This is a genomic window from Paraburkholderia panacisoli, from assembly GCF_008369935.1.
Lineage (GTDB): Bacteria > Pseudomonadota > Gammaproteobacteria > Burkholderiales > Burkholderiaceae > Paraburkholderia > Paraburkholderia panacisoli.
Genome location: NZ_VTUZ01000018.1, coordinates 57,672 through 115,342 on the forward strand (window position 1 = coordinate 57,672; position 57,671 = coordinate 115,342).

Below are 57,671 nucleotides of genomic sequence, written 5' to 3' on the forward strand. Positions count from 1 at the left end.
CTTGCACCGATCCGCGCATTGCCGTCGCGCAGACGCCGGGTGGCTTCTACGGTATGAACGGGCACTATGACTACACCTACACGCCCGCGCAACTGGTCACGATCCTGAAGGCAATGGGCTGCACGAGCTACCGCGTCGGTTGCACGTCCGACCCGACGCAAATCAATGCGGTGGCCAAGCTCGCGCAAACTTTCCAATCGGCCGGGATCAAGTTGCTTGTATTGATCCAACAGGGCCTCTACGACAGCACCGGCAAACTCTTCTCCGGAGAGTCGACTGCTTACAGCGCCGCCTACTCGGCAGGCTCGACGATCGCACGCGCGCTGAGTCCTTATGGCGTCACCATGTATGAATGTGGCAATGAGCTGACACGCGACGGCGCCATCATCCTGGATTCCACCAACGCGGGAACGAAGGCACTCGACTTCAACAATGCGAACTGGCCTGTCATGCGTGGCGCGATGCGCGGCATGATCGACGGGGTGAAGTCGGTCCAGTCTTCCGCAAAGTGCGGTATCAACTTCTGCGTGAACGATGTGGGCGCGTCCGACGCGTTGTGGGACGGCATGCAACCGGACGGCAGCGGTGGCCATCCGACGGTGCGCTGGGATATCACCACGTGGCACAACTATGAAGTGTACGGCGACATTTTCAACATCGGCACTGACGGCGGTGGTGCTGGAATCGATCTGCCCATCTATTGCAAAGCCAGATATGGCGTGCCATTCATGATCACCGAATGGAACACGGGGCCTGAACAAGCCGAGGCGTACCGGGCGAACTACATCAGCGCAAAACTGACCGAGTTCTATCAGCAGAGAAAGACTCACAACATCCAGTCGGTGATGTACTACGTGCTCGATAGCGGAAACGATACGTTCGGCATTATGATGAACGGCACGCCAATCAATCCGTCGTATAGCGCATTTACGAGCTTCACCGCGAGCAACCCGGACAATTAAGCCGGTGAGAGCGCTTCGCGGACAATAGATCTGACCTCTCTTCGCTTCGGCAAAGGGAGGCCGGGTTGTTTTGGTCCTGCTTCAATTCGATCCGCAACGGGCTCAGGCAAGCGGCGTTATCCAATACGTCGTCGTCTTTTGCGTCGCACGTTCAGTTCAGACAAGCAACTTTCCCCAATCGTAGTCGACGCGGTCAGGCGTGAACGGCAATACGCCGGCGCCCGGTGTGAACGTCAACTCGCCGAAGTACACCAGGTTATCTGGCGCGTACAAATCCACGCGAACATAGTCGAAGTCTTCGCACAGGGTGACCGCCGCGTTCAGCACCGAGTCCAGATTCGTTGGACGAGGCCCGGGCGCGGCGCTTCGTTTATAGAAGCCGATCGCGATGTCGAGATGATTCCAGTCGACGTCGTACACGTCGCCATGCGTCGAGCTTCCGAATCGATCCGATATCACGAGAATGTAGATGATTGGCCGACCCGGCCGTCCGTTGAAGCAGTGCAGCTTGAGATCCGCCGGTATCTGGCCGCGCTGGTCCAGAAGCAACCGCTCGAAGAAGACGCGCGGCTTGATTGCGCGGTAGTGCCGCTCGCGTGCTATGTCGTAAAAATCGGTGGCCAACCACTGCGCTGCTCGAAGTTGCAGTTTTTCGAAAGACGTCTGCGATTTGTCTCTTACCACTTCGACGAAACTGCTGCCGTGATTTGCCTTCATTACAAAGGCATCCGGCAGAGCGTCGAAGACCTCTCGGGTGAACACATCCGGCGCCGCGATCAACGGTATCAGATGCTCCTCGCCGATCTTGCCGGCGACGTATTCACGCACCAGAAGCTTGTCGGTCAAATTGATGAAGCGAGGATCGGGCCTGAGGCTGCGTTGCAGAATCTTTTCGTTGAAGGTGGCCGGACGAAGCAGATTGGGATAACGGCCAATGCATTTGTGATGCAACAAACTCAGGAAGAGCGCATCCGGCAGGACGGACTTCGCCGCTTCCTTCATTCTTCTGACAAGAGGAACCGAATGCGGAGGCAGGCGATAAGGATCTATCGGCATCCGTCCCACCTCGGCGGACGCACTATCTTCGGACGCCACAGCTTCCTGGCGCCTCGGGGCGGATGCGGGGGCTTCGCCATCGAACTGGGTGGACTTCATTGTTGTCATGTACGAGATCCATAACTGGTGGCGTCGCGAAGCGTTGTTCGACGCTCAAGGGGCTTCGCGCACTATCTCAGTTGCGGCGTTCCAACTTTCCTCATGCGTCAGGCACCGTTCTTCGGACTCGAAATGTTGCCGGGCGCGAAATTGCGTGGGCGACATGCCGTAGCGTTCCTTGAAGAGCCGGCCCAGACGGTTGCCGTCGCCCATTCCACAGCGCCGTGCAATCTTGTCGACTGGCAAGTCGGTATTGCGCAGCATCGACGACACAACCTCGAAGCGCGTACGCAATAGATATTCGAGCGGTGTCATGCCGAATTCGCACTTGAAGCGGCGCTGGAAATTGCGCTTGCTCATCGCCGCGCATTCGGCGGCCTGGGCGACCGAAATTGCGTTGCTATAGTTCTCCTTGATCCAGCGTGCCGACTCGCGGATCTTCTCGGTCGTGGTGGTGATGCTCGCTTCGTCGAGATCCGGTTTGTTCTTCTCCTTATAGCTCGTTTGCAGAATACGGGCGATCTTTCGGGCGATGTCGGAACTCAGGTCGCGCTCGATCTGCGCAAGCGCCAGGTCGGTAGGTGTCACACCGCCACCGTCCTGCATGACGTCGCTTCTGTCGTCGAATAGAAAGATGGGCACGGTCGATTGCAACGGATTGCGGCACACGACCGCTAGATTCGCGCCTTGCTGGATGCGAACCGAGGCGATCGATCCTTGCAGGGAAATCCACGCGAGAAAGCGATCGTTGGATTCCGCGGTTTCGGCCGCGTCACGGCAAGCGACAAAGAAAGCATGGAAATCCGAGAGGCTGTAGCGTTTGAGGCTCTGCGTCCAGATCGAAATGCTGGACGAGCTGGTCACCACGCCGCCTTCGTCCGACAGCACCGAGAACCTGTATGGAGCTTGCTGGCCTGCATCCTTCTCGAACTCGTTGGCAAGGCGGAAAGCATCACCGATAGCTCCGATGGTTATCATCGAACAGTTCTGAAAAACCAAGAGACCAATGTGTTTCATAGCTGTCATCCATTCCGATGCTCATTGACGCGTGGCGCAAAAAGATCTGCGGAAGTCGTCCGGCTGTTCTCCCAACAAGCCAATCACTCCACTTGCGAGATTAACGCATCGAAATTTCCAGGACGAACTTGGCCGGTATTCGCGGGTGTTTTGGCGTAATAGTCATAGCGAGAGAAATTCTTACCTCGCCATCCGAGAAAAAGCGTTCTAATATCTATTCCCACGAGAAACTTTTTCCGTGACTAATGCGCAAGCCGAACGCGGACCGAAAGCGTTGCTGCAGGCGCATATGCGCGATGTGGCAAGGGCTGCTGCCAGGAATGGCGTTCAAAACAGAGGTTCTCTTTCTGTGAACTTTTTTTAAGGTTCTGATAACGCATTTGCACTGACCCGTATAACTCTGTTACATCACTTGCAGTTAGCAACAACGCTTTCTGCGGCCGCTGCATTTGTAAAGCCCTCTGCTTAATCGGCCAATAACACCCGAATTTATGCCGATGACGATTGAATGCTTTTTTTGCAGTCTATGCTTCACTGCAACATCTACAGAAAAAAGTTAAGTCGCAATGGACTGACTTTTGACTTTGCATGGTGGAATGCTTTGGTTTAACACTCCATCGCCATGGCCTGGCGAAGGGACATTTCCAGTCACCATTATCCAGGACCGCTGGATGCCGTGTCGGACGTGGCGCGCCACGCGAGCAAGCGGAACGCGACCGCGTTACTTCCTGCTGACATGCTTCTGCCGGTCCCGTGTTAGTAGCGTCGCGCAGGGCATTCGTGATGCGAGGTCCATGCCGTTGCGGACCGCATCCTGAAGATCGACGTTGCGTGGCGGTGGCCCGGCTGATAACGAACTGTCCTCACGCAAGAGTCTCGCGATTGGCGCAAAACAATTTTCTTTGGGCGTGTCCTCGGGTCTAGAGGTCGCTATCGTTGATGTCACGTGGACCCAATATATCTTCTACTTTTGCAAAGTAGGGGCAGACAATTTCCCGAAACCAGCGCAGTGCCCCCGTTGCAACGAATGAACTAAGCAATTATTTGGTAATACGAATGAATGGAGGCTGTTGAATTCTTTGAGATCGCTGCTGGAGAAATGAGGATTTTTGATGAAGTCGGCAATCCCGATCGTGACAAGCAATCGAGACTAGCAATAGGCCGTACTGTCCTCCGTCGTTCAGGCCGTATCGAACGCGGTTCTCCGACCTAACCCAACCCAGCACGTCACTCCGAGGTGCTGCCGGTCAGTGCCATACCCACATCGGCCGGCAGCGGTTCCAGATTGCGAACTGGTGGTGCAGCGGAGCAGTATCGATTCGTTACTCTGCCCATCGAAAATTGGAAGGATCAAGCGGTGGATTACTACCCTCTGAATTCGCTCTCTCCGGCTGCCAGCACTGAGCGTGGCCAACTCAGCGTGAGCGCGATGCTCACGCTGATGCGGGATCACATTTGGGAAATCGTGGTCACGACGGTCGTTGTTCTGACGATGGCAGTGGCCTATCTACTCATTGCAACGCCGATCTATTCCGCTGACGTGCTGGTGCGAGTCGACCCGCCGGAGCCGAATGCGCTCGGTCTCGCATTACAGAACGAGATGCTTCCTCCGCCCGCGCCGTCTCCTGTGACGGAGATGGCCGTCATGCGAAGCCGGTCGGTGCTCGATCCGGTGATCGACAAATTCCGCTTCGACGTGTCTGTGACGCCACACAAGCTGCCCGTTCTGGGTGACATCGCCGAGAAGTTCGCGACACCAGGAGAGCCGGCAGCGCCCTGGCTGGGATTGAAGTCTTTCGCATGGGGCGGCGAGCGCGTTCGGATCGGGGCGATGGATGTGCCGCGGGAACTGGAGGAAGAGAAGCTGACCTTGATCGCTCTCGAGAACGGCGCTTATGAATTGCGTGGACCTTCGGATGAACTTCTGCTGAAGGGCGCGGTGGGCAAGACCGTCATGGACAACGGCGTGTCCCTGCTCGTGAAGGAGCTGGACGCGCGGCCGGGCACGAAATTCGAGGTGATTCGCTGGAATGAACTCGATGCGATCAAGCGATTCGAGGACCTGGTCAAGGTTACCGACAAGGTAAAGGACTCGGGTCTTCTCCAGATAGAGTACGCGGACAAGAGTCCGGACAAGGCGACCGAGGTGGCCAATGCGCTCGCTCAGCAATATCTTGCGACCGCCATTGCGAGCCGGCAGCTCAACGACACGACTACGCTCGCCTTCATCAACGGCGAACTGCCCCGTTTGCTCGCGGATCTGAGGCAAGCCGAGGACGCCCTTAAGCACTTCCGCTCGAACTCGCAGTCCATGCAGCCGACGACCGAAGCGCAAGCCTATCTGCAGGGAGGCCTGGACCTCGACAAGCAGATTGCGGGCCTGCAACTGCAACGCACACAACTGCTCGAACGCTACACACCGGATAGCCGCTGGATACAGAACGTCGACACGCAACTTGCGCAATTGAAGGAGGCGAAGGCGAAATTCGATGGCCACTTTAGCGGCATGCCGTCGTCCGAACGTGAGAGTGTCGATCTCCTTCGGGCGCAGAAGGTCGCGGAAACGATTTATCTCGGGATGGTCCAGAAGGCCGAGCAATTGCAGGTCCGGCGCGCCAGCACCACGGGCGGAGCGCATGTCGTCGACCGGGCGATCAGACCGCATCGTCCGGTTAAGCCGCAGCCAATCCTGGTTCTCCCAGCTGGCCTGGTGCTGGGTCTGGTGTCCGGCGTCGTGCTCGTCTTCATGCGCCGCCACGTGTTGACCGGCGTGACGGACCCGCGATACGTCGAACGTCGAATGAGCGTGCCGGTTTTCGGCGAGGTTCTGTTCAGCCAGCAACAACTGCTGCTCGATCGCATCTCGGCGGGCACGGGCCGCAAATTACTGGCCGGTCTGGGAGGGAAAAGCAGTCTGCCATTCCACAAGGTTCCACCTGAAATGCAGTTCCGCCGCAGCGCGGCCGGCGTGGGGGCGACGGCCGCTTTTGCAGGCGACGGCGACAGCAAGGTCCTTGCGGCACGCTTTCCACACGACACTTCGGTCGAGGCGCTTCGCGCGGTACGCACGGCGGTCACACGGGATCTGGCGCACGCGCGTAACAACGTCCTGATGGTCATCGGACCGACGCCTTCCGCGGGAAAGAGCTTTGTCGCGGCAAATCTCGCGATCCTGCACGCGGAGATCGGCTCGCGAGTCGTCCTGATCGACGCCGATATGCGGCGCGGTCACCTCGCATCGCTGTTCGAAGGCACCAACCGCGGCGGCCTGTCGGAAGTGCTCGCGGAGCGGATGCCTTTGCGCAACGCCTTGCGGCCCACGGGTATCGAGGGCTTGACGTTCCTGTCGTGTGGGGTGCGCCCCGAGAACCCCGCCGCATTGCTGATGAAGCCCCGCTTCAAGGACGTATTGGAGCGGCTCGCGGGCCAGTACGATCTGGTGATCATCGATACGCCGCCATTTCTCGCGGTCACGGACGCTTCCATCATTGCGAGTGAAGCGGGCGCGTCCTTGCTCGTGCTGCGCTCGGGGATGCAGAGCGAGGAGGAAATCGCGGACACGGTCAAGAAGATGGAACGTGCCGAAGGGCGAATCGCAGGCGCGGTCTTCAATGGCATTCCGCTGCGGCGAAGTACCCGGAATTACGGCTATGCGACGAACTACGCCAGCGATCTCGAAACCACCCATTGATCTCGCGCGGTCGTAAGCCAAATTGCAGCCAGTAGCTTCGTGACGGCGTCAAACGGAGAATCCGATGGCCTTTGCAATCAACGGAAAGTTCACTTCGCAGCCTGTCACCGGTGTTCAACGGGTGGCGTACGAACTCACGAGAGCCATGCAGATGGACGCGAGGCTCGGTGATGAACTGGAAGTGTTCGTGCCGCAAAACGCCATGGAACCGGGGACGCTGCTCAAGCACCTGCGCCGTTTCCCATGGCTGCGCGGCACCCTCTGGGAGCAGATCACGCTGCCCATTGCAGCCAGAGGCATGACGCTGCTCAATCTGTGCAACACCAATCCGCTCTTCAAGCGCAGACAGGTCGTGATGGTTCACGACATGGCGATCTACGATGTTCCGCATTGCTTCTCCCACAAGTTCCGGCTCTGGTACCGGATATGCTTCGCGATGCTGCGGCGCACGCACCCTATGATCCTGACGGTGTCGACCTTCTCGAAGTCACGGATTTGCCATCACCTGAAGATCGATGAGTCACGGGTCGCGGTTGTTCGTCCCGCTGCGGATCACCTCGACCGTATCGCAGCCAATGCCGCTGTGATGAGCCGTCTCGGGCTTGCGAAGGATGGCTACTGCGTGATCGTCGGCAGCCTCGATCCGCGCAAGAATCTGCAGCGTGTTCTCGAAGCGGTCGGCAAGCTCGGCCATTTGCCGGAACTCAAGTTCGTCGTGGTGGGCGGCAGGAATTCGCGCATCTTCCACACCGACGATGCGCAGTATTCCGGGAATGCGGCGAACTCCGGGCAGGTCGTGTGGGCGGGCTTCGTGTCGGATGGCGAATTGAAGGCGCTGTACGAGAACGCCGGCTGCCTGATTTTTCCGTCGTTGTATGAAGGATTCGGAATGCCGCCGCTCGAAGCGATGTACTGCGGTTGCCCCGTGATTGCATCGTCCTGCACATCGATACCGGAAGTCTGCGGCGAAGCGGCGATGTATTGCGACGCGGCGTCGGCGGACGACATTGCCACGAAGATCTCGCGGATGATGAACGACGCGGATCTGCGGCAGCGCCACCGGACCATGGGTTTGCTGCATGCCCGCGAATTTCGTTGGGAATACTCGGCGCAGAAAGCGCTCGAGATCCTCTACGGCACGACCGGCGAGCGCCTGCCCGATCTGACGCCCAGCGCGTCAACGAGTTAGCGCATATGTCCACGGGAACGCGACTGAATCGCGTAGCGAAAGGCGCCGGCAGAAGGCGGGTGCCGCGCTCACTGGCGACGATCCGGCCCAGCCGTTCGTACCGACCGCCGGGCGAACGGCAGATGAGGCGCGCGATGGGAATCAGCGTGTGGCGTGGCGCGGCGGAACCCCGCCATCCGAATGGGCCGCGCGATCCGATGCACTCCAGATCCGAGGTTCGCTTCAATCTGCCAGCTCAGGTCAATGGAGCTGCGCAACAATCCGCCCCGCCACGTCGCGTATTTCGTTGCCCGTCACGCGGTGTAGCCATTCGAATAGAACGGTCCATGCGCAGTCCGAATGAGTCGTCGAATTTGCGGGTTGTGTCGTCAGTTTCATGGTTGTCGGATCCCGACCCAGCCGAATCTTTTGGATAGCGTCGAGACATCATGAACCAGATCACCGTTGTGATTTGCAATTACAACTACGAACACTATCTAGCGGCGTCGATCGACTCGGCGCTGGCGCAGGACTATCCAGGAACGACTGTGCTGGTTATCGACGACGGTTCCACCGACGGCTCACGCGCAATCATTGAACAGTACGGCAACCGCATCTCGTCTGTCTTCAAGAGGAACGGTGGTCAGGTCTCCGCGTACAACTACGCGATCGAAGCGCTCGAAACGGAGTTCGTGATCTTCCTCGATTCGGATGACGTGCTGTACCCGAGTGCCGTCTCCGAAGTGATGCGGCTCTTCGCGCACGGCAAATGGGCCAAGGTGCAATTCCGCCTCGATGTGATGGATGGCGCGGGAATGCCCACCGGCGCGTATGTACCTCACAGCGAGCCGCCTGCCGATTGCGGAATATTGCTGATGGGCGGCTGGCTTTATCCGTCGCCGCCTGCGTCGGGCAACGCATATCGCGTGAGCGCGCTGCGGCGCATCTTTCCCGTGCCGGAGGAGGGCGTCAACCTTTACGGCGCGGACTTTTACGCAATCTATGGGGTGGCCTTGAGTGGCCCTATCGCGACGGTTCCGAAGTCGCTAGGCGGCTACCGCGTGCATAACGCCGACGGCGCCACGGTGTCGTTCGCCAACTCGGAGCAGATCAACAAGGCGCCGAGGGCGTTCAACATGCGGTGGGCGATCTTGAGAAATATCGCCAGAGTCCGGCTGCAGTTGGAACTTCCGCCGACATTTCATGACTTCTCACATGAAAAAGCGTCCTTCTGCTCGAGCGTTTATCACGCGACCTTTCTGACCCGCTGGCGCTGGATGCTGCATGACTCGCGCGGCTATCTGCATGCGATCGTCGCGAATCCGTTCTGGAGCGTCAAGAAGAAGCTCGCCACTCTGATGCTGTCGAGTTTGTGTCTCGTGCCTTGCTCGCCGTTGTCCGACTTTGTGGTGCGTTACATCTCCAACCCGCTTGCCCGCCGTCGCGCGGCTGGGCGCTGAAGTCCGGAGCGCGCGTAAGGAGAGCGGTATGGATAGACCCGCGAACGTTAACGTGATTGCGTTTGTCTATGGCGGATATTTGATGAGGTATGTCTATCTCCTCATCGTCGTACCGTTTTACGGAAGGATTCTCGGCGTTGCGGAATACGGCCGGGTACTGGCGTCGATGTCGCTGATGAATGTGATATGGATGATCGTCGGCTATGGATTCACGTTCGTCGGCATGCGGGATGTATCGAGGACGCACTCGGCGGCGGAGTGCAACTCCATCTACTCGCTGCATGTCAGCGCGCGGCTCCTGATGGGTTTGCTGGGCGCCTGTATCGGTGTCGTGGCCACGATGAGCTCGCCGGTGTTGTCCGAGCGGCCCGTGATGGGTCTGCTGGCTACGGTGCTGGGCATCGTGTCGGCGCTGAACCTCGGTTGGTTGTTTCAGGGGCGCCACCACTTTCGAACTCCGATCATGATCGAGGTGTTCGGCTTTGCGTTGAGCCTCGTGCTGGTGCTCAACCTCGTGAAAGGACCGGACGACGCCGAGTGGGTGCTGGCGAGTCTTCTGATTGCGGGTGTGGCGTCTTCGATCGTTTCGTACGGTCTGACAACTTATCAACTAGGGTGGCCGCGTCTGAAACTTGCTGGCGTCGTTCCTCTTGTGCGAGGCTCGACAATGCTTTTCTGCTATTCGTCCGGCTCGGTCGTGCTGACGGCGTCGGCGACCTATTTGTTGACGTTGTTGTCCACGCCTGCGCAGGTAGGCTACTTCGGGGCGGCCGAACGTTTCGCGGCGATCGCGCTGAGTCTGATGGGACCGGCCTCGCAAGTATTCATTCCCACCATCTCGCGGCAACTCGCGCAGGATGACAAGGACGGCGCGCATGCGACGACCCGCCAGGGCGCCATCCTGCTGATGGGTTACGGACTGCTGATTCTATGCGGCGCACTCACGCTCTCGCCTTTCGTGCTGCCTTTGATTCTGGGCCCGGCTTTCGAACCTAGCGCCCACGTACTGCAGATTTTCGCGTGGATGTTTCCGTTTGCAGCGTTCAACGTGTTTGTCGCGTTTTATGTATTTGTGCCGCGAAGAAAAGATCGGCTGCTTGCGATCGTGGGCGCGGTGTCGGGCCTGGTCAATCTTGCAGTGGCGCTTTTCCTTGCGCCTCGATATGGAGCAGTGGGCATGGCATCTGCTCGGGTGGTTGGCGAAGCGACGCTGGCGATGATGCTGTTGGGCATCACGATCCGCCTCGACCTGATTGGTCTGGTGCCGGGAGCCCAGCGTGCGATGGGCATGGTCAGGATGGCGTGCGGTCTGCGACCCCAGACCGGCACAGGGAAGGACGAATGATGCGCGAGAAGGAAGCACGACAATGCCCACGTAGGTCTCGGTTGCAATCTCACAGGAGGTCGAAGTGAAAGTCGCTATTGTTCACGATTGGCTAGTTGTTGCGGGTGGCGCGGAGAAGGTGTTGAAAAACATCATCGAGTGCTTCCCGAGCGCGGACATTTTTTCGATTGTCGATTTTCTGGAAGACCGCGAGTGCGTGAAGGGCAAATCCGTCAACACGTCGTTCATTCAAAAGATGCCCTTTGCGCGTCGACGTTACCGTGCCTATCTGCCGCTCATGCCGATCGCGATCGAGCAAGTCGATCTGTCCGGCTATGACCTCGTCATCTCCAGCTCGCACGCGGTTGCCAAGGGCGTGCTGACCGGCCCGAACCAGGTCCACATCAGTTACGTGCATTCACCCATGCGCTATGCGTGGGATCTGCAGCACCAATATCTCAGGGAGTCCCATCTGAACACCGGCCTCAAATCCGCGATGGCGCGCGTGCTGCTTCACTACATTCGCGGATGGGACTCGCGCTCGGCCAACGGCGTCGATCATCTCGTCGCGAATTCGCACTTCATCGCGCGGCGTATCAAGAAAGCCTATCAGCGGGAATCGACCGTCATTTATCCGCCTGTCGATCTCGCCAACCTGTCGTTATGTACGCAAAAGGAAGATTTTTACGTGACCGCTTCACGCATGGTGCCGTATAAGCGGATCGACCTGATCGTCAAAGCTTTTTCGCAAACGCCGGAACGCCGTCTCGTCGTGATCGGCGACGGTCCCGAGATGAAAAAGATCAAGTCCGTCGCCGGCGAGAACGTGACGATTCTCGGTCATCAACCTTTCGATGTGCTCGGCGACCATTTGCGGCGGGCCCGCGCGTTTGTGTTCGCGGCCGAAGAGGATTTCGGCATTTCAGTGGTGGAAGCCCAGGCGTGCGGAACGCCGGTCATTGCGTTCGGTAGAGGGGGCGTGCTGGAATCGGTCGTCGGTTTGCCGCTCGATCGGCCAACAGGCGTTTTCTTTGGCGAGCAAACACTGGAGTCGCTGCTGGAAGCAGTCAGCCGTTTTGAAGGCAACGCCCATTTGTTCGACCCCCGGCAGTGCCGCCGCAATGCCGAGCGCTTTTCATCGGAGAACTTCAAGACGGCGCTGACGAGTTTCATCGACGCGCGGCTGCCGTACGCATGCGTCGAACAGTTTCTTCCGTATCCTGTCAGAGACCCGCTGTCTGTCGAAGAGCGTCATTTTGCCGACGTGGCTTCATGAGACCGAAGGCGGTAGCGAACCCGTCCAAGGAAGGCCATGACGGACGGCACGTGACGATGAAGTTGCGGTGAACGTGTTTGGATCAGATATTCAAACGGCGCCTCGTGCCCATAGGTGAGCGAGGACACGAGCAGAAGGCTGACGGTCGGCCAGACTGGCTTGAGGCGATCGAGCTCGACATTGACAGCCGTCCGCAGGAAGAACAACGCCATAACCACGCCCAGCAGCCAGCCTGATGCCACTTCAGGCATCGAATGCGAGTGGTTCAGGAGGCGGGCAATAGCGGTCAGCGCCCCAATGCCCATGCCGGCGGCAATGCCCGGCAGCGTCGGTAGACGCCACCACTTCAATTGCAAGGTGATGGCTATCATCCAGATGGATGTCGACAGCACCGCATGTCCACTAATCACATGGAAATCTTCGGCGGGGATGGAAATACCCCAGCCCGCATACACCACCTTGGTTACGCCCACTAACGCAACGCCGGCGACGAGTATCGCGACGAGGCGCAATGCCAGGCGCACATTGAATAATGCGATCCAGCCGACGCAAAGCGCCGCCACGGGCAACGTGACGGCGGCATCGCCGATGTTGCTGAACACAGTCCACATAAATTCTCTCGCCTTCTGGTTCTTCAGTTCTTCGGTTCTTCGCTTTTTGCTAACCGTACGGCTGCAAGAGCGTTGGTCAGCCGCCCAGTTTAATGGGGTTGGCGAGCGGCAACTGATTCTTGCGGTTGCGGCACGAGTGCTACCGCACTGACCGCGCGTGCCGCGAGCAGCAGCGAAATGACGAGAGTAAGGATCAGGACATTCGACGGTGATACCAGCCGATGCTCGGTTCCCGCCATCACGAGTAAGCAGACTGAAGAAATCTCGACAAACCTGAATGCGGCGAAGTTCTGCCCGCCGCCGATCAGCGCGGCGGCCGCCGCCCCCTGTTTGCTCCATTCAATCAGCTTCCAGAAGAAGCTCAACATCAGCGCGAGCCCGACGATGCCGAGTTCCGCGAGGATATTCAGGAAGGAATTGTGCGCATGAGAGTCGCTATGTTCGACCGTGATGTCCGACGGCACGCCGAACAAATGGAAGTACGAGACGACACTGCCGATATGGTCGTCGAATGACCCGAAACCGAGACCGATGATCGGACTTTGCTCGAAGTAGGTGAGAGCCCGCGGCCACAACCATTCGTAGCGGATGCTCAGGTTAGCGACTTTCGCATCCTGATTCTGGATGGTAAAGGTGTAGCCCATGTAGTTGACCGTCGGCTCCGTATTGTAAATGGCCATGCCGATCGAAGCCGCCAGTATGCCGGCTATCATCGTGGCCAGCATCCAGCGCTTGCGGCCAAAGTAGAGGTAGGGAAGCAGGACAGCGACGCCCAGCAACGAGCCCCGGCTGTAGGTGGAGAAGAGCATCAGCGCGTTGACCGCCAGCAGCGCCAGGACCAACCTGCTGCGCCTTTGCAGGTAGCACGCTACGCCCAGACAGAACAGCATTGCAAAGAACCCGCCGGCCGCGTTGCGCGCGATGAAGTAGCTGCCGAAACTGTCTTCGGCATGCGCGAAGATGGCCAGTAAGCCATTCTCAAGAATGTAGTAGGCGTAGACCGGCAGGTTGATTATCACGGCGAACACGAAGAACGCGCGAAGCACCTTGTTCAGATCCCATCGGTGCGTGTACAGGCAGCCGGCAAAGATTGGCGCATAGGAGATGAAAAAGTTGCCGTCACGCCGGTAGAAGTCGAATTCGAGGAAAGAGCGGGGGTCGTAGAGCAGCGTGGAGACCGTGGCGAACAGCGTGAAAAGGGTGAGCGGCGCAATAAACGCAGGGTAAGTTCTGCCGAAAAAACGCCATGAACAAAAGACGATCGGTACGAATCCCACTGCACTCAACGGTATCAGGTTGGTGACAGTCAGGAATAAGGCAAGTAACGATATGTAAGCCATTGCGACTCCATTAAAAACGAATGGCGCACAGTGCTTGAAGAGCCGTCCACGCAGCGAAAGCCAGCATGGGATCGGAGATAGAAAGGCAGCGTGGCAACGGCAATGGACAATATCGGTGTCCTACCTTTGAGGCCGGATTTATCGGCCCGCTTACGTGAACGGTATCACGTGTCGCAATTGATTTCCAAGTTGCTCGCGGCTTTCAATCTGCCAATTCGGCCGCATTCAAGCGCTTAAGGAAAATGCCCGACGAGCACGGCCAAAACCTCACCGGTTCGCGCCAGAAATGCTGTGCTGCAGCGGACGCTGACTATGATTGACCTCATCGAGTACGGCGTTCGTGGCCTCAGCCGGTCGGCACAGGTCGACATGCGTATTGCTATTACGCGTGATGCCGCAACCCGCTCACGTTGGTGTTGATGTTTCTGGCCGAGCCCGATGCGCGGCCGCCGCGTGCATCGTCCGTCGCTGCAATCTGGACGCTTGGCTTCATCAGCCTGAAACGAACGTCCGCTCATTAATCACATCAGAAGGCCTCGTTGTGCATCACATCGCTACGCGTTTGCGCAGACGTCCTAAGAGCCATACCAGGTTCGCTTCAATATAAAGGAACTTTCTATGAGCAAGGCTACGTTGGTTGCTGGCGAGGCGGACATCAGTTCGTACGGCAGCGCGCAGGTGGATTATCCGCCGCTCGTGCAAGTGATTCTCGCCGGCGGATCGGGAACTCGCCTGTGGCCGGTGTCGCGCGAACAGTTCCCGAAGCAACTGATCGACGTGATCGGCAATCAGACCTTGCTACAGGCCACGATGGGACGCATGGCGGGTTTCAACAGCACGTGGGACGTCGCGGCGGACCCGGTGGTTGTCTGCGGGGCCGAGCATTATTTCGCCACCTACGAACAGGCTCGGGAAATTGGCGTGAATGCGCGCATCGTGGTCGAGCCCGCTCGCCGCGATACCGCACCGGCGCTCACGCTCGCCGCATTGGCCACGTGCGCGGACGGACAGGACGCCATCCTGGTCGTGATGCCGGCCGACCATGTGATTGCGGATCTGAACGCGCTGCATCACGCGATCGACATTGCAGCCCGTTACGCGCAATCGGGATCGATCGCCACGCTCGGCGTGCCGCCTGATCATGTGGACACGGGTTTCGGCTATATCCGGCTCGGCAGCGAGGTACAGGGTGGCGTGCGCCGCATCGAGCGTTTCGTCGAGAAGCCGGCGACGGAACTCGCGGCTCAATACGTGGAGTCGGGCCAATACTGGTGGAACAGCGGCATGTTCGTGGTGCGCTCGTCCGTATGGCTCGCGATGATCGAGCGGCTTGCGCCGCAGATTCATGCCGCCTGTGTTCAGGCTTACGGTGGCGCGAGGAAGACCGATGAATGTGTCGTTCCGGACGCGCCCGAATTTCTGCGCTCGCCATCGGACTCGATCGATTACGCGGTGATGGAGCAAATAGGCAAGCCCGACGTGCCGTTTGCCGGCGTGGTGGTGCCGCTCGTCGCGGGCTGGTCGGATCTCGGCTCGTGGGACGCGGTCTGGCAGGCGATGGAAAAGGATGAATGCGGTAACGCGTCGAATGGGCGCGTGCTGTTCGAGGGCGCCACCGCGACGTACGCACGCTCGCAAGGCGGCCGGCTGCTGGCGTGTGTCGGCACCAGCAATCTGATCGTGATCGAGACGGACGATGCCGTGCTCGTCGCGGACCGCTCGCACGTGCAGGACATCAAGGGACTGGTGTCGCGCATCAAGCGGGAGAAATCGCCCGAAGCCGACGCGCACAGAAAAGTTCGCCGGCCATGGGGTTTCTACGATTCGATCGACCACGGCGACCGTTTCCAGGTCAAACGCATCGTCGTGATGCCGGGGGCGCGACTGTCGCTGCAAATGCATCATCACCGCGCCGAACACTGGGTTGTCGTGAGCGGCACCGCGCTCGTCACGCGCGGTGAAGATCAGTTTCTTCTCGGCGAGAACGAGTCGACTTACATTCCGCTGGGGATACGCCATCGCCTCGAGAATCCCGGCCGCGTGCCGCTGCAAATCATCGAGGTTCAGTCGGGGACCTATCTCGGCGAAGACGACATTGTCAGATTTGACGACAAGTATGGACGTTGCGGCTGAATCGGTTGTATCAAACGGGTGCGTGCTCTCAGGGGGCTGCAATGCGATTGATTACTGGTCTGTTAGCGAGATTGTTCGACGTGGCGATGATCCTCGCGGGCGCTTTCGCGGCCTCCCAGATCCGCTTCGATTCGGGTTCCCAGCGAAGCTTCTATTTGGCTTTCGTTGCTTTCGCCGCGGCGTTTGCACTCGCGGTATTTCCGGCGCTCGGTGTGTATGCATCATGGCGCGGCCGCTCCAAAAGAGCGCTCGTAAGTCAGGTCGCGCTGGGCTGGCTGATCGTGCAGGGCTGCGCGATGGCATTGATGTTCTCACTGCACCGGATCGACTTTGTTTCGCGTCTCTGGTTCGTGTATTGGACCGGGATTGCAGGCGCCGCGATGATGGCCGGCCGCCTGATCACACACATGCTGTTGGGCCGCGTTCGCCATGCCGGCCTGAATTTGCAGCAGGTTGCGGTGGCCGCATGCGGGGATCATTGCGAGGAGATGATTCGCAAGATGGAGCTATCGCCCGCTGCGGGTTTTCGCGCCAACGCGCTGTATAACGTGCGCCCGGACAACTCGGCCGCGATCACGTCGCCCGTGCGGGTCTTTGAAGAACATGCCGCTTTCTCCCGCTACGTTCGCGAGCAGAAAATCGGCGAAGTGTGGCTGGCGTTGCCGCTCACCGAAGAGCGCGCGATCCTCCGGCTGGTCGACGAGTTTCGCAATGACCTGGTCAATATACGGTTCATGCCCGATGTGCGCGCACTCGCGCTGTTCGAAGGCAGCATCACCGACCTGCTCGGCGTGCCGACGATCAATCTGGCCGCGTCGCCGCTACCGCCCAATGCAATGGTGCAGAAGGAGCTGTTCGACCGGATCTTTGCGCTGAGCGCGCTGATCGCTGTGTCGCCGATTCTGCTGGCCTGCGCGATTGCCGTGAAGTTGAGTTCGCGCGGCCCGGTGTTCTTCAAGCAATTCCGTAAAGGCGCCGACGGACGGGTCTTCCAGATCTACAAGTTCCGCACCATGCGTCTGCACGAACAGAAGCCTGGCGTGCTCGAACAGGCGACGCGCAACGATCCGCGCATCACCAGAGTCGGCGGATTCTTGCGGCGCACGAGCCTCGATGAACTGCCGCAATTCTTCAACGTGCTGCGCGGCGATATGTCGGTAGTGGGCCCGCGACCTCACGCGCTCGAACACGACGATCTCTACCAGAACATTGTTTCCGGTTACATTCATCGCTACCGCATCAAGCCCGGCATTACCGGCTGGGCGCAGATCAACGGCTTTCGCGGCGAGACCGACCAAATCGAAAAGATGGAAGGCCGGGTGGCGCACGATTTGTATTACTTACGGAACTGGTCGTTCAGACTGGACGTAAAGATCATTTTCGCGACTGTATTCAAGGGGCTTCATCATCCTAACGCTTACTGATGTTAGATCGCGGCTCCAGTAATACGGTACAGGAAGAAGGTAGCTGGCTATGGAGGCAGTACGCTGGGTGGATGCGTTGCAAGCAGCGACGGCATCCGGCCCGGCATGTTTGCGCGGGACCGATTAAAAGAGCAAACGGCTACCGGTTGGGGCAAAACATGATGTTATTAGGCGTTGAGAACATAGCGAGACGATCCGTTAAGAGGGCGGCGCTATACAAGTTCCACCGGGGGCATGGCGCCCAGGCGAGGAAAGTGCTGCAATTGCTGGAGAAGAAATACGGCAGGGCCGACCCGGCGAACCTGAAACTGGCCGACACCTATGCGTGCGACGTGTTCGGCGACAGTGTCTACGCACCCTGGCTGCGCGTCTACACCGCATTCAGCAGAACATTCAAGGAGGGCTGGATTCCGGACAACTACTACGGCAGTGTCGTGGTGCCGAACATGAAAGGCTGGTACGGCAAGATATCCAATCTGAAGCCGGTATCGCGGCTGATCCTCGACGGCGACACGTTTCCGGACGTGGCCTATTTCGCCAACGGCCTCTTTTTCACGGATCAATGTGTGGTGGTGCCCGAGCACGAACTCAAGAGCGTCGTATTCCAGCATTCCGATCGAGTGGTGTTCAAGACGGATGGCTCAAAGCAGGGCAACGGTGTCTACATCTTCGACAAAGACACTTTCGATCGCGAAGCGATCAAGTCGCTAGGCAACGGCGTGATCCAGAAATTCGTTGTTCAGCACCGGCTGTTCAATGCTTTTGCGGCCAAGTCCGTTGCTACTTTGCGCTTTACGACGGTAGTGGACGACGCCGGCCGTATTTCCGTTCGAGCATGTTTCCTGCGCCTGGGCAGAGCGGAAGAGACCCATATCCGCTCCGATCACGAAGTCTGCGTGCCGGTCAACCTGGCAACCGGTGAACTGTGCGGCGAAGGCTACCTGAGCGATTGGGGCGCGACGCCAGAGCATCCGGATTCGAAGGTCCGTTTTGCCGGCGTCATGGTTCCGGCATTTGCGCAGTGCGTCGCCACCGTGCTCGGACTGCATAGGCAGATCCCGTTTGCCCGCTGTGTGGGATGGGATGTTACGGTCGATGCGGACAGCCATGTCCAGGTGCTGGAGTGGAACGGCGAGCACAACGACGTGAAGTTCAGCGAGGCCACGCAGGGCCCGTGTTTCTCGGATCTGAACTGGGAGCGGCTGAGGGCCGCATCGTAAGTGCGAGTGTCAGCGGCGCATGCGATGCTATCCATTTAGCTGGCGATTTCAAGGGCCCAACGGAGACGGGACGTGAGCGAACGGTTATGGTGCGTCCATATCGAAGGACTGAATGACTTTATTGCCACCGAATCCCACGAATCGGCGAGGCAGGAGGCGACGGCGATCAACGCGTATATCGACAGCGCCGAGAAAGGGCCGCGCGGGGCGCTCTTGCGAGCAGTGGTGATCGAATGGCCGTTTTCGCCCGGAGCTCATGCGCGCGCGCTTCATGACGACCTGCACGACCTGCAGCGCATGCCGCACAGACAGGCGCCCGCGAATCCGCCTGCGGGTGTGCTGGGCAATCTAGCACGGCGCGTGAAGGAGTTCGTGTCGGCGGGGCGCCATAAATGACGGGCGGCCTCAGGCGTCAGCCTCCTTGCCTTGACGCTTGCGCCGCAGCGCCAGCGCCACGCCGCTCAAGGTTAGCGCCATGGCCGCGATCTCCCTGAAGCCGAGCGGCTCGCCGAGCGCCAGCGCGGCTGCGACGATGCCCATGATCGGCACCAGCAGCATGCCGATCGACGCCACCTCCGGCGGCAGGTGGCGCAGCGTCGCGAACCACGCCAGATAGCAGACGCCCATCGGCACGAGGGTCATGTAGATCAGCACGGCCCAGCCTGCGGTATTCAATGCGGCGAAGTGCGGGTGCTCGATCAGCAACCCCAGCACGATCATCGGCGCGCAACCGAGCCCGACTTGCCACGCCACCAATGTGATCGGCGCAATGGGAAGCGGCGTGCGCGTGATGACGGTGCCGAGCGCGAACAGCACGGCCGCCAGCAGCGCGAACAGAATGCCGACGAGCTTGCCCGCGTCGAACGCGAAACCCTGGCCGCCAAGCAGCACGACGACCCCGGCGAGTCCCAGTGCGAGCGATACGAAACCTTCGGCGGACGGCCGCCGCGACAGCACCGGCCACGCGAGCAGCATTGCCCAGATCGGCATCGTATAGACGAGCAGCGCGCCTTCGCTCACGCTCAGCCATTTCATCGACAGCGTGGAGAAGCCCATCCACGCGAACACGTTGGTGCTGGCCGCGAGCAGCATGCGCGGCATCAACTGGCGCGGCACCCGAAGCGGCTCGCCCGAACAGAGCGCGACGATCGCCAGCAGGAACGCCGCCGTTACACCGGCTACGCCGCGCGAAAACAAAGGAGGCCACTCGCGCAGCAAGATTTTCATCGCGGGCCAGTTGAGGGCCCAGCCGGTTGCTGTCACCAGCAAAAAAAATACGCCGGCCCAGCGCGCGGACTTCATTGGAATGGGTTCGACGGTTGCCTGAAAGGCCGTCATGGTACCGCGTGCGGCGTGATGACGCGAAGTAGCCGCGCGCGCGCCGGCATCACTCCGGCAGCGGCACGTCCTCGATCAACTCGGCGCGCACCGCGCGGATTCTGCGGTCGACAAAATACCCGCCGCCTTCGACGTAGCGCAGATAAAGACGCCTGCACGACGAGCACTGCCAGACCGCGCAGCGGTTGTACGGGAAGTAGCGTGGTGCAATCGGCGCGTCGGCCGACCAGTAGGTGGTCTTGTCCGGCAGGTACTCGCTGAACGTCGGCTCAGGATCGTCTTCCGGCAACAGCGTGCCGATTTCCTCGAATTGCGCTTCGTCGAGCGAGAGCGGCTGCGATTGCCAACCGTCCAGCGGCGTTTTCGTGCATGTGCAAGGCGCGGTGGCGCGCGTTTGCGCCGCGCGCGCGAGTTCAAGGAAAGTTGCAGCGTTCAGGTATTGCGCCATGTGGCTTGTGGTCAGTTGTTCATCATCCGGTCCCGCTGGGGAGCGACCCATGCGCGGTCGAAGTCGCCGTTCGCAATCGACGCCAGCGCAGCCGCTTCCTTGGCCTGCTGGCGGCGCGCGCCTTCGATCACCGCGTCGACGTCGGCGGGTGCGATCGCGAGCACGCCGTCTTCGTCGCCGACCATGATATCTCCTGGATGTACGATCATGCCGCCCACCGTGACCGGCACGTTGATTTCGCCCGGGCCGTTCTTGTAGGGTCCGCGATGCGTGACACCGCGCGCGTACACCGGAAAATCGCGCTGACGCAGCGCGCCCACATCGCGAATCGCGCCGTCGATCACGAGACCCTGCACGCCGAGACTTTGCGCGAAGGTCGCCATGATCTCGCCCATCAGCGCCTGCGTGAGATCGCCCGCACCGTCGATCACCAGCACGTCGCCGGGCCGGCAATATTCGAACGCGCGATGAATCGCGAGATTGTCGCCGGGCCGCGTACGGACCGTTAGCGCGGTGCCGGTCATCGGCCGCGGCCGATGATACGGTTGCAAGCCACCCGTGCCGCTCGCGCGCGCCATGTTGTCGCTGAGCAGCGACACCGCCAGTTCACGCAACGCGTCGAGTGTGGCCGGCCTCGCCTGCGGCGCGCACTCGTATTCGCGCCATCCGATGGGATTCGAAGCGGAATTCATACTGTTGCCCCCCGTGCGGCGAATTGTCGATCGAGTTGACGCGGCAGCCGCGCATATACGCTGCATGCGTTGTCTTCATAGATGCGTTGCCGGTCCGCGTCGCTGAGCCATTCGATCGCGTCGATATAGCGGCGCGTGTCGTCGTAGTGGTGGCCGGTGCGCGGATCGATGCCTTGTACCGCGCCGATCGTCTCCGACGCGAACAGAATGTTCTCGACCGGAATGACCTTGGCGAGCAACTCGGCGCCCGGCAGGTGATAGACGCAGGTGTCGAAGAATACGTTCTTCAGCAGATGGTCTTCGAGCAGCGGGCGTTTCATGTCTTGCGCGAGCCCGCGATAACGTCCCCAGTGATACGGTACCGCGCCGCCGCCGTGCGGAATGATGAAGCGCAGGGTGGGGAAGTCGGCGAACAGATCGCCCTGCAGCAACTGCATGAACGCGGACGTGTCGCCGTTGATGTAGTGCGCGCCCGTCGCATGGAAGTTCGGATTGCACGACGACGACACGTGAATCATCGCCGGAACGTCGAGTTCGACCATCGCTTCGTAAAGCGGATACCACGAGCGGTCCGTGAGCGGTAAGCCGCTCCAATGTCCGCCGGACGGATCGGGATTCAGATTGCAGCCGATGAAGCCGAGTTCTTCGACGCAGCGCCGCAATTCGGCGATGCAGTTGGCGGGCGGCACGCCCGGCGCTTGCGGCAACTGGCACACGCCGACGAAATTACGCGGAAACAGCTCGCACACGCGATGCACGAGGTCGTTGCATTCGCCCGACCAGATCGCGTTCGCTGCGGCGCCGGCGAGATGATGGCCCATGCCGGCGGCGCGCGGCGAGAAGATCGTGAGGTCGGTGCCGCGTTCGCGCTGAATGCGCAGCTGGCCGTTCTCGATGCTTTCGCGAATCTCGTCGTCGCCAATGAAGGGCCGTGGGGGCGGTGTGCCGCCATTCTTCAGCGCGGCGATCTGTTGTGCGCGCCAGGCTTCGTGCTGAGGCGGCGAAGTCGTGTAATGACCGTGGCAGTCGATGATCATGCTGTGCAATACCCTCTTGTGTTCGTGCGGTAAACGGTGCCCGCTGTTTCGATCAGAATGCTCAGGTTCGCGGCGCGGCTTCGCCGGTGGCAAGCGAGGTGGCTTCGTCCTCGGCCGGCGTGACGCGCATCACGAGCGCGATGATCGTAGCGACCACCAGGAACGCCGCGATCGTCAGCAAGGCCAGTTTGAAGTTGCCGGTCGCATTGCGCACGAGGCCGATGCTCCAGGGGCCGACCAGTCCGCCGAACTGCGCGACGGTGTTGATCAGGGCGATCGTCGCGGCGCCCGCCGCGCCGGTCCTGAACGACGACGCGAGGCTCCAGAACAGCGGATTGCCCGCATAGATGAACAGGCCGGTCACGCACAGCAGCACATACGCGATCACGGGATTCGGCGCATACGCGCTGCCGGCGATCGCCAGCGCGCTCATGCCGTACACGAACGCGAGGTGCTTCTTGCGGTCGCCGGTGCGGTCGGAACTGCGGCTGATCAGAAAGGTGCCCAACACGCCGAGCAACGGCGGCGCGGCGGACAGAAAGCCGACTTCGAGATTGCTCAGCTCGCCGAGACTCTTGACGATCTGCGGCAGCCACAGGAACAGCCCGTAAATGCCGACCAGCGCGCAACCGAACAGGCCCGCGAGACTCCATACGCGGATGTCGTTCGCCACGCGCAGCAGCGGAAAATGAGCGTGGCCGCCGATGGCCTCGCGTTCGGCGGCGAGCGTCGATTCGAGCCAGCGCTTTTCATCGTCGGAGAGCCAGTTCGCGTCGGCCGGGCGTTCGGTCATGATGCGCAGCGTCAGCAGGCCGAGCAGCATCGCGGGAATGCCCTCGAGAATGAACATCCACTGCCAGCCTTGCAGACCCAGGATGCCGTTCGCGTAGGTCATCAGCGCGGTGGAGATCGGGCCGCCCAGCACGGCGGAAAACGACCCGGCGACGATATAGCCGCCGACCGCCCGCGCCCGGTAGCGGACCGGAAACCATTTGGTCAGGTAAACGGCAATACCCGGCAGAAAGCCTGCTTCCATCACGCCGAGCAGAAAGCGCAGCACGTAGAAGCTTGTATCGTTGAACACGAACGCGGTGGCGGCGGCGACTGCGCCCCACGTGAGCAGAATGCGCGCGATCCAGCGACGCGCGCCGACCCGATGCAGCAGCAGATTGCTGGGTATTTCCAGCAGCATGTAGCCGACGAAGAAGATGCTGCCGGCAAACCCGAACACGGCTGGGCTGAAGCCCAACTGCTTGTTCATGTCGAGCGCGGCGAAACCGATATTGATCCGGTCGAGGTAGTTGATGAACATCATGGCGAACAGCAACGGGATCAGGCGCCCGTATACCTTTCGCATGGTGGCGGCTTCGTTGAATGCGGTCATGCTGTCTCCTGCCATGCAGCGGCGGCCGTAGCCAGCGTTGCGTTTTATCGTGTAAGCGTCTTAATGATAAGAACGCACGCACGAGGAGTCCAAGACCGCTTGCTTATGCTTGTATAGGTTTTTGCTTATAGTGTGGCGTCTTTCAGCGGCGCGGGCAGGCACTCAAGAAAAGCTCGCAGATGCGGCGACGCGTCGTCGGTACGGAAAGTGGCCGCGAGCGTTGAACGATACGACGAGCCTGGGCCCGTCAGATGACGGAACGCGACATCGGTGCGCCCGTGGCGCGCCACCGATTCGCCGACGAACGTCACGCCGAGGCCCGCCGCCACCAGCGCGATCGCCGTCTGGATTTCGTAAGCTTCGTGCGCGACGAACGGGGTGACACCCGCATCCCGATAGAGCGACTGCACCGAGCGTTTGAACTGCGCGTTCTGATGTTTAGGATACAGAATCAATGGAATATCGGCGAGATCCTGGATCCGCACGCTCTTGCGCTGCGCCAGCGGGTGACCGGCTTCGAGCGCGACCATGACGCGCTCGCGCAGCAATGAATAGGACGTGCAGCCTTCCACCGTCAACGGCTGCCTGCCGATGCCGATGTGAATGCGCATGTCGCGCAGCGCATCGGTCTGCTCCTCGGTGAGCATCTCGAAGAGCTTGAGTTCGACCTGCGGGAACGCTTTGTGAAACGCCTTGAGCGCGGGCGGCAACACGCTGTACATCGACGAGCGCGTGAAGCCGATGCTCAGCCAGCCCCGCCGGCCGACGCCGATTTGCTGGGCGGCGAGCGCGGCCTGGTCCAGCGAGTTGAGTATCTGACGCGCTTCGGTGCGCAGGTAGTGGCCGGCTTCGGTCAGGATCAGCGGACGTCTCGCGCGGTCGACCAGTTGTGTGCCGAGCCGCTCTTCGAGCGAGCGGATCTGCTGGCTCAGCGCGGGTTGCGCGATATGCAGGCGCTCGGCGGCGCGGCTGAAATTGAGTTCCTCCGCGAGAATCACGAAGCATTGTAAGGCCCTGAGGTTCATTTCGGTGGTCCTGATCTCCAGAAGGAAAAGCATAGCCGATTGCCCGCGCAGCGATAACCACGAGTGATCGCAGTATCGAAACAATTCATTGGTCAATTATCGCCGGGGTCCAGATAATGTCCGCACAAAACTGAGCGCCGCGTTCGCCTGAGCCCGGGTAGGCGCATCAGCCAGCCCGCGCCCGGGTCAGCCGGGTAGCGAGGTGAAAATACGGAGGAGACAATGTTTCAACGACCCAAAGTCAGCCGGACGATTCTCGCGATCATGTGCGCGATGTCGTTCATCATGTATCTCGATCGCGTCAACCTCTCGGCCGCGGCCGGTCTGATCCGTGACGACCTGCATCTGAGCAACACCCACGTGGGTCTCGTGTTCGCGGCCTTCGCGTATACGTACGCCATCTGCCAGGTGATCGGCGGCTGGGTCAGCGACCGGTTCGGCGCGAAGCTCACGCTCGTCACCTGCGCAAGCATCTGGATCGTCGCGACGGTCGCCACCGGTCTCGCGGGCGGCATCGTGTCGCTGTTCTGCGCGCGCATGCTGCTCGGCATTGGCGAAGGGGCAGCTTTGCCGGCCCAGGCCCGCGCGTTGACCAACTGGTTTCCGTCCAGCAAACGCGGCTTCGTGCAAGGGCTCACGCATTCGTTTTCACGGCTCGGCAATGCGGTCACACCGCCGTTCGTCGCGTTGCTGGTCGCGTATTCGTCGTGGCGTGCGTCGTTCCTCGTGGTCGGCGCGTTGACATTCGTGTGGGTCGTGGTCTACGCATGGTATTTCACCGACAACCCGCGCAAGCATCGCCATATGACCGCGCAGGAAGAAGCGCAGTTGCCGCCGGCCGGCAAGGTGGTGGTCGAGAAAACGCGCGAGCCGACACCGTGGCGGCGCTTGCTCAAACGCATCGGGCCGACCATGCTGGTGTACTTCTGCTATGGATGGACCGGCTGGCTCTTCTTCACCTGGCTGCCGACCTTCTTCATGCACGGCCGCGGTCTCGACCTGAAAAGCTCGGCGATGTTTTCGGCCGGCGTGTTTCTTTCCGGCGTGGTCGGCAATACGGCGGGCGGCGTGCTCAGCGACCGCGTGCTCAAGCGCACCCGCAATGTCGTGGCGGCGCGGCGCAACGTGATCATCGGAGCCTTTCTCGGCGCGCTGGTGTTTCTCGCTCCCGTGATGGTGGTGAAGTCGTTGCCGGTGATGGCGGCCTGCATGAGCCTGTCGTTCTTCTTCCTCGAAATGACGATCGGACCGATCTGGGCCGTGCCGATGGACATCACGCCGAAGCACGTGGGTGTGGCAAGCGGGTTGGTGAATGCGGGCTCGGCCGTGGCGGGGATTTTCACGCCGATCGTGTTCGGCCTCGTGGTGGATCGCACGGGCAGCTGGACGCTGCCGTTCGCCGGTTCGCTCGGCCTGCTCGCGGTGGGTATCGTCGCGACCTTCTTCATGCGGCCGGATATTCCGCTCGACGCTGCGGCCGTATCGGCGGATGTCGGCAATGGCGGCGAGCTCGAGTTCGCCGAGCGTTCGGCCCGTTGAACCCGCTCGCCGACGCGCGGCTCACGCCGCGCGAATCGAATCGATCACCAGTTGCGTGGCCGGCGTGATGCGCCGGTTCTTGCGCAAAATCAACCCGTAGGGCGCGAGCCGTCCGCGCAGCGGCGTGGACACCGCGGCAATCGCTTCGAGCGCGACGTAGTACTGCGCGACCGAACTGGGCAATACCGCAAGCATGTCCGAGTCGCGCAGCAAGGACAACGTGGTCAGGATCGACGAGGTCTCGACGGTGCTGACCGGCGGCGCAACCCGCGACTCACGGAAGGTCTGGTCGATGACCTGGCGCATCGGACTCGGATGCGGCTGAATGATCCACGGATAGAGCGCAAGCTCCGCCAGCTTCGGCCGCGCGCTGGCCCGCGCGGCCGGATGATCCGGGCGCACGACGATCGACAACGCCTCTTCCGACAAGGTCTCGAAGCTCAGGTCGAGCGCCGGAAAGCCATCCGGAATCCGGCCGATCACGATATCCAGCTGGTCCTGCTGCAACGACTGCACGAGCACGTCGCTGGTGTCTATCGTCACCGCCATCTGCAGGCGCGGATGCGCTTCCTTCAACTTGACGATGGTGTGCGTGAGCAATTCGGGCGACGGCGCCATCACTGCGCCGATGCGCACCTTGCCGATGTCGCCGGCCTCGATGCCGGCCAGCTCTTCACGCAACTCGTCGAGATCTTCGAACACCACGCGTGCATAGCGCATCACCGCCTCGCCGAACACGGTCGGCTCCATGCCGCGCGCGTGCCGCACGAACAGCGATACGCCGATCGTGTCTTCGAGTTCCTGCAAGGCTTTGGTGGCCGCGGGCTGGGTCATCGCCAGGTCGTCGGCGGCGCGCCGCAATGATTCGGTCTCCGAGAGCGCGACCATCAGTTGCAGATGACGCAGACGCAGACGTTTGCGAATGGTGGAAGCGGGCGCGATCATGTGAGCGATAACTCCAGGGAATCAGCTGATTCGATTTATTCAGTGGTCAGTTATTGGATAGTTTCGCACACTAGCGGCTATCGAACGACAGGCGGATCGCACTTTCCGGCGCGTCGATCAAAAAATCCAGGAGACGAAGCATGACGACGACCGCCGGCGCGGCGCTAGACAGCGCGATTGCGAAAGCGCGCACGAGACTGTTGCCCTTTCTTGTTCTGATGTACGTGCTGGCGTTCATCGACCGCGCGAACGTCGGCTTTGCGAAGAACGTGCTGCAAGCCGACACGGGCTTGAGCGACGCGGCATTCGCGTTCGGCGCGGGCATCTTTTTCGTCGGCTACGCCGTGTTCGAAGTGCCGAGCAATCTGCTGATGTACCGCTTCGGCGCGCGCGTGTGGATGAGCCGCATCATGGTCACGTGGGGCATCGTGTCCGCATGTACCGCGCTGGTCCACGACGCGACGAGCTTCTACCTGCTGCGCACGCTGCTCGGCATCGCCGAAGCGGGTTTCTTCCCCGGCATCATTCTGTTCCTGTCCAACTGGTTTCCGGCCAAAACGCGCTCGCAGACGATGGGCGTGTTCTATTTCGGCTTCCCCCTCGCGCTGCTGCTCGGCAGCCCGGTCTCGGGTGTGCTGCTCGACACGGGCAATCCGTTCGGCATGCAGCCTTGGCAGTGGCTGTTCGTCGTCGAAGGTCTCGCGGCGTCGGTGGTGGGTGTCGTCGCGTACTTCTATCTGACCGACCGGCCCGCCAAAGCCGCCTGGCTCGACGCCACGCAGCGTGAAGCGCTGGACCGCGCGTTGCGCGAGGAGGACGAGCACAAGCTCGCGCATGGTCCGGCTTCGGTGCTCGCCGCGTTGCGCGACTCGCGCGTGCTGTTCTGCGCATTGATCTACTTCGCGGTTCAGATGAGCGTGTATGGCGTGGTGTTCTATCTGCCGACGCGCATCGCCGGACTCACGGGCGGCCACGTCGGCACCAAGGTGGGTCTGCTGACCGCCATTCCATGGATCGCGGCGATTATCGGCACTTTCTGCGTGACTCGCTTTGCGGATCGCCACGGCCATCATCGGACCTGGGCGGCGGCGATGCTCGCGCTCGCGGCGCTCGGCATCGCCGCGAGCGCGCTCACCTCATCGGTCACGCTGGCGCTCGCTGCATTCTGCGTCGCCGCGATCGGCTTCGTCTCCGTGCAGCCGCTCTTCTGGACGCTGCCGACCGGTTATCTCGGCGGCGCCGCAGCCGCCGGCGGGATCGCGCTGATCAATTCGATCGGCAATCTCGGCGGCTTCGTCGCGCCCAATCTGAAGGGCCTGGCCGAGCACCTGACCGGCTCGCCGCAAGCGGGGATGCTGTCGCTGTCGGCGGTCGGTCTGATCGGCGCGGCGTTGCTGCTCACGTTCCGGCGCGCTGCCCGCACATCCACGTCTGTCTCGCATCGTCCCGTCCCGCTCGGCGAACGCCCGGGCCATTAACTCTGTTTCAAGGAATCATCGACCATGAAAATCAAGCATATCCGCACGCGCGTCTTTGAATGGAAAGGCAAGGTCGTGCCGCCGCAGGCGCATTTCTGCACGAACGCGGTGGACATTCTTTACGAGCGCGGCGATGCGATGGGCTCATTCCGTTTCCACGGCTGGCTGGTGGTGGAAATCGAATGCGACGACGGCACGGTCGGCATCGGCAATTGCGCGCTCGCGCCGCGTATCGCCAAGCAGATCATCGACGAATATCTCGCGCCGATCGCGATCGGCGAAGACCCGTTCGACAACGAGTACATCTGGCAGAAGATGTATCGCCGCACGCTCGCGTGGGGCCGCAAGGGCATCGGCATGGCGGCGATCTCGGCGATCGACATCGCGCTGTGGGACATCATGGGCAAGGCGGTCAAGAAGCCGGTGTTCAAACTGCTCGGCGGCCGCACCAAGGAAAAGATCTGGTGCTACGCGTCGAAGCTCTACAACAACGACGACCGCGATGCGTTCCTCGGCGAGGCGCAGGGCTATCTGGAAGACGGCTTCACCGCGATGAAGATGCGCTTCGGCTACGGTCCGAAGGATGGCCCGAAGGGCATGGCGAAGAATCTCGAACAGGTGCGCCTGTTGCGCGAGCTGGTCGGTGACGAGGTCGACATCATGCTCGAATGCTATATGGGCTGGACGCTCGAATACGCCCGCCGGATGCTGCCGCGTCTGGCCGAATTCAATCCGCGCTGGATCGAAGAGCCGGTGATCGGCGACGACGTCGAGGGTTATCAGGAGCTGAAGAAGATGAACATCATCCCCGTTTCCGGCGGCGAGCATGAGTTCACCAGCTACGGCTTCAAGGATCTGCTCGAACGCCGCGCGCTCGACGTGATCCAGTACGACACGAACCGGGTCGGCGGCATCACGGCGGCGCGCAAGATCAACGCGATGGCCGAAGCCTGGTCGGTGCCGGTGATTCCGCACGCCGGGCAGATGCACAACTACCATCTGACGATGGCGAGCACCGCGAGCCCGATGTCCGAGTTCTTCCCGGTGTTCGACGTGGAAGTGGGCAACGAACTGTTCTACTACATCTTCGAAGGCGAGCCGCGTCCCGAGAAAGGCTACCTGCAACTTTCCGACGACACGCCGGGCCTCGGCATCACGCTGAGCGACAAGCATCTCGCCGATTTCAACATTATCGAGTAACACGTATCGCCACCCGGGCCGCCGTCCGGCGACAGGCAGGAGACAGCCATGCAGACGCATCTCGAAGCACGCGAGCCGCCGCCCAATCCGGCGCTCGACCACACGCTTGCGCAGCGGGCGAGCAGCGTGCGCTGGCGGATTTTCGGCGTCGTGTTTCTGATCACGCTGATCAATCTGGTCGACCGGATCTCGCTGTCGATCGCGATGCCGACCATCGCCCGTGAGTTCGCACTGTCGCCATCGATGCAGGGGCTCATTCTGAGCAGCTTCTTCTGGTCGTATGCGCTGTTGCAGATTCCGGGCGGCTGGCTGATCGACCGCTTCGGTCCGCGCCGGGTGGTGGCGGGCGCCACGCTGCTGTGGGGTGTGTTCCAGACCTTGCTGGGCGTCGCGTCGGGCGGTCTTTCCCTGTTGTTGTTGCGCGTGGGTCTCGGCGGTGCGGAAGCGCCGCTGTTTCCCGCGGGCAGCAAGCTCAACGCGTTGTGGCTGTCGCGACATGAGCGTGCGCGCGGCGCGGTGCTGATGGATGCGGGCTCGCCGCTCGGCGCCGCGATCGGCGGCCTCGCGATCTCCAACCTGATTCTCGCGTTCGGCTCGTGGCGCATGGCGTTCATCGTGGCAGGGTTGACGACGATTGCCTGCGGCTGGCTCGCCTGGCATTATCTTCGCGACAATCCCGCGCGGCATCCGGGCGTGAATGCGGCGGAGCTGGAGCACATTTGCGAGAGCGGCGCGTCGCTCGCGAGCGCCGCGTTGCAAGGCGGGACCGGCGCGAAGCTGCCGCTGCGCTCGACGCTCGCGATGTGCGTCGGCCGCATGAGCTGGGCGATGATCTTCTTCGGCCTGCTCACGTGGGGGCCAAGCTATCTGACGCAGGCGCGCGGTCTGAGCTTGCAGCAGATCGGCACATCGACGTTCTTCATCTTTCTGTGTGGCGCGCTCGGCTCGCTGGCAGGGGGCTTTCTGTGCGACGCGTTGTGCCATCGCGGCTGGCCGCGCGGCAAGGTCGTGAAGGGGATGATCGTCGTGTCCGGCCTGACGACGCTCGCCGTGCTGGCCGCGTTGCCGGAGATCTCGTCGGCGCTCGAGGCCGTCGCCGTGCTGTGTGTCGCGGCATTCTTCCTGATGTGGGGAAGCCTCTACTGGAGTCTGCCGTCTCTGCTTGCGCCGCCGCGCCGCGTCGGACTGCTCGGCGCGCTGATGAATTGCGCGGGCAGCGTCGGCGGTATTTCGATTCCGCTGATCACGGGCTTCGTGCTGCAACGCACCGGTTCGTTCGACGTGGTCCTGCATTTTTACAGCGCGTGCGCGCTGGTTTATATCATCGGCTCGGTCGCGATCGATCTGCGCCGTACCTTTTGAATTCGCATTGCCTGATGCATCGACTCACAACAGGATTAGCAACATGAAACCACGCATTGCAGTGCTTCTCGGCGACCCGGCCGGCATCGGCCCCGAACTGATCGCGCGTTTGCTCGCGCGGGCAGATAACCGCGCGCGCGCCGAGCTTCTGATCATCGCCGACCGGCGCGAGCTGGAGACCGGGATGGAGATCGCGGATCAGCGCTTCGAGTACCAGGTCGTCGACAACGCGGACGCCGCGTTTCGGCAAAGAGGGGTGCCGTCGCTGATCGATTTCCGCTTGCCCGATGACCACCCTTATGAGCGTGCGACGTCTACAGAGCGCGGCGGCCGCTATAGCCTTGAAGCGTTCAAAGAGGCGCTCGCGCTCACGCAAAACAACGTCACGCAGGGCATGCTGTTCGCGCCGGTCAACAAGACCTCGCTACATATGGCCGGCATGGAAACCGGCGACGAAATGGAATGGTTCGCCCGGCAACTCGACTACACGGGCAGCTTCTGCGAGTTCAACGTGCTCGACGAACTGTGGACCTCGCGCGTCACGTCGCATATCGCGCTGAAGGATGTCAGCGAGAAATTGTCGGAGCAGCGGATCGTCGGCGCGGTGCAACTGATTCACGACGGCCTGAAGCGCGCCGGCAACCCGGCGCCGCGCATCGCGGTGTGCGGCTTCAATCCGCACAACGGCGACAACGGTGCGTTCGGACGCGAAGAGATCGACGTGATCGCGCCTGCTGTCGAAGCGGCGTGCAAGCTCGGCTACGACGCGCAGGGACCGTTCCCCGCCGACACGATCTTCGTGCGGGCGCGCGACCAGAAGGCGTTCGACGGCGTGGTCACGATGTATCACGATCAAGGTCAGATCGCGATGAAGCTGATGGGATTCTGGCGCGGCGTCACCGTGCACGGCGGCTTGCCGATCCCGATCGCGACGCCCGCGCACGGCACCGCGTTCGACATCCACGGGCGGGGCCAGGCCGACGTCGGCGCGACCCAGAAGGCGTTCGACATCGTCACGCGGATGGCGATGGACCGCGTGGGCTGAACGCATGACGAGCGCCATCGACACGATGCGCGAGCGCTTCCTCGCGAGCGGTGACGACGCCGATCTGCCTATCGTCGACGCGCATCATCACTTCTGGGACCTGACGCATAACTATCATCCGTGGCTATGCGACCGGCCGCGCATTGCGTTCCGCTACGGCGACTACGAAGCGATCTGCCGCGACTTCCTGCCCGACGACTACTTCGCACTGGCCGCGCCGCACAAGGTGGTCGGCACCGTGATGATGGAAGGCGAGTGGGACCCGCGCGATCCGAGCGGCGAAGCGCGCTGGGCCACGGCGCTGAACGAACGTTGTGGTTTCCCGAATGCCGTCGTCGGACAGATCTGGCTCGACCGCGCGGACGTGGCGCTCGTGTTGCGCGAGTTCCACTCGACGCCGCTCGTGCGCAGCGTGCGCCACAAGCCGAAGGCGGTGCCGCGCGAAGCGCATACCGCGTCGTTCGCAGCGCCGGGTTCGATGCGTTGCGACCGCTGGCGCGAAGGCTATGCGCTGCTTGCGCAAACGGATCTGATGTTCGAGCTGCAGACGCCGTGGTGGCACTTTGCCGAAGCGGCGGAACTGGCGCGCGATTTTCCCGGCGTGACGATGATCGTCAACCATACCGGCTTGCCCGCCGATCGCAGCGACGCAGGTTTGCGCGGTTGGCGCGACGCGCTGGCCATGCTGGCCGGGTGCCCCAACGTGCATCTGAAGATTTCGGGAATCGGCGAGCCGGGTGTACGCTGGAGCGTGGAACGCAACGGGCCGATCGTGCGCGATGCGCTGACTATCTTCGGCATCGAGCGTTGCATGTTGGCGAGCAACTTCCCGGTGGACAGCGTGGTCGTGTCGCTCGACGCACTGTTTTCAGGCTTCAAACAGATGGTCGCCGGGCGCTTGCCGCGCGAGCGCCTCGCGCTCTTTCACGACAACGCGGTTGCGCTTTATCGTCTGTAAGTCTGTAGTCCGATGAGGAGATCCGTATGCAACTGACCGACTTCGATACGTTGACTTTCGACTGCTATGGGACTTTGATCGATTGGGAGAGCGGCATGTTCGAAGGCTTGCGGCCGCTGCTGGAACGCGTCGACCCGCCGCTCACGCGTGACCTGGTGCTCGAAGCCCATGCGCGGCATGAGTCGTCGCAGCAGAAGTACACGCCGCATCTGCGTTACCAGGAACTGCTGCCTATCGTCTACAAGCGTCTCGCCGAAGAATGGCGGGTGCCGTACACGCTCGCGGACTGTGCTGCGTATGGCAAGTCCATCCGCAACTGGCCTGCGTTCGACGACTCGGCGCAGGCCTTGCACTACCTGAAGCAGCACTACAAGCTTGTCATTCTGTCGAACGTCGATAACGAAAGCTTCAGCCATAGCAACGCAAAGCTGCAAGTGGAATTCGACGCGATCATCACGGCCGAAGATGTCGGTTCATACAAGCCGTCGCCGCGCAATTTCGAGTACATGCTGGAGAAGCTCGGCGAGCGGGGCATCGGCAAGGAAAAGATCCTGCACACCGCCGAGAGCCTCTTTCACGATCACAAGCCCGCGAACGAATTCGGTCTTGCGTCGTGCTGGATTTATCGCCGGCACGCGAAGCAGGGCTTTGGCGCGACGATGAATCCGGGCTCGCAGCCCAAGTTCGACTTCCGGTTCAACAGCATGGCCGATCTCGTGACGGCGCATCAGGTCGCGTTGCAGCGGAAGTGACGCGGCGCATCGAGATCGATAAGCGTCAGCGCCCCCGCCGCGGCCCCGTCGATGCGCGCACGATCAGTTCAGGCAACGGCCCGAGCACCATCGACGGCTGCTGCTCGGGCGTCTGGATCAAGCGGATCAGACTCTCGATCGATAACTCCGCGACCGCCGCCGTCTGGATCGCCACCGTCGTGAGGGCAGGGTGCACCTGATGCGCGAGTTGAATGTCGGTGATGCCGATCACCGACACATCGTCCGGCACCGCGCGGCCAAGCGTGATCAACGCCTGCGCAGCGCCGATCGCGAGCAGGTCGTTGGTCGCGAAGATCGCGCTCAGGTGCGGCCGGTTCGCCATCAACTGCATGCACGCGGCGTAGCCGGCGTCGATCGAGTCGCGAATCTGCAGCACGGCTGCGGCATCCGCTTCGATGCCGGCCGCGCGCATCGCCGCGCGAAAGCCGTTCGAGCGCGCATCCTGCAAGCCGCCGCAACCGTCACCGATCAACAGACCAATCTCGCGATGGCCGAGTTCGAGCAGATGCCGCGCGGCCAACTCGCCCGCATGCGCGAAGTCCACCGCGATGCACGGCAGCGCGGGCGGCGACTCCGGGTGCTCCCACATCGCCAGCAAAATCGGCGCGCTATGCGTGGCCGATGCGCACAGATCGTTGATCGTGATGTCCGTGTTCATCACGAGCACGCCGTCGGCCAATGTGCCCGCGATCTGGTTCAGATACGCGCGGCCAATCTCGGCGTCGTCGTCGGTATTGCAAACCATCAGGAAGTGGCCGGTTTTGCGCGCGGCGCGCTCGGCGGCCAGCACGAACTCGGGGTAGAACGGGTTCGAGATGTTCGACAACATCAGCGCGAGTGTCGACGACCGTCCCTCGGCCAAGGCGCGCGCGTTCAGATTGGGCCGGTAGCCGAGATCGGCGATCGCCTGCAGCACGCGTTCGGCCGTTTCCGGGCGGACTTTCTCGCGATTGCGCAGCACGTTGGAGACGGTGGCGGCGGTAACGTGCGCGCGCTTCGCCACTTCGGACAGCGTGACCATTTTCGAGTTATCCCATATTTAGGGAATGCGATTCAAATGTTGCAAGCCATCTGCGACATTGATAAGTTTCTGGAAAACACAGCGGAGACACCCACCATGACTGTTCCCTTCAAACTCGAATTTAAGCGATTAAATGCCTGCCGCACAAGGGCTGGCCGTTTATTTTTGCAAAAAATTTAAGCGGTTAAATCCAACGGAGGCAGCATGGCGACCATTCGTCTCGCGGATGTACAGAAGTCATATGGTGATCATCCGCCGGTGATCCGGCGCGTCAATCTGGAGATCGCTCAGCACGAGTTCTGCGTCTTTCTGGGGCCGTCGGGCTGCGGCAAGTCCACCTTGCTGCGGATGATCGCGGGTCTCGAAGATTTGAGCGAGGGCGAGCTGCACATCGGCGGACGGCTCGTCAACGACGTGCCCTCCGCTCAGCGCGGCGTGGCGATGGTGTTCCAGAGCTACGCGCTGTTCCCGCACATGACCGTGTTCGACAACATGGCGTTCGGCCTGAAGCTCGCGAAGCAGCCGAAGGACGTGATCGAGCTCAAGGTGCGCGAAGCCGCGCGCATCCTGCAACTGGAGAGCTTGCTGGAGCGCCATCCGAAAGCGCTGTCGGGCGGGCAGCGGCAGCGTGTCGCGATTGGACGGGCCATCGTGCGCGAGCCGGGCGTGTTCCTGTTCGACGAACCGCTGTCGAATCTCGACGCCGCGCTGCGCGGGCAAACGCGCGTCGAAATCGCGCGTCTGCATCAGCGCTTTGCGAATGCGAGCGTGGTCTACGTGACCCACGACCAGGTCGAAGCGATGACGCTCGCCGACCGTATCGTGCTGCTGCACGCCGGCGCGGACGCCGAGCGCTACGGCAGCATCGCGCAGACCGGCGCGCCGCTCGAGCTGTATCACCATCCGAAGTCGCGCTTCGTGGCGGGCTTCATCGGCTCGCCGCGAATGAACTTCATCGACGCGACGGTCGAATCGATCGAGCCTGGCAGCGTGACGGTGTCGCTCGCGCAAAGCGGCGAGAAGCTGACTGCCCACGTCGACGGCCAGCGCCTGCAGCGCGGCCAGCCGGTCACGCTCGGCGTGCGGCCGGAGCATTTGCGGCTCGACGGCGACGAGCAGTTCGTCCAGTGCACGACGGTGCTCTCGGAGCGCCTCGGCGAGCACAGCTATATTCACGCGGACCACGCGAGCGGCACGCTGATCGCAAAGGCGCCCGGCGATACGCCGATCGGCTCGGGCGAGCGCATCCGCATTCACGTTCCGCCGTCCGCATGCCATCTGTTCGACGCGCAAGGTATCGCCTTGCGGCGGAGCATGTTCGAACCCGAACGCGTGGCCGCCTGAAAGCAGTCAGGTGCCGGACGAGGCGCCGCCGGGTTCACCAAACCGAATTCCGCCACAGAGCGGGTTACTTCGCTGGCAGCCACTCGCTGTCAGTCAACAAGGTAGTTAAGGAGACACAAGATGATTGCTCTTCGCCTTCGCCGTCTTGCCCAGGTGTCGATAGCCGCCGCCGTGGTGGCCGGCGCGCTAGCCAGCGTCACGGCCGACGCCGCCACGCTCAATGTCAACGTGTCGGCGCGCGGCAATCAGCGCTCGACCTGGCAGGACGCGTTCGACAAGTTCAAGAAAGCCAATCCCGATGTCGATCTCAAGGTGACCTACATCACCGAAGAGGCATACAAGGTGCAGATGGGCGGCTGGCTCGCCACCGATCCGCCGGATGTCGTGTCGTGGCACGACGGCGAACGGATGGCCTATTACGCGCAACGCGGCCTGCTCGAAGACCTGTCGTCCGACTGGGCGAAGAACGGCTGGTCACAGCAGTATGCGTCGGTCAAGGAAGCATCGACGTATAAGGGCAAGCAGTACGCCGCGCCGCTCGGCTACGACGCGTATGGCTTCTTCTATCGCAAGGACCTGTTCGAGAAGGCCGGCATCAAGAGCGAGCCGAAAACCTGGGATGAGTTTCTCGAAGCCAACAAGAAGCTCAAGGCAATCGGCGTCGCGCCGATCGCCGTGGCCGCGCGCGACAGCTGGACGCTCGCCGCATGGTTCGACTATCTGAATCTGCGCATCAACGGCAACGCATTCCATCAGAAGCTGATGGCGGGCGAGGTTCCGTACACCGATCCGCGCGTGAAGAAGGTCTACACCACGTGGAAGACGCTGATCGAGAATCACGACTATATCGACAACGCGCTCTCGTACGATCTCGATTCGATCGCGCCGTTCCTCGTGAACGGCAAGGCCGCGATGATGCTGATGGGCACGTTCTTCTCGGCGAGCATTCCGCCGTCCCTCAAGGATCAGATCGGCTTCTTCCGCTTCCCGGTGATCGACGCCAATGTGCCGATGGCCGAGGACGGTCCGGTCAACGTGCTGCTGATTCCGGCCAAGGCGAAGAACAAGGCCGACGCGCGCAAGCTGCTCGCCTTCATGGAACAGCCGCAGATCAACGCCGATCTCGCGAAGGGCTGGGGTCAGCTGCCGTCGAACAGCAAGGCCGCCGAGCCTGAAGACGCGATCTCGAAGGTCGGCTTCCAGACGCTCGCGAGTACGCAGGGCGGCATCGCGCAGTTCTACGACCGCGACATGCAGAAGGAAATGGCCGACGAAGGCATGAAGGCCATGCAGCAGTTCTACAGCGATCCGTCGCAACTCGACGCCGTGCTCGCCCGCCTCGAAGCGACGAGGAAGCGCATCTACCAGAAGTAAGTCCCGCAACGCCGGCCGCGTAGTCGCGGCGGCCGGCGCTCGCCTTCGAATTCCGACGAGGCTCGATCCATGTCTCATTCCGCAGCGCGCCGCCTACCCGCGGCCCGGCACCGTCACGTCTCGACCACGCGGCGTCATCAGCACCGCGCCGCGTTTTTCTTTCTTCTGCCGGGCTGTGCGTTGTTCTGTCTGTGCGTGATCTACCCGATCATCAGCAGCATCTCGCTCAGTTTCTACAACTGGGATGGGATGACGCCGAAGACCTTCGCCGGTCTTTCCAACTACGTCGAGCTGTTTCATTCAGACACGTTCTACACGGCGCTGAAGAACAACCTGATCTGGCTCGCGCTGTTCCTGCTGGCGCCGCCGCTCGGCCTGCTGTTCGCGTTGTATCTGAACCAGCATATGCGAGGCATGCGTGTCGTGAAGTCGCTGTTCTTCGCGCCTTTCGTGCTGTCGGGCGTGGTGGTCGGTCTCGTGTTCAGCTGGTTCTATGACCCGAGCTTCGGGTTGCTGCGGCTGATCGTCGGTCGCGGCATTCCGGTGCTCGGCGATCCGCGCACGGTGACGCTCGGCATCATCTTCGCCGCGCTGTGGCCGCAAACGCCGTTCTGCATGGTGCTGTATCTGACCGGCCTCACGGGCATCAATCCCGAGGTGGTCGAGGCGGCGCGCATGGAAGGGGCGAAGGGCCTGCGACTGCTGTGGCACGTGATCCTGCCGCAATTGCGGCCCGCCACCTTCATGGCCGTGGTGCTGACCGTGATCGGCGCGCTGCGCAGTTTCGATCTGATCGCGGTGATGAGCGGCGGCGGTCCGTTCGACAGCTCCACCGTGCTCGCCTATTACATGTACGACCAGGCCATCAAGTACTACCGCGAAGGTTATTCCGCCGCGATTGCGGTCGTGCTGTTCGCCATCATGCTCGTCTACATCGTGTTCCATTTGCGCCGCATGCTGCGCGAAGAACGCTGATTGCCCAGGAGTTACGTGTCATGTATCCGCTTCCCGTCGAACGCTGGAAACCGCTCAATCGCACGCTCTACAAAGCGTCGTTGCCGCTCGCCTTGCTGATCTGGCTGCTGCCGATGCTCGCCGTGCTCGTCACGTCGATCCGCTCGTCGGACGAGCTTTCGCGAGGCGACTACTGGACGTGGCCGAAGCATTTCGCGCTGCTCGAAAACTACGGCACCGCGCTCACGCAAACGCCGATGCTGCATTACTTCGCCAACAGCGTGCTGATCACGGTGCCTTCGGTGATCGGCGCGATCGTGCTGGCATCGATGGCCGGCTTCGCATTGGCCACTTACCGTTTCCCCGGCAATACGGCGGTGTTGTTCGCTTTCGTCGCCGGCAATTTCGTGCCGATCCAGATCCTGATGATTCCGGTGCGCGACATGGCGTTGAAGTTTGGTCTGTTCAACACCGTGTGGGCGCTGGTGATTTTCCATGTGTCGTTCCAGACCGGTTTTTGCACGCTATTTCTGCGCAACTTCATCAAGCAGTTGCCGTTCGAGATGATCGAAGCGGCGCGCGTGGAAGGGGCGAGCGAATGGACCGTCTATCTGCGTATCGTGCTGCCGCTGATCCGCCCCGCGCTCGCCGCGCTCGGCATCCTGGTGTTCACCTTCGTGTGGAACGACTACTTCTGGGCGCTGTGCCTCACACAGGGCGACGAGGCCGCGCCGATCACCGTGGGCGTCGCCGCGCTCAAGGGGCAATGGACGACCGCGTGGAATCTGGTCGCGGCGGGCTCGGTGCTGGCCGCGCTGCCTTCCGTGCTGATGTTCTTCGCGATGCAGAGGCACTTCGTCGCCGGCCTGACCTTCGGTGCAAGCAAAGGCTGAGCACCTGGCCGACGTCAACTGGTCAACCGGTCAACTCGTCAACTCACAACGAGACTTTCTCATGCAACTTGGTGTCTGTTACTACCCGGAACAATGGCCCCGCACGATGTGGGCCGACGATGCGAAGCGTATGGTCGAACTCGGCATCACGCACGTGCGGATCGCCGAATTCGCGTGGAGCCGGATGGAGCCGCGCGCGGGCGTTTTCGCTTGGCAATGGCTCGACGAAGCGGTCGAAACGCTCGCGGCAGCGGGCCTGAAGCTGGTGCTCGGCACGCCGACCGCGTCGCCGCCGAAGTGGCTGATCGACGCGCACCCGGACGTGTTGCCGGTGCGTGCCGACGGCACGCGCTGGAATTTCGGCTCGCGTCGCCACTACGACATTTCGAGCGACACATACCGGCGCGAATGCGTGCGGATCGTCGCCGCGATGGCGCAGCGTTACGGGCGGCATCCGTCGATCGTCGCGTGGCAGACCGATAATGAACTCGGCTGTCACGAGACCGTGCCGAGCTATTCGGCTGCGGCGCTCAAGCGCTTTCACGCATGGCTGCAACGGCGCTATGAAACCGTCGCGTCGCTGAACGACGTGTGGGGCAACGTGTTCTGGAGCATGGAGTATCCGTCGTTCGACGCGATCGGCTTGCCGAACCTCACGCCGACCGACGCCAATCCGATCCATCTGCTCGACTTCCGCCGCTTCATGTCCGATGAGGTGGCGAGCTTTCACCGTGAACAGATCGAAGTGCTGCGCGAGCACGCGCCGGCGGCGGATCTGCTCCACAACTTCATGGGCTTCTTCACGACCTTCGATCACTACCGTTTCGCCGAAAACAATGCGCTCGACGTGGCGGCGTGGGACAGCTATCCGATCGCGCGTACCGAGTCGATTGCGCTGCCTGAAGAGCAGAAGGCACGTTTCGCTCGCACCGCGCATCCCGACGTGTCCGCGTTCGACCACGACCGCTATCGGGCGATCGGTGCGGGACGCTTCTGGGTGATGGAACAGCAGGCCGGTCCGGTCAACTGGGCGCCGTGGAATCCGGTGCCCGCGAAGGGCATGGTCCGGCTGTGGGCTTACGAAGCATTCGCGCACGGCGCGGAACTGGTGTCGTATTTCCGCTGGCGCCAGTGTCCGTATGCGCAGGAACAGATGCACTCCGGCCTCAACCTGCCGAACAACGAACTGTCGCCCGGCGGTCTCGAAGTGCAGCAGGCGGCGCGCGAGATCGCGAACTCCGCAGCGCTGTCGACGCTCGGCGCGCCTGTGCGCGCGGCGACGGCGCTTGTGTTCGACTACGAGACGCAATGGATGTTCGAGATCCAGCGTCATGGCAAGACCTTCGACTACCAGACGCTCGCGTTCGACTACTACGAAGCGTTGCGCGAACTCGGGCTCGATGTGGATATCGTGTCGAGCCGCGCGGACCTTTGCGCGTATCGCCTCGTGGTCGTGCCGAGCATCGCGGTGATCGACGATGCGCTCGTCGATCAGATCGAACGCAGCAGCGCGCAATGGGTCTTCGGTCCGCGCAGCGGCTCCAAAACGGACGCGTTCGCGATTCCCGGCAATTTGCCGCCGGGCGCGTTGCAGCGCGTGCTGCCGATGCAGGTGCTCGAAGCCGAGTCGCTGCGGCCGACGCTCGCGCCCGCGCTGTCGATCGACGGCACGCAGGGCGCGGCCATGCATTGGCGCGAGCATGTACGCGCCAACGGCGAGACGCGCGTTACCGCGCAATTCGACGACGCGTGGCCGGCGCTTCTCACGCACGGCAAGCTTCGCTACGTCGCGGGCTGGCTGTCTCACGCGTTGCATCGCACGGTGTTGCAGCAGGCGGCGAGCGACGCCGGTATCGACGCGCAACTGCTGGCCGACGGCTTGCGCATTCGCCGGCGCGGCGGGCTGACCTTCGCGTTCAACTTCGGTCCGCAGACGGTGCAAGCGCCAGCGCCCGCTCACGCGAGTTTCGTGCTCGGCGAGCCGCGCCTGAATACCGGCGATGTCTGCGTGTGGCAAGACGCTTGAAACCGCAAAGAGAGTGCAGTCGGAAGTAGAAAACCGGAGGGTGAAACACAGGCGCTTCAAACCGGACCAGGCGGCCGTTGCCAGAGCCGCCATTAATCGATGGAGGATGACGGATGAACCGAAGAGAAATGCTGGGATGGCTGGCCTCTGCCGCTGCAGCGGGCGTCGGCACGACGGTGGGCCTGCCCGCCGTCGCGGGGGAGCGGGAATCCGCAGCGCGTGGCGGCCGCTTTGCGATGGGCGCGGACGTGTCGACGCTGCTCGAACTCGAAGCGAACGGCGCGAAGTTCTACGAGCACGGCGAGCGGCTCGACTGTCTGCGGATTCTGAAGGACCATGGCGTCGACTCGATTCGTATCAAGGTCTGGAACGATCCTGGGAATCCGAACTATTTTCCTGCCAATCAGAGCCCCGCGGCCGGTTACAACAATGCCGAACATGCTCGCGTGCTGGCGCGCCGTGCTGCCGCGCTCGGCATGCGCGTGCTGATCGACTTCCACTACAGCGACTGGTGGGCCGATCCGGGCAAGCAGTATCCGCCCCACGAGTGGGCCGGCAAGGACATCACGCAGACCTGCGCGCTGCTGTCCGAGTACACGTCGAATGTGCTGAAGATGCTCAAGCGCGACGGCGTTCATCCGGAGTGGGTGCAGATCGGCAACGAAATCACCGGCGGCATGCTGTGGCCGCTCGGCAAGTACGACCAGTTAGACAATCTCGCGCTGCTGTTGAAGGCGGGGCATGACGCGGTCAAATCCGTCGACGAGCGCATCAAGGTGATGCTGCATATCGACAGCGGCGGCAACAACGCGACGAGTCGCTGGTGGTTCGACAGCGCCACGCAGCGCGGCGTCACGTTCGATGTGATCGGGCTGTCCTACTATCCGCAGTGGCAAGGCTCGCTGAGCGATCTGCAGAACAACGCGAACGATCTGGCGACGCGCTACGACAAGGACGTGATCGTGGTCGAGACCGCGTATCCGTGGACGACCAGCGACGGCGATTCGGAACCCAACTCGATGACCAACGTGGGCACCGCGACCTATCCGCAGACGCCGGCCGGCCAGGCGCAGTTTCTTGGCGCGGTGACGAATGTCGTGAAGGCGATTCCCGATGGACACGGCAAGGGTGTGTTCTGGTGGGAGCCGGAATGGATTCCGACGCCGAACGTGGGATGGAAAGTCGGCGCCGGCGATCAGTGGGACAACAACACGCTGTTCGATTTTCGCGGCAACGCGCTGCCGTCGCTGGACGCATTTCGCAAACGCTAGTGCCGGCACTGGCAGCGCAATTTGCGCACGGCGATTGCGAGTGCATGTGTCTCGTTCAACGCGGCGGGGCGGTCGAGCCCGCCGCGTTGACAGCAGGCATCACTGCGCGGGTGCCTGCTCGTGCTTCTGCTTCACACACGCGGACGTGAACGCCATGCTGGCCTGATCGGGCGTCATATGCGGCGCGTCCGGGCTGAAGATCTTCTCGATGATCGCGTCGACCGTTTGCCGGTCGGCTGGATCCTTGTAGTACCGCGCTGCCTGGTCGAGCGCCTGGGCCTTGGTCTTTTTGTGCGCGCGCCACGAAGCGACCTGGCCGGCAATATCGCCGATCGCAAAACATTGATCGCTGACTGTCTGTGCAACGGCCTGAGCGGCCGGTTGCGCGAGGCACGCCGCCAGCAGCGCGGATACGACTACGCGTTTCATTACCGGAATCCTGACTTGAGATGAGCGACGGTGCGGCGATGGCGGCATCCACCATCGCGGCATCGGCACGGGCAAACAACCGCGTAGTTTATCGGGAAGTGACGTGTGCCGTTTTTTACCCGCTCACGCGTGGGCGGCGCAAATGAAAAAGCCGCCCGTTGCGGCGGCTCCGAAGAATCAATGGACCATCTAGCTTGCCCTTTGACGGGCGGCGCCGGCGCGGCGTCGAAACCGACACCGAAGCCAGCGCCCGCGCACCCGCTCAATGCCCGAACGACTCCGTCTTCGCGCCAGTCGTCGCCGCCACATGCGGGCGTGCCGCCTGCTTGATCAGCAGGGCCACGCACGAAAGCAGGCCCGCCACCGCAACCGTCGCGAAGATGCCGCCGAACGTGAAGTGGCGGCGCGTCAGTTCGGCCACGAGGAACGAACCCGCGATCCCGCCGAAGCGCCCGATGCCGAGCATCCATGCCACGCCCGTGCCGCGGCCCTCGGTCGGGTAGAACGCGGCGGCGAGCGCCGGCATCGACGATTGCGCGGTGTTCATCAACACGCCCGCGACGAACACGATGAACACCAGCGCGCCCACGTTGCCGGCCGCCTGGCCGATGAAATACACGCTCACCGCGGTCAGCGCATAGCAGGCCGCGATGATCCGGTTCGCGTTGAAGCGGTCCATCAGCACGCCGCACAGCACCGCGCCGACGCCGCCGAGCGGGAACAGCGCGGAAATCAGCGTGGCGCGTTGCGGCGTCAGGCCTGCGTCCTTCAGCAGGATCGGCATCCAGTTGATCGACGCGTAGAAGATCACGAGGCCCATGAAGTAGGCCACCCAAAGCATCACCGAGCCGACGATGTACGAACGCGACAGCACGACGGCCAAGCCCTTGCCGCCGGTTTGCGGTGCGCTTTCGGTCATCGTGAAGGCGTTGGCGTGCACCGCGTCACCCGAAATGCGCGCGAGCGCCGTGCGAATCCGCTCGGTCGGCTTGCGGTTCGCCACCATGTAGCGGACCGACTCCGGCATTTGCGACAGCAGCAGGATCAACAGCAGCAGCGGCGTGATGCCGCCGAGCAGCAGCACGCTGCGCCAGCCGAAATGCGGAATCATCCACGCGGCGAGAAAGCCGCCGAACGCCGCGCCGAGCGGAAAGCCGCAGAACATCAGGTTGATCAGGGTCGCGCGGCGGCGGTCCGGGCAATACTCGCCCATCATCGTCACGGCGTTCGGCATGGCCGCGCCGAGGCCGACGCCCGTGACGAAGCGCAGGATGGTCAATTGCTCGATGCCGGTCGAGAAGGCCGAGGCGAGGCACATCGCGCCGAACAGCAGCACCGAGCCGATCAGCATCAAGCGTCGGCCGAGACGGTCCGACAGCGGGCCCGAAACGAGCGCCCCGCACGCGAGGCCGAACAGCGCCGCGCTCAGCACCGGAGCGAGCGCCGGCTTGGAGATGCCCCATTCGCCGATCAGCGAAGGCGCAATGAAGCCGATCGCGGCGGTGTCAAAACCGTCCAGCAGGACGATCACGAAGCACATGAAAAAAATCAGCCACTGGAACGGCGAAAAGGGATGTTCGTTGATGAAGGTTTGAACGTTCACAGCGGTGCTGCGGCTCATGATGGTCTCCTGATTGCAAAAGCGCTTTGAGACGCGCCTTTCCTTTATTACGATCGTACGCTGTTTGGAAGCAGTACACGATGCCTGCGTCCGCTGCGAACCGGCTGTGTGGACGACGGCGGCGCACCTTGCCGGGCGTATCTTGCCGTCGATGCGCTGCCATGCCATGTGACGCATGAAGGCCGGTACGCTCCGACGGTGAATGGTACCTGGACAGCCCGGCTGCCAGCCCCGCGCCGGATTCGCGATGCCATGTGCCCTCGTGGCGCGTGTCGCGGTGGCCGGGGCGGGCCGGTCGGGCAGCAGCGCGGCCAACCGCCGCGAAGTCGGGACGCCTTGGCCGTCGATCCGGTCTATAACGTGTTTGTTCGTATATAGAACTGTGATTCTTTGTCCGAACATCGAACTGTAAGTAATCCGATAGCATCGGGTCAACGCGGGATTACCCGACACTATCTACCGGGGTAGCCAACGACCCAGGCGAGCGCCGTTTCACAGCGTCCAGCACGCGAATGGCTTCCGGCATGACTTCGACGCCGATGCCGTCGCCGGGAATGACCGCGATCCGATATTTCCTCGACGCGTTGTGCTCTTCCGTTGGGAGGTTCGGCTGTTCAAAGACGCTTATTCTATTCCTGCTGCTGCGCATAAAATGACAGCTTTTGTTAAGCGACTGTGCACGATTTGTGTACAACGAAGGACCTATGAACGCCGTGCCGTCACCCGATCTCAACGATTTGCGCGCTTTTTGCCAAGTGGCGCGCAAGTCCAGTTTCAGCGCGGCGGCGGAGGCCCTGTCGGTGTCCGCGGCCTATGTCAGCAAGCGGATCAGTGTGCTCGAGACTGTGCGTCACGCATGTCAGTACGCGGCGCGGCGCTTGCGCGCGCATGCATCCACAACAGCCGGACGCCCCACACGTTCAACCAACGCGCTTCGCCGTCCGCGGACAGCGCAGCTCACGTAACCGCTGCGCGTCGAAACGCATCACTCACACCAGCCTAACGCCCCGCGTTCAACTTCCGCCACAACGTCGTCTTGCTGATGCCGAGTGCGTCGCAGACCGCATCGCGATCGCCGTCGTGGGCCGCGAGCGCCGCGCGGATCTGATCGGCTTCCACGTGGCGGCTGCGCTCGCGCAGCGTCAGCGCGGCCGGCTTCGCCGCGCGTGCATGGGCCTCCACGACTTCAGGCGCAACGTCGCGCAGCATCTCACGCGTGAGGACAGTCACGCCTTCGTGCGGCGCGTCAGCATCGATGTCCGCGTCAGCGAGTTCGACAGCAATCCGCTCGATCACATTCTGTAATTCACGCACATTGCCCGGCCACGCATAACGTCGCAACGACGCGCCAAGTCCAATCAGCACCCGTTCGGCGGCGGCCGCATCGGGCACGCGCGCCGCGAGCCTCGGTTCACGCGCCGCGGCTTGCCGCAGCAATTCGACGGCGAGCGGCAACAGATCGTCGGGACGTTCGCGCAACGGCGGCAGCACGATGCTCAGAATGTTCAACCGGTAGTAGAGATCGGCGCGAAAGCTACCCGCTTCGATGCCCTCGGTCAGCGCGCGATGCGTGGCCGCGACGACCCGGATATCGACGCGCGTCGGCTCCGTCGAACCGAGCCGCACCACCTCGCGTTCCTGTAGCACACGCAACAGCCGGCTCTGCAACGACAGCGGCATTTCGCCGATTTCATCGAGAAACAGCGTGCCGCGGTGCGCGACTTCGATCAGCCCCGCCTTGCCGCCCTTGCGTGCACCGGTGAACGCGCCTTCCTCGTAGCCGAACAGCTCGCTCTCCAGCAGCGCCTCGGGAAACGCACCGCAATTGATCGCGACGAATGCGAAGTCGCGCCGCGCGCTCAACTGATGCATGCTCTGCGCGACCATCTCCTTGCCGGTGCCGCTTTCGCCGAGAATCAGCACGGTTGCATCCGACCTCGCGTAGCGCTGCACGAGCGAGCGCACCCGTTCGATCGACGCCGATGCGCCGACGATATCCTCGAGCCGGTAGCGCGCGGCGAACTGTTGCACACGCTGGCGCGCGCGCAACGTGCGATCGAGTCGCTCGACGGCGCGCGATTCCTGAAACGTCAGCACGGTGCCCGCCGCCGCGCTGCTGCTGGCAAGCGGCCCGCGATGCACGACGTAACTCGCGCCGCGGACCGTGCAGAAGCTATCGCCGTCCGCGTCCGGCAGGCTGCCGGCGAGATCGGGCGCAAGGTCGAGCAGCGCGCGCCCGGCGGCTTTGGCCGCGTCGATGCCGAGCACGCTGGCTAGACGCTGGTTCATCACTTCGACACACCCTTGCGCGTCGAGCGCGACGACGCCGTCGCGCAGATGCTGCAGCAGATTGTCGAGCCGCTGACGGCGCACGGTTTCGCGACGGGTCGCCTGCGCGACTTCGAGCGCGGTGTCGAAAGCGGCGCGCACCGACGCGCGCGAATAGAGAAACACCGCGCCCATCCCGGCGTTCGCGGCGAGGTCGGTGACGAGTCCGGGGCCGACCACCACGTCGACGCCGCGATCGCTCAGGTCGAGCACGACGCCTTCCGCATCCTGCGCGGACTGATACGACGCGAAGGTGACGTCGAGCGCGTAGGCGGCCGCGAAGCGCCGCACTTCTTCAGGCGTGTCGCCGTGCGTGACGAGCGCGACGCGCGCGCCGTCGCGCCGCGCGCGGCCGAGCGCATGCATCACGTCGAAACCGGTCGGGTTGATCCGCACGACCGGGACCGTCACGCGCGTTTTCAGATACGCGCCGTTGGAGCCGCCGGCAATCACGACGTCGGGACGGGCCGCGCCCGCGGCCTCGATCTCTCGCACGGCATCTTCGAAACCGTGCGAGACGATGCGCAGGTCCGCGCGTTCCACGTATTCGCCGGCGATGTCGAAAAACAGATCGCGCAGGCGGCTGATGCTGAGCGCCCAGATGCGCGGGCGCGGGGACGGTTCGAACAGAGGTGTGTTCAAGGCGGGCGGCTCGCGGCAGGCTTGGAAAGTCCAGCCATTATGCGCGCATTGATTTCCAATTTGAAATTGGAGTTTCATTTATGAAATGAGACGAAACAAGGGCGGCGCGGCTGACTCCTGCCAAATCAGGTACTTAGCGGGAAGTGACCGGGCTGGCCCGTTCTTTGCGTTTAAGGAGCCGGTCAAATAGCCCCACACTGTATTTGGAGAAAAACTGATGAGCGAAGCAGACAACAGCACGACGAACGCGGGCGCATTCAAACCGAAGAAATCCGTCGCGCTATCAGGCGTGACGGCGGGCAACACCGCGCTGTGCACGGTCGGCAAGACCGGCAATGACTTGCACTACCGAGGCTATGACATCCTCGACATCGCGAGTGCGTGCGAATTCGAAGAGATCGCCTATCTGCTGGTCCACGAAAAGCTGCCGACCCAGGCCGAACTGACCGCCTACAAGACGAAGCTCAAAAGCCTGCGCGGCCTGCCCGCGAACGTCAAGGCCGCGCTCGAATGGATTCCCGCCGCCGCGCATCCGATGGACGTGATGCGCACCGGCGTGTCGGTGCTCGGTACCGTGCTGCCGGAGAAGGACGATCACAACCTGGCGGGCGCGCGCGACATCGCCGACAAGCTGATGGCCTCGCTCGGCTCGATGCTGCTGTACTGGTACCACTACTCGCACAACGGCAGGCGCATCGAGGTGGAAACCGACGACGATTCGATCGGCGGCCACTTCCTGCATCTGCTGCACGGCGTCGAGCCGTCGAAGTCGTGGGTCGACGCGATGCACGTGTCGCTGAACCTGTACGCCGAGCACGAATTCAACGCCTCGACCTTCGCCGGCCGCGTGATCGCGGGCACGGGCTCGGACATCTACTCGGCGATCACCGGCGCGATCGGCGCGCTGCGCGGCCCGAAGCACGGCGGCGCCAACGAGGCCGCGTTCGAGATCCAGTCGCGCTACCAGACGCCTGACGAAGCCGAGGCGGACATCCGCCGCCGCGTCGAGAACAAGGAAGTGGTGATCGGCTTCGGCCATCCGGTGTACACGATCTCCGATCCGCGCAACAAGGTGATCAAGGAAGTCGCGCAGAAACTCTCGAAGGAAGCGGGCAACAGCAAGCTGTTCTCGATCGCCGAGCGGCTCGAATCGGTGATGTGGGAAGCGAAGAAGATGTTCCCGAATCTGGACTGGTTCAGCGCGGTTTCGTATCACATGATGGGCGTGCCGACGGCGATGTTCACGCCGATTTTCGTGATCGCGCGCACGGCCGGCTGGAGCGCGCACATCATCGAGCAGCGCATCGACAACAAGATCATCCGGCCGAGCGCGAATTACACCGGCCCCGACGACCTGCCGTTCGTGCCGCTCGCAAAACGCGTCTAACGATGGCCGACCCGGCATCCGCGAGCCGTTGAACGCGTAGCAGCAGTCAAGCCGCGCAAGCTTTTCTCCTCCGTTGCGTCCTCGAAGTTCGATGCGACGAAGTTGGGCCCTGGCTCACCGACACCCTGAGCCAGGGCTGCTTTTTGCAGCGACGACTGAAAGAGTGGCAAGAGCATCCGCTCGTGCAACGCGTTCAACCAGGCGGCCGCGAACCAGCGAGCTAAACTACACACATTGTCTGACCGGCCCGCCACAAAGCGCCGCCCGAAAAGCGCCGTCCGAAAAGCGACAAGCCGCTGCTGATCGCGATCGACGCCGGATCATTACACTATTGTTCCCCACGCCATGAATACTGCAAACCGCAAACGCCTTCCCGGCACCCAGCTCGATTTCTTCGACACGCGCGCCGCGGTCGACGCGATCCAGCCCGGCGCCTACGACAAACTGCCGTACACGTCGCGCGTGCTGGCCGAAAACCTCGTGCGCCGCTGCGATCCGGCGATGTTGACCGCGTCGCTTGAGCAGATCATCGAGCGCAAGCGCGAACTGGACTTCCCGTGGTTCCCGGCGCGCGTGGTGTGTCATGACATTCTCGGCCAGACCGCGCTGGTCGACCTCGCCGGCCTGCGCGATGCGATTGCCGCGCAAGGCGGCGACCCTGCGCTGGTCAATCCGGTGGTGCCGACGCAACTCGTGGTCGACCATTCGCTCGCGGTCGAATGCGGCGGTTTCGATCCGGATGCGTTCGCGAAGAACCGCGCGATCGAAGACCGGCGCAATGAAGACCGCTTCGATTTCATCAACTGGACCAAGCGCGCGTTCAAGAACGTCGACGTGATTCCGCCGGGCAACGGCATCCTGCATCAGATCAACCTGGAGCGCATGAGCCCGGTGGTGCAGGTGAAAGACGGCGTGGCGTTCCCCGATACGCTGGTCGGCACCGACTCGCATACGCCGATGGTGGACGCGCTCGGCGTGATCGCGATCGGCGTGGGCGGCCTCGAAGCGGAAAGCGTGATGCTCGGCCGCGCATCGTATATGCGGCTGCCGGACATCGTCGGCGTGGAGCTGACGGGCAAGCCGGGCGAGGGCATCACGGCGACCGACGTGGTGCTTTCGCTGACCGAATTCCTGCGCAAGGAAAAGGTGGTTGGCGCATACCTCGAATTCTATGGCGCGGGCACCGCGAAGCTGACGCTCGGCGACCGCGCGACCATTGCCAACATGGCGCCCGAATTCGGCGCGACGGCCGCGATGTTCTACATCGACGAGCAGACCATCAAGTATCTGAAGCTCACCGGCCGCGACGACGAACTCGTCAAGCTGGTGGAGACGTATGCGAAGCAAACCGGCTTGTGGGCCGATACGCTGGAGCACGCCGAATACGAACGCGTGCTGAAGTTCGATCTGTCCAGCGTGGTGCGCACGCTCGCCGGGCCGTCGAACCCGCATCGCCGCTTGCCGGTATCCGAGCTGGCGGCGCGCGGCATCAGCGGCAAGGTGGAGCACGAGCCGGGGCTGATGCCCGATGGCGCGGTCATCATCGCCGCGATCACCAGCTGCACGAACACCAACAACCCGCGCAACATGATCGCCGCCGGCCTCCTCGCGCGCAACGCGAACCGGCACGGACTGACCCGCAAGCCGTGGGCGAAGACCTCGCTCGCGCCGGGCTCGAAAGCGGTCACGCTGTATCTCGAAGAGGCCGGACTGCTGCCCGAGCTGGAGACGCTGGGCTTCGGCGTGGTCGCGTATGCGTGCACGTCGTGCAACGGCATGTCCGGCGCGCTCGATCCGGTGATCCAGAAGGAAGTCGTCGAGCGCGATCTGTATGCGACCGCCGTGCTGTCCGGCAACCGCAACTTCGACGGCCGCATCCATCCGTATGCGAAGCAGGCGTTTCTCGCGTCGCCGCCGCTCGTGGTCGCCTATGCGATCGCGGGCACGATCCGCTTCGACATCGAGAAGGACGTGCTCGGTATCGATGCCGACGGCCACGCCGTCACGCTGAAGGACATCTGGCCGTCGGACGAGGAGATCGACGCGATCGTCGCGTCGAGCGTGAAGCCGGAGCAGTTCCGCAAGGTCTACGAGCCGATGTTCGCGGTGTCCGTCGACACGGGCGCGAAAGCCAATCCGCTGTACGACTGGCGTGAGATGAGCACGTACATTCGCCGTCCGCCGTATTGGGAAGGCGCGCTGGCCGGCGAGCGCACGCTCAAGGGCATGCGCCCGCTGGCGGTGCTCGGCGACAACATCACGACCGACCACCTGTCGCCGTCCAACGCGATTCTGCCGGACAGCGCGTCCGGCGAATACCTCGCGAAAATGGGCCTGCCTGAAGAGGACTTCAATTCCTACGCGACGCATCGCGGCGATCACCTGACCGCGCAGCGCGCGACGTTCGCGAACCCGACGCTGAAGAACGAGATGGTGCTCGAAGACGGCAAGGTGAAGGCCGGTTCGCTCGCGCGCATCGAGCCCGAAGGCAAGGTCACGCGCATGTGGGAAGCGATCGAAACCTACATGGAGCGCAAGCAGCCGCTGATCGTGATTGCCGGTGCCGACTACGGCCAGGGGTCGTCGCGCGACTGGGCGGCCAAGGGCGTGCGCCTTGCGGGTGCGCAGGCAATCGTCGCGGAAGGATTCGAGCGCATTCACCGCACGAACCTGGTGGGCATGGGCGTGTTGCCGCTCGAGTTCAAGGCGGGTGTGAATCGCATCACGCTCGGCATCGACGGCACGGAGACGTTCGATGTGATCGGCGAACGCAAGCCGCGTGCGCATCTGACGCTCGTGATTCAGCGCAGGAATGGCGAGCGCGTCGAGGTGCCGGTGACGTGCCGGCTCGACACGGCCGAAGAAGTTTCCATCTACGAGGCCGGTGGCGTGTTGCAGCGCTTTGCGCAGGACTTTCTGGAGTCGTCGAAGGCGGCGGCTTGAGATTGCTCCGGTTGAATCGCTTGAGGCCGTCGGAGCAGGCGGTTCAGCGACGAATGTAAACGTAACGCAGCACAGGGCGGTGTGGCCTCGCAAGCCATGCCGCCTGCTCACTTCAGGACACGACTTTCATGGCCCATAAACCGCAGATCAAGATTCCGGCCACCTACATGCGTGGCGGCACCAGCAAAGGGGTGTTTTTCCGCCTGCAGGATTTGCCCGAGACGGCTCAAACGCCGGGCGCCGCGCGCGACGCGCTGCTGATGCGCGTGATCGGCAGCCCCGACCCGTATGGCAAGCAGATCGACGGCATGGGCGGCGCGACGTCGAGCACCAGCAAGACGGTGATCGTCGCCAAAAGCAACCGGCCCGGTCACGACGTGGATTACCTGTTCGGCCAGGTGTCGATCGACAAAGCCTTCGTCGACTGGAGCGGCAATTGCGGCAACCTGTCCGCCGCGGTCGGCCCGTTCGCAATCAGCGCGGGTCTGGTCGACGCAGGCCGCATTCCGCGCGATGGCGTAGCCACCGTGCGCATCTGGCAGGCCAACATCGGCAAGACGATCATCGGACACGTGCCGATGACCGATGGCGCCGTGCAGGAAACCGGCGACTTCGAACTCGACGGCGTGACCTTTCCCGCGGCGGAAGTGCAGCTCGAATTCATGGACCCGGCCGCGGAAGAAGAGGGTGCGGGCGGCTCGATGTTCCCCACCGGCAATCTGGTCGACGATCTCGACGTGCCGGGCGTCGGCACGCTGAAGGCGACGATGATCAACGCGGGCATTCCGACCATCTTCGTGAACGCGCAGGCGATCGGCTACACGGGCACGGAGTTGCAGGACGCCATCAATAGCGACGAGAAAGCGCTGGCGATGTTCGAGACCATTCGCGCGCACGGCGCGCTGCGCATGGGCCTCATCAAGCACCTCGACGAGATCGCGACGCGGCAGCACACGCCGAAGATCGCATTCGTCGCGAAGCCGGCCGACTACGTGGCGTCGAGCGGCAAGCGCGTCGGTGCGGGCGACGTCGATCTGCTGGTGCGGGCGATGTCGATGGGCAAGCTGCATCACGCGATGATGGGCACAGCGGCGGTGGCGATCGGCACGGCGGCGGCGATTTCGGGGACACTCGTGAACCTGGCGGCCGGTGGCGGCGAGCGTGAGGCGGTGCGCTTCGGGCATCCGTCGGGCACGTTGCGGGTGGGCGCGCAAGCGAGTCAGAAGGACGGCGAGTGGACGGTGACGAAGGCCGTGATGAGCCGCAGCGCAAGAGTGTTGATGGAGGGATCGGTACGGGTGCCGCAGGAGGGGTGACGGTCGTGCGGCGTCCAGGTGTGCCGTCGCCACGGTCGTGGAGGGAGCCATGAAAGTCAAAAGGATCGTCGCGAATATCAGCACGCAGGCGGTGGATGACGCGCAGCGCTTCTACCAGCAGATATTCGGTCTCGAGTTGCTGATGGATCATGGCTGGATTGCCACCTACGGGTCTTCCGAAAAGATGCATGTGCAGATCAGTTTCGCTGCGCAGGGAGGATCGGGTACGCCTACGCCTGATCTGTCGATCGAAGTGGACGATCTTGACACCGCGCTCGAACGTGTGAAGGCGGCGGCGCTTCCCGTCGAATATGGTCCGGTCGACGAACCGTGGGGTCTGCGGCGGTTTTACGTTCGTGATCCGTTTGGCAAGCTTGTCAATGTGCTTGCTCATCTTTGATGCGCTATCGATGTCCATCAAAGTAAGCGGCACGCAAGGCTATGCGGAAGAAGCGGAAGCGCTGGTCGAGCAATGGCGGAGCATTTCGTTTGCAGACCAGCACCGGTCGATCCTGCACCTCATCCCGGACGTCCCGTCGAGAATTCTCGACATCGGTTCCGGGTCGGGATCGGATGCGGCCGCATTCGCGGCGATGGGTCACGCGGTGGTCGCTGTCGAGCCGGTCGATCCACTGCGCGCGGCGGGAATCAAGCTGCATTCGTCGCCGCGGATCGAGTGGATCGACGACAGCTTGCCCGACCTCGCTATCCTGCTTGCGCGGCGCGAGACGTTTGATGTGGTCATGCTTACCGCCGTATGGATGCACCTCGATGAGCAACAGCGCCGCCGGGCGATGCCTAATGTGAGTTCTCTCGTGTGCGAGGGCGGCGTGTTGATCATGTCTTTGCGACATGGGCCGGTTCCATATGGCCGCCGCATGTTTGACGTTACGCCTGAAGAGACGATCCAGCTTGCGGCCAGCGAGGGGTTGCAACTCGTGCAGCGTCTGCATACCGGGTCGGTTCAGCAGGTCAATCGGGATAGGGGCGTGAGCTGGACGCGACTAGCGTTCGAGCAACGCTCGTAGATAATGAACGATCGACGATTCGCATCATTGCGGACAGGCAAAAAAGTTCGAGCCGGGACGGTCATCATCCATCCCGGCCCGGCTTTCGCACCCACGCGTTTAGTCAAGCTAAACGCTTGAGCCGCACGAACCACCCCGTCAATTCACATCGACCAAAACCCGCCCCTGCAATTTCCCCGCGAGCATATCCGCCGCAGCGCCGCCCACTTCCGTCAACGAAACGGTTTTCGACGTAATGCCGTCGAGCACCGACAGCGGCAGATCGCGCACGATGCGCTGCCACGCACTGATCCGCTCTTTCGACGGCAGCATGACCGAGTCCACGCCGATCAGCTTGACGCCGCGCAGGATGAACGGCATCACGGTCGTCGGCAGATCGGCGCCGCCGGCGAGGCCGCACGCGGCGACCACGCCACCGTAATTCATCTCGGCCAGCACACGCGCCAGCACCTTCGAGCCAACCGTATCGATCGCCGCGGCCCAGCGCTGGCCTTCCAGCGCGCGCGGCGGCTCGGCCCACTCGGGGCCGTCCACGACTTCCTTCGCGCCGAGGCGCTTCACGTAGTCGTGTTTCGCGGGATTGCCCGTCAACGCGCTGACCTGATAACCGAGCCTGGTCAGGATCGCCACGGCCACGCTGCCCACGCCGCCCGCCGCGCCGGTCACCAGAACCGGGCCGCTTTGCGGCCGGATGCCCGCGGCTTCGAGCGCATTCACGCAGAGCATGCCGGTGAAGCCAGCGGTGCCGATCATCATCGCCTGCCGCGTGCTGAGTCCGGCGGGCAGCGGCACGAGCCAATCGCCCCGCACCCGCTGATACTGGCTGTAGCCGCCCCAGTATTTCTCGCCGACGCTCCAGCCGGTGAGCACGACCTTCTGGCCCACGTCGAGATCCGGGTGGGTGGTTTCGACCACCGTCCCCGCGAAGTCGACGCCGGGCACGAGCGGCCACGTCTTGACGATCTTGCCCGTGCCGGTGACGGCGAGCGCGTCCTTGAAGTTGATCGTCGAAAAGTCGATCTTGACGAGCGTGTCTTCATTGGGCAACGCGTCGAACGACAGCGTTTCGATCGAGGCCTTGGTCTTCCTGTCTTCTTCGCGAAGAATCATTGCGTTGAAAGTCTGTTCCGACATGTGAGTGATCTCCCGATGGTTCAAAAGTAAAGAGGTTGCGGCGCCCGGCTTCAGCGGGCAAACCGCCGGTCGCGCCATTGAATGGCTTCGCGCATGCCCTGTTCGCGCGCCACCGCCATGAACGCCTGCTTGTCGGGCGAGCCGGCGGACTCGATCGTGTGATCGAGGTCGAGCGCATGTTGCAACGCGGCCTTCATGCCGCGTGCCTCGAAGCTGTGATTGATCGCGGCCTTCGTCACGCGCACGAGGTTGGGGTCGATCACGGCGATCGTGTGCGCGATACGCAGCGCTTCGGCAACATGTTCGCCTTCGGGCACGATGCGATTGACCAGACCCAGCTCGCGCGCGGACTGCGCGTCGATGCGGTCGAGCCCGGTCAGGATGATTTCCTTGGCCTGCTTGGGGTTGGTCATCCACGGCAGCAGCATCGTGACGATGCCCGCACCGAACTTCAGTTCGGGCTCGCCGAAGGTCGCGCCCGGCGTGGCGACCGTGATATCGCAGGCGAGCGCGATCTCGAACGCGCCCGCGAGACATGCGCCGTGCACCGCCGCGATGGTCGGCTTGGGCGAATCCCAGAAGCGCATGGTGGTGTCGAAATCGCGCGCGAGGATCTCGCGCCACACGGCCTCGCCCTCGGGCCGCGCTTCCATCTGTTCCTTCAGATCGAAGCCGGACGAGAACGCCTTGCCCGCGCCGCTGATCACGATCGCCTTGACGCTCTCGTCGGCCTCGGCGAGATCGAGCGCGGCATTGATCTCCATGAGCGACAGCTTGCCGAGCGCATTCAACCGCTCGGGCCGATTCAGCGTGAGGTGAGCAACGTTCTGTTCAACGGCGTAAAGCAACGTGGAAAATGTGGACATTGATCGGTCTTCCTATTGAACGTGACGGTTGAGCGGGCGGAGCGCGCCGGTCGCCACCATGCTGCGCAATTCGCGGCGATCCGCTTTGCCGGTGCGGCCGACCGGCAATGCGTCGGCCTCGTAGAAAAAATCGGGGATCTTGTATTTTTCGAGCTTCAGACACAGGAACGCGCGCAACGCGGCGACGTCCAGGACATTGCCCGCGCAGGGCACGACCAGCGCGTGAATCCGTTCGCCGAGAATCGCGTCGGGGGCGCCCACCGCCATCGCGGCGCCCACCCCTTCGAACAGGGTGATGGCCTGCTCGATCTCCATTGGCGTCACCTTGTTGCCGCCTCGCACGATCAGTTCCTTCTGGCGGCCCATCAGTTGCACGTCGCCGTCTGCTGTCGTGGTCGCAAGGTCGCCCGTGCGGAACCAGGTGTCGGCGAATGCCGCGGCCGTCAGTTGCGGCTCGTCGAGATAGCCGCGCATCAGATACGGGCTGCGCAACTGCAATTCGCCGATCGTGCCGGGTGCGACCGGCGCCTGAAGCTCGTCGACGACGCGATACTCGACACGGCTCGACGGCAAGCCGAGCGAAGCAGGTTTCGCGCGCCGATAGTTCGGGAACTGGAAGAAGTCGCAGGTCGAGGTTTCGGTGAGGCCGAAAATGTTGATGAGATCGGCGTTCGGGAACAGCGCTTCGATCTGCGTGGCGAGGTGATCGCTGAGTTGTTCGCCGCCGGTGAGTATCTGCCGCAGGTCCGGACACGCGAACGCATCCGCGTTACGGCCGGCCGCGGGCACCAGCGCGAGCAGCGCGCGCAGCATGGTCGGCACGACGCCGACCCGGTGGATCGTCTGGCCGCGCAGTTGCGCGAGCAGCAGGGCGGGATCGAACTTCTCGGGCAGCACGATCGTGCCGCCGCCCAACAGTGTCAGCAGACTGACCCAGATGCCGAAGCTGAACGTGATGTTCAGCAGCAGCAGCGTGCGCTCGGTCTTGCGGAAGTGGACCATCGCATCGATCGAGAACAGCTTCGCGGAGAACGCGTGATGCGTGACCACGACGCCCTTGGGCGCGCCCGTCGAGCCGGACGTGAAGAT

Annotated in this window: 46 protein-coding genes and 2 pseudogenes (2 of these 48 cut by a window edge); 29 read left to right on the forward strand and 19 right to left on the reverse strand. The window is 62.4% G+C overall.

Features of this window, described 5'->3' with window-relative positions; translation table 11 throughout:
* Nucleotides 1–962 carry the 3' portion of a hypothetical protein gene (locus FVF58_RS25330; RefSeq protein ID WP_149672573.1) on the forward strand. 370 nt of this gene lie to the left of the window's left edge, so 962 of the gene's 1,332 nt are visible here — the last part of the coding sequence; its start codon lies beyond the left edge, outside the window; it ends in the stop codon at nucleotides 960–962.
* Between the two features lie 156 nt (nucleotides 963–1,118).
* On the opposite strand, the gene FVF58_RS25335 is transcribed toward FVF58_RS25330, so the two are convergent.
* Complete coding sequence (locus FVF58_RS25335) at nucleotides 1,119–2,018, reverse strand: ATP-grasp fold amidoligase family protein (protein WP_246217200.1); 900 nt, start codon at nucleotides 2,016–2,018, stop codon at nucleotides 1,119–1,121.
* Nucleotides 2,019–2,171: 153 nt separating this feature from the next.
* Nucleotides 2,172–3,095: a helix-turn-helix domain-containing protein gene (locus FVF58_RS25340; protein WP_188130925.1), complete on the reverse strand. Its 924-nt coding sequence runs from the start codon at nucleotides 3,093–3,095 to the stop codon at nucleotides 2,172–2,174.
* Between the two features lie 1,396 nt (nucleotides 3,096–4,491).
* Between FVF58_RS25340 and FVF58_RS25345 the strand changes: the two genes are divergently transcribed.
* The 5 genes from FVF58_RS25345 to FVF58_RS25365 all read left to right on the forward strand — a co-directional run bounded on the left by FVF58_RS25345 (nucleotide 4,492) and on the right by FVF58_RS25365 (nucleotide 12,053).
* The gene (locus FVF58_RS25345; RefSeq protein WP_188130926.1) at nucleotides 4,492–6,825 is read left to right on the forward strand and encodes a polysaccharide biosynthesis tyrosine autokinase; all 2,334 of its coding nucleotides are present in this window, start codon (nucleotides 4,492–4,494) and stop codon (nucleotides 6,823–6,825) included.
* Between the two features lie 64 nt (nucleotides 6,826–6,889).
* Nucleotides 6,890–8,014, forward strand: a complete 1,125-nt coding sequence (locus FVF58_RS25350; protein ID WP_149672576.1) for a glycosyltransferase family 4 protein — start codon at nucleotides 6,890–6,892, stop codon at nucleotides 8,012–8,014.
* A 428-nt stretch (nucleotides 8,015–8,442) separates the two neighbouring features.
* The gene (locus FVF58_RS25355; RefSeq protein ID WP_149672577.1) at nucleotides 8,443–9,453 is read left to right on the forward strand and encodes a glycosyltransferase family 2 protein; all 1,011 of its coding nucleotides are present in this window, start codon (nucleotides 8,443–8,445) and stop codon (nucleotides 9,451–9,453) included.
* A gap of 28 nt (nucleotides 9,454–9,481) precedes the next feature.
* Nucleotides 9,482–10,798, forward strand: a complete 1,317-nt coding sequence (locus FVF58_RS25360; protein ID WP_149672578.1) for a lipopolysaccharide biosynthesis protein — start codon at nucleotides 9,482–9,484, stop codon at nucleotides 10,796–10,798.
* A gap of 64 nt (nucleotides 10,799–10,862) precedes the next feature.
* A complete protein-coding gene (locus tag FVF58_RS25365; RefSeq protein WP_149672579.1) occupies nucleotides 10,863–12,053 on the forward strand; it encodes a glycosyltransferase family 4 protein in 1,191 nt (396 codons plus the stop codon).
* Here FVF58_RS25365 and FVF58_RS25370 read toward each other — a convergent pair.
* Nucleotides 12,029–12,664: a phosphatase PAP2 family protein gene (locus FVF58_RS25370; RefSeq protein WP_149672580.1), complete on the reverse strand. Its 636-nt coding sequence runs from the start codon at nucleotides 12,662–12,664 to the stop codon at nucleotides 12,029–12,031. The two genes, FVF58_RS25365 and FVF58_RS25370, sit on opposite strands and share 25 nt — an antisense overlap.
* Before the next feature lie 89 nt (nucleotides 12,665–12,753).
* Nucleotides 12,754–14,004, reverse strand: a complete 1,251-nt coding sequence (locus tag FVF58_RS25375) for an O-antigen ligase family protein (protein ID WP_149672581.1) — start codon at nucleotides 14,002–14,004, stop codon at nucleotides 12,754–12,756.
* 618 nt (nucleotides 14,005–14,622) lie between these two features.
* Here FVF58_RS25375 and FVF58_RS25380 point away from each other — a divergent pair.
* The 4 genes from FVF58_RS25380 (at nucleotide 14,623) to FVF58_RS25395 (ending at nucleotide 19,177) form a co-directional block, all read left to right on the forward strand.
* Nucleotides 14,623–16,137, forward strand: coding sequence for a mannose-1-phosphate guanylyltransferase/mannose-6-phosphate isomerase (locus FVF58_RS25380; RefSeq protein ID WP_149672582.1), 1,515 nt, complete (start codon nucleotides 14,623–14,625; stop codon nucleotides 16,135–16,137).
* A gap of 41 nt (nucleotides 16,138–16,178) precedes the next feature.
* Nucleotides 16,179–17,561 (forward strand): undecaprenyl-phosphate glucose phosphotransferase, encoded by a 1,383-nt coding sequence (locus tag FVF58_RS25385; RefSeq protein ID WP_149672583.1) that lies wholly within the window; start codon nucleotides 16,179–16,181, stop codon nucleotides 17,559–17,561.
* Between the two features lie 158 nt (nucleotides 17,562–17,719).
* Nucleotides 17,720–18,781 carry a sugar-transfer associated ATP-grasp domain-containing protein gene (locus FVF58_RS25390; protein WP_149672669.1) on the forward strand — a complete coding sequence of 354 codons (1,062 nt, stop codon included), beginning with the start codon at nucleotides 17,720–17,722 and terminating at the stop codon, nucleotides 18,779–18,781.
* 72 nt (nucleotides 18,782–18,853) lie between these two features.
* Nucleotides 18,854–19,177, forward strand: coding sequence for a hypothetical protein (locus FVF58_RS25395; protein ID WP_149672584.1), 324 nt, complete (start codon nucleotides 18,854–18,856; stop codon nucleotides 19,175–19,177).
* Nucleotides 19,178–19,186: 9 nt separating this feature from the next.
* On the opposite strand, the gene FVF58_RS25400 is transcribed toward FVF58_RS25395, so the two are convergent.
* From FVF58_RS25400 to FVF58_RS25425, 6 genes are all read right to left on the reverse strand, one after another.
* Complete coding sequence (locus tag FVF58_RS25400; protein ID WP_246217197.1) at nucleotides 19,187–20,119, reverse strand: DMT family transporter; 933 nt, start codon at nucleotides 20,117–20,119, stop codon at nucleotides 19,187–19,189.
* A gap of 49 nt (nucleotides 20,120–20,168) precedes the next feature.
* On the reverse strand, nucleotides 20,169–20,567 hold the full coding sequence (locus FVF58_RS25405; RefSeq protein ID WP_149672585.1) for a hypothetical protein: 399 nt from the start codon (nucleotides 20,565–20,567) through the stop codon (nucleotides 20,169–20,171).
* Between the two features lie 11 nt (nucleotides 20,568–20,578).
* A complete protein-coding gene (locus FVF58_RS25410) occupies nucleotides 20,579–21,259 on the reverse strand; it encodes an RraA family protein (protein WP_149672586.1) in 681 nt (226 codons plus the stop codon).
* Complete coding sequence (locus FVF58_RS25415; RefSeq protein ID WP_149672587.1) at nucleotides 21,256–22,296, reverse strand: amidohydrolase family protein; 1,041 nt, start codon at nucleotides 22,294–22,296, stop codon at nucleotides 21,256–21,258. Before FVF58_RS25415 ends, FVF58_RS25410 begins: the two co-directional genes overlap by 4 nt.
* A gap of 61 nt (nucleotides 22,297–22,357) precedes the next feature.
* Entirely contained in the window at nucleotides 22,358–23,680 is a 1,323-nt protein-coding gene (locus FVF58_RS25420) for an MFS transporter (RefSeq protein WP_149672588.1), read from the reverse strand.
* Nucleotides 23,681–23,805: 125 nt separating this feature from the next.
* Complete coding sequence (locus tag FVF58_RS25425) at nucleotides 23,806–24,705, reverse strand: LysR family transcriptional regulator (protein ID WP_149672589.1); 900 nt, start codon at nucleotides 24,703–24,705, stop codon at nucleotides 23,806–23,808.
* Nucleotides 24,706–24,927: 222 nt separating this feature from the next.
* Between FVF58_RS25425 and FVF58_RS25430 the strand changes: the two genes are divergently transcribed.
* Entirely contained in the window at nucleotides 24,928–26,244 is a 1,317-nt protein-coding gene (locus FVF58_RS25430; RefSeq protein WP_246217198.1) for an MFS transporter, read from the forward strand.
* A 21-nt stretch (nucleotides 26,245–26,265) separates the two neighbouring features.
* Here the strand turns inward: FVF58_RS25430 and FVF58_RS25435 are convergent, their stop codons facing one another.
* Nucleotides 26,266–27,189, reverse strand: coding sequence for a LysR family transcriptional regulator (locus FVF58_RS25435; RefSeq protein WP_149672590.1), 924 nt, complete (start codon nucleotides 27,187–27,189; stop codon nucleotides 26,266–26,268).
* Between the two features lie 140 nt (nucleotides 27,190–27,329).
* Here FVF58_RS25435 and FVF58_RS25440 point away from each other — a divergent pair, with 140 nt between their 5' ends.
* Genes FVF58_RS25440 through FVF58_RS25465 form a run of 6 tightly spaced genes read left to right on the forward strand, consistent with a single transcriptional unit; the run spans nucleotide 27,330 to nucleotide 33,984 of the window.
* Nucleotides 27,330–28,667, forward strand: a complete 1,338-nt coding sequence (locus FVF58_RS25440; RefSeq protein ID WP_149672591.1) for an MFS transporter — start codon at nucleotides 27,330–27,332, stop codon at nucleotides 28,665–28,667.
* 24 nt (nucleotides 28,668–28,691) lie between these two features.
* Nucleotides 28,692–29,867: an L-rhamnonate dehydratase gene (locus FVF58_RS25445; protein ID WP_149672592.1), complete on the forward strand. Its 1,176-nt coding sequence runs from the start codon at nucleotides 28,692–28,694 to the stop codon at nucleotides 29,865–29,867.
* 48 nt (nucleotides 29,868–29,915) lie between these two features.
* Nucleotides 29,916–31,229: an MFS transporter gene (locus FVF58_RS25450; protein ID WP_149672593.1), complete on the forward strand. Its 1,314-nt coding sequence runs from the start codon at nucleotides 29,916–29,918 to the stop codon at nucleotides 31,227–31,229.
* A 43-nt stretch (nucleotides 31,230–31,272) separates the two neighbouring features.
* Complete coding sequence (locus FVF58_RS25455; RefSeq protein ID WP_188130927.1) at nucleotides 31,273–32,274, forward strand: 4-hydroxythreonine-4-phosphate dehydrogenase PdxA; 1,002 nt, start codon at nucleotides 31,273–31,275, stop codon at nucleotides 32,272–32,274.
* A gap of 4 nt (nucleotides 32,275–32,278) precedes the next feature.
* Nucleotides 32,279–33,232, forward strand: coding sequence for an amidohydrolase family protein (locus FVF58_RS25460; protein WP_149672594.1), 954 nt, complete (start codon nucleotides 32,279–32,281; stop codon nucleotides 33,230–33,232).
* Between the two features lie 26 nt (nucleotides 33,233–33,258).
* Nucleotides 33,259–33,984 carry a haloacid dehalogenase type II gene (locus FVF58_RS25465; protein WP_149672595.1) on the forward strand — a complete coding sequence of 242 codons (726 nt, stop codon included), beginning with the start codon at nucleotides 33,259–33,261 and terminating at the stop codon, nucleotides 33,982–33,984.
* 25 nt (nucleotides 33,985–34,009) lie between these two features.
* On the opposite strand, the gene FVF58_RS25470 is transcribed toward FVF58_RS25465, so the two are convergent.
* Nucleotides 34,010–35,026 carry a LacI family DNA-binding transcriptional regulator gene (locus FVF58_RS25470; RefSeq protein WP_149672596.1) on the reverse strand — a complete coding sequence of 339 codons (1,017 nt, stop codon included), beginning with the start codon at nucleotides 35,024–35,026 and terminating at the stop codon, nucleotides 34,010–34,012.
* Between the two features lie 204 nt (nucleotides 35,027–35,230).
* Here FVF58_RS25470 and FVF58_RS25475 point away from each other — a divergent pair, with 204 nt between their 5' ends.
* From FVF58_RS25475 to FVF58_RS25500, 6 genes are all read left to right on the forward strand, one after another.
* Entirely contained in the window at nucleotides 35,231–36,370 is a 1,140-nt protein-coding gene (locus tag FVF58_RS25475; RefSeq protein WP_149672597.1) for an ABC transporter ATP-binding protein, read from the forward strand.
* 120 nt (nucleotides 36,371–36,490) lie between these two features.
* The gene (locus FVF58_RS25480) at nucleotides 36,491–37,744 is read left to right on the forward strand and encodes an ABC transporter substrate-binding protein (protein ID WP_149672598.1); all 1,254 of its coding nucleotides are present in this window, start codon (nucleotides 36,491–36,493) and stop codon (nucleotides 37,742–37,744) included.
* 69 nt (nucleotides 37,745–37,813) lie between these two features.
* Nucleotides 37,814–38,719, forward strand: coding sequence for a carbohydrate ABC transporter permease (locus FVF58_RS25485; RefSeq protein ID WP_149672599.1), 906 nt, complete (start codon nucleotides 37,814–37,816; stop codon nucleotides 38,717–38,719).
* 20 nt (nucleotides 38,720–38,739) lie between these two features.
* Nucleotides 38,740–39,591, forward strand: a complete 852-nt coding sequence (locus FVF58_RS25490) for a carbohydrate ABC transporter permease (protein ID WP_149672600.1) — start codon at nucleotides 38,740–38,742, stop codon at nucleotides 39,589–39,591.
* Between the two features lie 61 nt (nucleotides 39,592–39,652).
* On the forward strand, nucleotides 39,653–41,617 hold the full coding sequence (locus FVF58_RS25495) for a beta-galactosidase (RefSeq protein ID WP_149672601.1): 1,965 nt from the start codon (nucleotides 39,653–39,655) through the stop codon (nucleotides 41,615–41,617).
* Between the two features lie 113 nt (nucleotides 41,618–41,730).
* Nucleotides 41,731–42,888, forward strand: coding sequence for a glycoside hydrolase family 53 protein (locus FVF58_RS25500; RefSeq protein WP_149672602.1), 1,158 nt, complete (start codon nucleotides 41,731–41,733; stop codon nucleotides 42,886–42,888).
* 99 nt (nucleotides 42,889–42,987) lie between these two features.
* Here the strand turns inward: FVF58_RS25500 and FVF58_RS25505 are convergent, their stop codons facing one another.
* From FVF58_RS25505 to FVF58_RS53010, 3 genes and pseudogenes are all read right to left on the reverse strand, one after another.
* Entirely contained in the window at nucleotides 42,988–43,317 is a 330-nt protein-coding gene (locus tag FVF58_RS25505) for a hypothetical protein (protein ID WP_149672603.1), read from the reverse strand.
* Between the two features lie 262 nt (nucleotides 43,318–43,579).
* The gene (locus tag FVF58_RS25510; protein WP_149672604.1) at nucleotides 43,580–44,938 is read right to left on the reverse strand and encodes an MFS transporter; all 1,359 of its coding nucleotides are present in this window, start codon (nucleotides 44,936–44,938) and stop codon (nucleotides 43,580–43,582) included.
* Between the two features lie 484 nt (nucleotides 44,939–45,422).
* Nucleotides 45,423–45,587: pseudogene (locus FVF58_RS53010) on the reverse strand (tartrate dehydrogenase); the annotation flags it as partial.
* Nucleotides 45,588–45,642: 55 nt separating this feature from the next.
* Between FVF58_RS53010 and FVF58_RS25520 the strand changes: the two are divergent.
* Nucleotides 45,643–45,846 (forward strand): annotated as a pseudogene (locus FVF58_RS25520) (helix-turn-helix domain-containing protein); the annotation flags it as partial.
* 91 nt (nucleotides 45,847–45,937) lie between these two features.
* Here the strand turns inward: FVF58_RS25520 and prpR are convergent.
* Nucleotides 45,938–47,908, reverse strand: coding sequence for a propionate catabolism operon regulatory protein PrpR (gene prpR, locus FVF58_RS25525; RefSeq protein WP_149672605.1), 1,971 nt, complete (start codon nucleotides 47,906–47,908; stop codon nucleotides 45,938–45,940).
* Nucleotides 47,909–48,125: 217 nt separating this feature from the next.
* Here prpR and prpC point away from each other — a divergent pair, with 217 nt between their 5' ends.
* The 5 genes from prpC (at nucleotide 48,126) to FVF58_RS25550 (ending at nucleotide 54,582) form a co-directional block, all read left to right on the forward strand.
* The gene (gene prpC, locus FVF58_RS25530; protein WP_149672606.1) at nucleotides 48,126–49,295 is read left to right on the forward strand and encodes a bifunctional 2-methylcitrate synthase/citrate synthase; all 1,170 of its coding nucleotides are present in this window, start codon (nucleotides 48,126–48,128) and stop codon (nucleotides 49,293–49,295) included.
* Nucleotides 49,296–49,640: 345 nt separating this feature from the next.
* Nucleotides 49,641–52,238 carry a Fe/S-dependent 2-methylisocitrate dehydratase AcnD gene (gene acnD, locus FVF58_RS25535; protein WP_149672607.1) on the forward strand — a complete coding sequence of 866 codons (2,598 nt, stop codon included), beginning with the start codon at nucleotides 49,641–49,643 and terminating at the stop codon, nucleotides 52,236–52,238.
* Nucleotides 52,239–52,366: 128 nt separating this feature from the next.
* Nucleotides 52,367–53,554, forward strand: coding sequence for a 2-methylaconitate cis-trans isomerase PrpF (gene prpF / locus FVF58_RS25540; RefSeq protein WP_149672608.1), 1,188 nt, complete (start codon nucleotides 52,367–52,369; stop codon nucleotides 53,552–53,554).
* 49 nt (nucleotides 53,555–53,603) lie between these two features.
* The gene (locus FVF58_RS25545; protein WP_149672609.1) at nucleotides 53,604–53,954 is read left to right on the forward strand and encodes a VOC family protein; all 351 of its coding nucleotides are present in this window, start codon (nucleotides 53,604–53,606) and stop codon (nucleotides 53,952–53,954) included.
* 10 nt (nucleotides 53,955–53,964) lie between these two features.
* Nucleotides 53,965–54,582, forward strand: a complete 618-nt coding sequence (locus FVF58_RS25550; protein ID WP_149672610.1) for a class I SAM-dependent methyltransferase — start codon at nucleotides 53,965–53,967, stop codon at nucleotides 54,580–54,582.
* A gap of 138 nt (nucleotides 54,583–54,720) precedes the next feature.
* Here the strand turns inward: FVF58_RS25550 and FVF58_RS25555 are convergent, their stop codons facing one another.
* The 3 genes in view from FVF58_RS25555 to FVF58_RS25565 are tightly spaced (at most 50 nt apart) and all read right to left on the reverse strand, a layout consistent with a single transcriptional unit that may run on beyond the window.
* Nucleotides 54,721–55,716, reverse strand: a complete 996-nt coding sequence (locus FVF58_RS25555) for an MDR family oxidoreductase (RefSeq protein WP_149672611.1) — start codon at nucleotides 55,714–55,716, stop codon at nucleotides 54,721–54,723.
* A gap of 50 nt (nucleotides 55,717–55,766) precedes the next feature.
* Nucleotides 55,767–56,582: an enoyl-CoA hydratase/isomerase family protein gene (locus tag FVF58_RS25560; protein ID WP_149672612.1), complete on the reverse strand. Its 816-nt coding sequence runs from the start codon at nucleotides 56,580–56,582 to the stop codon at nucleotides 55,767–55,769.
* A gap of 12 nt (nucleotides 56,583–56,594) precedes the next feature.
* Nucleotides 56,595–57,671: the 3' portion of a class I adenylate-forming enzyme family protein gene (locus tag FVF58_RS25565; protein ID WP_149672613.1), read on the reverse strand. Its footprint extends 420 nt past the window's final position; only the last 1,077 of its 1,497 coding nucleotides appear in the window; the start codon falls outside the window, past its right edge; the stop codon is at nucleotides 56,595–56,597.

What these genes read in the sequence shown, in the direction of transcription:
- FVF58_RS25445 (WP_149672592.1), top strand. Translation starts at nt 28,692, where the DNA reads ATGAAAATCAAGCATATCCGCACGCGCGTCTTTGAATGGAAAGGCAAG.
- FVF58_RS25475 (WP_149672597.1), top strand. Translation starts at nt 35,231, where the DNA reads ATGGCGACCATTCGTCTCGCGGATGTACAGAAGTCATATGGTGATCAT.
- FVF58_RS25500 (WP_149672602.1), top strand. Translation starts at nt 41,731, where the DNA reads ATGAACCGAAGAGAAATGCTGGGATGGCTGGCCTCTGCCGCTGCAGCG.
- FVF58_RS25555 (WP_149672611.1), bottom strand. Translation starts at nt 55,716, where the DNA reads ATGTCGGAACAGACTTTCAACGCAATGATTCTTCGCGAAGAAGACAGG.
- FVF58_RS25350 (WP_149672576.1), top strand. Translation starts at nt 6,890, where the DNA reads ATGGCCTTTGCAATCAACGGAAAGTTCACTTCGCAGCCTGTCACCGGT.
- FVF58_RS25385 (WP_149672583.1), top strand. Translation starts at nt 16,179, where the DNA reads ATGCGATTGATTACTGGTCTGTTAGCGAGATTGTTCGACGTGGCGATG.
- acnD (WP_149672607.1), top strand. Translation starts at nt 49,641, where the DNA reads ATGAATACTGCAAACCGCAAACGCCTTCCCGGCACCCAGCTCGATTTC.
- prpF (WP_149672608.1), top strand. Translation starts at nt 52,367, where the DNA reads ATGGCCCATAAACCGCAGATCAAGATTCCGGCCACCTACATGCGTGGC.
- FVF58_RS25425 (WP_149672589.1), bottom strand. Translation starts at nt 24,705, where the DNA reads ATGAACCTCAGGGCCTTACAATGCTTCGTGATTCTCGCGGAGGAACTC.
- FVF58_RS25435 (WP_149672590.1), bottom strand. Translation starts at nt 27,189, where the DNA reads ATGATCGCGCCCGCTTCCACCATTCGCAAACGTCTGCGTCTGCGTCAT.
- FVF58_RS25340 (WP_188130925.1), bottom strand. Translation starts at nt 3,095, where the DNA reads ATGATAACCATCGGAGCTATCGGTGATGCTTTCCGCCTTGCCAACGAG.
- FVF58_RS25390 (WP_149672669.1), top strand. Translation starts at nt 17,720, where the DNA reads ATGATGTTATTAGGCGTTGAGAACATAGCGAGACGATCCGTTAAGAGG.
- FVF58_RS25550 (WP_149672610.1), top strand. Translation starts at nt 53,965, where the DNA reads ATGTCCATCAAAGTAAGCGGCACGCAAGGCTATGCGGAAGAAGCGGAA.
- FVF58_RS25460 (WP_149672594.1), top strand. Translation starts at nt 32,279, where the DNA reads ATGACGAGCGCCATCGACACGATGCGCGAGCGCTTCCTCGCGAGCGGT.
- prpC (WP_149672606.1), top strand. Translation starts at nt 48,126, where the DNA reads ATGAGCGAAGCAGACAACAGCACGACGAACGCGGGCGCATTCAAACCG.
- FVF58_RS25495 (WP_149672601.1), top strand. Translation starts at nt 39,653, where the DNA reads ATGCAACTTGGTGTCTGTTACTACCCGGAACAATGGCCCCGCACGATG.
- FVF58_RS25355 (WP_149672577.1), top strand. Translation starts at nt 8,443, where the DNA reads ATGAACCAGATCACCGTTGTGATTTGCAATTACAACTACGAACACTAT.
- FVF58_RS25560 (WP_149672612.1), bottom strand. Translation starts at nt 56,582, where the DNA reads ATGTCCACATTTTCCACGTTGCTTTACGCCGTTGAACAGAACGTTGCT.
- FVF58_RS25465 (WP_149672595.1), top strand. Translation starts at nt 33,259, where the DNA reads ATGCAACTGACCGACTTCGATACGTTGACTTTCGACTGCTATGGGACT.
- FVF58_RS25415 (WP_149672587.1), bottom strand. Translation starts at nt 22,296, where the DNA reads ATGATCATCGACTGCCACGGTCATTACACGACTTCGCCGCCTCAGCAC.
- FVF58_RS25450 (WP_149672593.1), top strand. Translation starts at nt 29,916, where the DNA reads ATGCAGACGCATCTCGAAGCACGCGAGCCGCCGCCCAATCCGGCGCTC.
- FVF58_RS25430 (WP_246217198.1), top strand. Translation starts at nt 24,928, where the DNA reads ATGTTTCAACGACCCAAAGTCAGCCGGACGATTCTCGCGATCATGTGC.
- FVF58_RS25400 (WP_246217197.1), bottom strand. Translation starts at nt 20,119, where the DNA reads ATGACGGCCTTTCAGGCAACCGTCGAACCCATTCCAATGAAGTCCGCG.
- FVF58_RS25380 (WP_149672582.1), top strand. Translation starts at nt 14,623, where the DNA reads ATGAGCAAGGCTACGTTGGTTGCTGGCGAGGCGGACATCAGTTCGTAC.
- FVF58_RS25335 (WP_246217200.1), bottom strand. Translation starts at nt 2,018, where the DNA reads ATGCCGATAGATCCTTATCGCCTGCCTCCGCATTCGGTTCCTCTTGTC.
- FVF58_RS25490 (WP_149672600.1), top strand. Translation starts at nt 38,740, where the DNA reads ATGTATCCGCTTCCCGTCGAACGCTGGAAACCGCTCAATCGCACGCTC.
- FVF58_RS25545 (WP_149672609.1), top strand. Translation starts at nt 53,604, where the DNA reads ATGAAAGTCAAAAGGATCGTCGCGAATATCAGCACGCAGGCGGTGGAT.
- FVF58_RS25480 (WP_149672598.1), top strand. Translation starts at nt 36,491, where the DNA reads ATGATTGCTCTTCGCCTTCGCCGTCTTGCCCAGGTGTCGATAGCCGCC.
- FVF58_RS25405 (WP_149672585.1), bottom strand. Translation starts at nt 20,567, where the DNA reads ATGGCGCAATACCTGAACGCTGCAACTTTCCTTGAACTCGCGCGCGCG.
- FVF58_RS25410 (WP_149672586.1), bottom strand. Translation starts at nt 21,259, where the DNA reads ATGAATTCCGCTTCGAATCCCATCGGATGGCGCGAATACGAGTGCGCG.
- FVF58_RS25455 (WP_188130927.1), top strand. Translation starts at nt 31,273, where the DNA reads ATGAAACCACGCATTGCAGTGCTTCTCGGCGACCCGGCCGGCATCGGC.
- FVF58_RS25420 (WP_149672588.1), bottom strand. Translation starts at nt 23,680, where the DNA reads ATGACCGCATTCAACGAAGCCGCCACCATGCGAAAGGTATACGGGCGC.
- FVF58_RS25510 (WP_149672604.1), bottom strand. Translation starts at nt 44,938, where the DNA reads ATGAGCCGCAGCACCGCTGTGAACGTTCAAACCTTCATCAACGAACAT.
- FVF58_RS25505 (WP_149672603.1), bottom strand. Translation starts at nt 43,317, where the DNA reads ATGAAACGCGTAGTCGTATCCGCGCTGCTGGCGGCGTGCCTCGCGCAA.
- FVF58_RS25375 (WP_149672581.1), bottom strand. Translation starts at nt 14,004, where the DNA reads ATGGCTTACATATCGTTACTTGCCTTATTCCTGACTGTCACCAACCTG.
- FVF58_RS25370 (WP_149672580.1), bottom strand. Translation starts at nt 12,664, where the DNA reads ATGTGGACTGTGTTCAGCAACATCGGCGATGCCGCCGTCACGTTGCCC.
- FVF58_RS25360 (WP_149672578.1), top strand. Translation starts at nt 9,482, where the DNA reads ATGGATAGACCCGCGAACGTTAACGTGATTGCGTTTGTCTATGGCGGA.
- FVF58_RS25440 (WP_149672591.1), top strand. Translation starts at nt 27,330, where the DNA reads ATGACGACGACCGCCGGCGCGGCGCTAGACAGCGCGATTGCGAAAGCG.
- FVF58_RS25485 (WP_149672599.1), top strand. Translation starts at nt 37,814, where the DNA reads ATGTCTCATTCCGCAGCGCGCCGCCTACCCGCGGCCCGGCACCGTCAC.
- FVF58_RS25470 (WP_149672596.1), bottom strand. Translation starts at nt 35,026, where the DNA reads ATGGTCACGCTGTCCGAAGTGGCGAAGCGCGCGCACGTTACCGCCGCC.